Origin of the sequence: Nonomuraea recticatena (assembly GCF_039533245.1) — a bacterium.
In the GTDB taxonomy this organism is placed as follows: domain Bacteria; phylum Actinomycetota; class Actinomycetes; order Streptosporangiales; family Streptosporangiaceae; genus Nonomuraea; species Nonomuraea roseola.
In genome coordinates, this window is record NZ_BAAATE010000001.1 from 281,444 (window position 1) to 337,137 (window position 55,694).

Annotated in this window: 55 protein-coding genes (2 of these 55 running past the window's edge); 24 read left to right on the forward strand and 31 right to left on the reverse strand. The window is 71.0% G+C overall.

The features are described from left to right. From ABFX50_RS01280 to ABFX50_RS01295, 4 genes are all read left to right on the forward strand, one after another. Window positions 1–419, forward strand: the 3' portion of a protein-coding gene (locus tag ABFX50_RS01280; RefSeq protein WP_346142507.1) for a DUF4097 family beta strand repeat-containing protein. Its footprint begins 316 nt before the window's first position; the window shows 419 of its 735 coding nt (coding positions 317–735); its start codon lies beyond the left edge, outside the window; it ends in the stop codon at window positions 417–419. An 83-nt stretch (window positions 420–502) separates the two neighbouring features. Beyond that, window positions 503–1,117, forward strand: coding sequence for a GNAT family N-acetyltransferase (locus tag ABFX50_RS01285; RefSeq protein WP_346142509.1), 615 nt, complete (start codon window positions 503–505; stop codon window positions 1,115–1,117). 16 nt (window positions 1,118–1,133) lie between these two features. Continuing rightward, window positions 1,134–1,607 (forward strand): RrF2 family transcriptional regulator, encoded by a 474-nt coding sequence (locus ABFX50_RS01290; RefSeq protein WP_346142511.1) that lies wholly within the window; start codon window positions 1,134–1,136, stop codon window positions 1,605–1,607. Window positions 1,608–1,650: 43 nt separating this feature from the next. Then, window positions 1,651–2,862 carry an FAD-binding oxidoreductase gene (locus ABFX50_RS01295; RefSeq protein WP_346142513.1) on the forward strand — a complete coding sequence of 404 codons (1,212 nt, stop codon included), beginning with the start codon at window positions 1,651–1,653 and terminating at the stop codon, window positions 2,860–2,862. Between the two features lie 17 nt (window positions 2,863–2,879). Here the strand turns inward: ABFX50_RS01295 and ABFX50_RS01300 are convergent, their stop codons facing one another. Genes ABFX50_RS01300 through ABFX50_RS01310 form a run of 3 tightly spaced genes read right to left on the reverse strand, consistent with a single transcriptional unit; the run spans window position 2,880 to window position 5,306 of the window. Continuing rightward, on the reverse strand, window positions 2,880–4,094 hold the full coding sequence (locus tag ABFX50_RS01300; RefSeq protein WP_346142515.1) for a hypothetical protein: 1,215 nt from the start codon (window positions 4,092–4,094) through the stop codon (window positions 2,880–2,882). Between the two features lie 41 nt (window positions 4,095–4,135). After that, window positions 4,136–4,789 (reverse strand): ABC transporter ATP-binding protein, encoded by a 654-nt coding sequence (locus ABFX50_RS01305; RefSeq protein WP_346142517.1) that lies wholly within the window; start codon window positions 4,787–4,789, stop codon window positions 4,136–4,138. Next, on the reverse strand, window positions 4,782–5,306 hold the full coding sequence (locus ABFX50_RS01310; RefSeq protein ID WP_346142519.1) for a PadR family transcriptional regulator: 525 nt from the start codon (window positions 5,304–5,306) through the stop codon (window positions 4,782–4,784). The genes ABFX50_RS01305 and ABFX50_RS01310 overlap by 8 nt, the downstream gene beginning before the upstream one ends. A gap of 64 nt (window positions 5,307–5,370) precedes the next feature. Here ABFX50_RS01310 and ABFX50_RS01315 point away from each other — a divergent pair, with 64 nt between their 5' ends. Beyond that, window positions 5,371–5,565 (forward strand): hypothetical protein, encoded by a 195-nt coding sequence (locus tag ABFX50_RS01315; protein ID WP_346142521.1) that lies wholly within the window; start codon window positions 5,371–5,373, stop codon window positions 5,563–5,565. Window position 5,566: 1 nt separating this feature from the next. Here the strand turns inward: ABFX50_RS01315 and ABFX50_RS01320 are convergent, their stop codons facing one another. From ABFX50_RS01320 to ABFX50_RS01330, 3 genes are read right to left on the reverse strand one after another with little or no spacing between them, the layout of a single operon-like run. Continuing rightward, window positions 5,567–6,343 carry an ABC transporter permease gene (locus tag ABFX50_RS01320; RefSeq protein WP_346142523.1) on the reverse strand — a complete coding sequence of 259 codons (777 nt, stop codon included), beginning with the start codon at window positions 6,341–6,343 and terminating at the stop codon, window positions 5,567–5,569. After that, a complete protein-coding gene (locus ABFX50_RS01325) occupies window positions 6,340–7,878 on the reverse strand; it encodes an ABC transporter permease subunit (protein WP_346142525.1) in 1,539 nt (512 codons plus the stop codon). Before ABFX50_RS01325 ends, ABFX50_RS01320 begins: the two co-directional genes overlap by 4 nt. Continuing rightward, window positions 7,875–8,807: an ATP-binding cassette domain-containing protein gene (locus ABFX50_RS01330; protein ID WP_346142527.1), complete on the reverse strand. Its 933-nt coding sequence runs from the start codon at window positions 8,805–8,807 to the stop codon at window positions 7,875–7,877. Before ABFX50_RS01330 ends, ABFX50_RS01325 begins: the two co-directional genes overlap by 4 nt. 108 nt (window positions 8,808–8,915) lie before the next feature. Between ABFX50_RS01330 and ABFX50_RS01335 the strand changes: the two genes are divergently transcribed. Both ABFX50_RS01335 and ABFX50_RS01340 read left to right on the forward strand, forming a co-directional pair. After that, a complete protein-coding gene (locus ABFX50_RS01335; protein ID WP_346142529.1) occupies window positions 8,916–10,109 on the forward strand; it encodes a HAMP domain-containing sensor histidine kinase in 1,194 nt (397 codons plus the stop codon). Further along, entirely contained in the window at window positions 10,106–10,777 is a 672-nt protein-coding gene (locus ABFX50_RS01340; RefSeq protein WP_183650137.1) for a response regulator transcription factor, read from the forward strand. The genes ABFX50_RS01335 and ABFX50_RS01340 overlap by 4 nt, the downstream gene beginning before the upstream one ends. A 19-nt stretch (window positions 10,778–10,796) precedes the next feature. Here ABFX50_RS01340 and ABFX50_RS01345 read toward each other — a convergent pair whose 3' ends face one another. Next, window positions 10,797–11,993: a cytochrome P450 gene (locus ABFX50_RS01345; RefSeq protein WP_346142531.1), complete on the reverse strand. Its 1,197-nt coding sequence runs from the start codon at window positions 11,991–11,993 to the stop codon at window positions 10,797–10,799. Between the two features lie 289 nt (window positions 11,994–12,282). On the opposite strand from ABFX50_RS01345, the gene ABFX50_RS01350 reads away from it, so the two are divergent. Beyond that, on the forward strand, window positions 12,283–13,716 hold the full coding sequence (locus ABFX50_RS01350) for a WGR domain-containing protein (protein ID WP_346142533.1): 1,434 nt from the start codon (window positions 12,283–12,285) through the stop codon (window positions 13,714–13,716). A gap of 216 nt (window positions 13,717–13,932) precedes the next feature. After that, window positions 13,933–14,409, forward strand: coding sequence for a lamin tail domain-containing protein (locus tag ABFX50_RS01355; RefSeq protein WP_346142535.1), 477 nt, complete (start codon window positions 13,933–13,935; stop codon window positions 14,407–14,409). Window positions 14,410–14,528: 119 nt separating this feature from the next. Here ABFX50_RS01355 and ABFX50_RS01360 read toward each other — a convergent pair whose 3' ends face one another. Continuing rightward, entirely contained in the window at window positions 14,529–15,683 is a 1,155-nt protein-coding gene (locus ABFX50_RS01360) for an acyl-CoA dehydrogenase family protein (RefSeq protein ID WP_346142537.1), read from the reverse strand. 123 nt (window positions 15,684–15,806) lie between these two features. Here ABFX50_RS01360 and ABFX50_RS01365 point away from each other — a divergent pair, with 123 nt between their 5' ends. Further along, window positions 15,807–17,120 (forward strand): UDP-glucose dehydrogenase family protein, encoded by a 1,314-nt coding sequence (locus ABFX50_RS01365; protein ID WP_346126090.1) that lies wholly within the window; start codon window positions 15,807–15,809, stop codon window positions 17,118–17,120. 181 nt (window positions 17,121–17,301) lie between these two features. Here ABFX50_RS01365 and purE read toward each other — a convergent pair whose 3' ends face one another. From purE to ABFX50_RS01380, 3 genes are read right to left on the reverse strand one after another with little or no spacing between them, the layout of a single operon-like run. Next, the gene (purE, locus tag ABFX50_RS01370; protein ID WP_183650219.1) at window positions 17,302–17,799 is read right to left on the reverse strand and encodes a 5-(carboxyamino)imidazole ribonucleotide mutase; all 498 of its coding nucleotides are present in this window, start codon (window positions 17,797–17,799) and stop codon (window positions 17,302–17,304) included. Beyond that, on the reverse strand, window positions 17,796–18,947 hold the full coding sequence (locus ABFX50_RS01375) for a 5-(carboxyamino)imidazole ribonucleotide synthase (protein WP_346142540.1): 1,152 nt from the start codon (window positions 18,945–18,947) through the stop codon (window positions 17,796–17,798). The genes purE and ABFX50_RS01375 overlap by 4 nt, the downstream gene beginning before the upstream one ends. A 46-nt stretch (window positions 18,948–18,993) precedes the next feature. Further along, a complete protein-coding gene (locus tag ABFX50_RS01380) occupies window positions 18,994–19,788 on the reverse strand; it encodes a hypothetical protein (RefSeq protein WP_346142542.1) in 795 nt (264 codons plus the stop codon). 374 nt (window positions 19,789–20,162) lie between these two features. Between ABFX50_RS01380 and ABFX50_RS01385 the strand changes: the two genes are divergently transcribed. Then, window positions 20,163–20,651, forward strand: a complete 489-nt coding sequence (locus ABFX50_RS01385) for a GtrA family protein (RefSeq protein WP_183650225.1) — start codon at window positions 20,163–20,165, stop codon at window positions 20,649–20,651. A gap of 4 nt (window positions 20,652–20,655) precedes the next feature. On the opposite strand, the gene ABFX50_RS01390 is transcribed toward ABFX50_RS01385, so the two are convergent. The 10 genes from ABFX50_RS01390 to ABFX50_RS01435 all read right to left on the reverse strand — a co-directional run bounded on the left by ABFX50_RS01390 (window position 20,656) and on the right by ABFX50_RS01435 (window position 30,481). After that, window positions 20,656–23,130 (reverse strand): hypothetical protein, encoded by a 2,475-nt coding sequence (locus ABFX50_RS01390; RefSeq protein WP_346142544.1) that lies wholly within the window; start codon window positions 23,128–23,130, stop codon window positions 20,656–20,658. A gap of 95 nt (window positions 23,131–23,225) precedes the next feature. Further along, a complete protein-coding gene (locus ABFX50_RS01395) occupies window positions 23,226–24,500 on the reverse strand; it encodes an ATP-binding protein (RefSeq protein WP_183650231.1) in 1,275 nt (424 codons plus the stop codon). Between the two features lie 3 nt (window positions 24,501–24,503). Beyond that, window positions 24,504–25,172, reverse strand: coding sequence for a response regulator transcription factor (locus ABFX50_RS01400; RefSeq protein ID WP_043620820.1), 669 nt, complete (start codon window positions 25,170–25,172; stop codon window positions 24,504–24,506). 297 nt (window positions 25,173–25,469) lie between these two features. Continuing rightward, window positions 25,470–25,949 (reverse strand): bacterioferritin, encoded by a 480-nt coding sequence (gene bfr, locus ABFX50_RS01405; protein ID WP_346126097.1) that lies wholly within the window; start codon window positions 25,947–25,949, stop codon window positions 25,470–25,472. A 17-nt stretch (window positions 25,950–25,966) separates the two neighbouring features. Continuing rightward, window positions 25,967–26,146, reverse strand: coding sequence for a (2Fe-2S)-binding protein (locus tag ABFX50_RS01410; protein ID WP_183650237.1), 180 nt, complete (start codon window positions 26,144–26,146; stop codon window positions 25,967–25,969). A gap of 148 nt (window positions 26,147–26,294) precedes the next feature. Next, the gene (locus ABFX50_RS01415; protein ID WP_346142548.1) at window positions 26,295–26,888 is read right to left on the reverse strand and encodes an MBL fold metallo-hydrolase; all 594 of its coding nucleotides are present in this window, start codon (window positions 26,886–26,888) and stop codon (window positions 26,295–26,297) included. Continuing rightward, on the reverse strand, window positions 26,885–27,970 hold the full coding sequence (locus ABFX50_RS01420; RefSeq protein WP_346142550.1) for an S-(hydroxymethyl)mycothiol dehydrogenase: 1,086 nt from the start codon (window positions 27,968–27,970) through the stop codon (window positions 26,885–26,887). Before ABFX50_RS01420 ends, ABFX50_RS01415 begins: the two co-directional genes overlap by 4 nt. Window positions 27,971–27,986: 16 nt before the next feature. Beyond that, complete coding sequence (locus tag ABFX50_RS01425; RefSeq protein WP_183650244.1) at window positions 27,987–28,946, reverse strand: adenylate/guanylate cyclase domain-containing protein; 960 nt, start codon at window positions 28,944–28,946, stop codon at window positions 27,987–27,989. Between the two features lie 10 nt (window positions 28,947–28,956). After that, entirely contained in the window at window positions 28,957–29,469 is a 513-nt protein-coding gene (locus ABFX50_RS01430; protein WP_346142552.1) for a PH domain-containing protein, read from the reverse strand. 130 nt (window positions 29,470–29,599) lie between these two features. Then, window positions 29,600–30,481 (reverse strand): biotin--[acetyl-CoA-carboxylase] ligase, encoded by an 882-nt coding sequence (locus ABFX50_RS01435; protein WP_346142554.1) that lies wholly within the window; start codon window positions 30,479–30,481, stop codon window positions 29,600–29,602. Between the two features lie 111 nt (window positions 30,482–30,592). On the opposite strand from ABFX50_RS01435, the gene fdhD reads away from it, so the two are divergent. From fdhD to ABFX50_RS01455, 4 genes are all read left to right on the forward strand, one after another. Then, window positions 30,593–31,426 (forward strand): formate dehydrogenase accessory sulfurtransferase FdhD, encoded by an 834-nt coding sequence (gene fdhD, locus ABFX50_RS01440; RefSeq protein ID WP_346142556.1) that lies wholly within the window; start codon window positions 30,593–30,595, stop codon window positions 31,424–31,426. A gap of 101 nt (window positions 31,427–31,527) precedes the next feature. Next, complete coding sequence (locus tag ABFX50_RS01445) at window positions 31,528–31,944, forward strand: peptidase inhibitor family I36 protein (RefSeq protein WP_346142557.1); 417 nt, start codon at window positions 31,528–31,530, stop codon at window positions 31,942–31,944. A 141-nt stretch (window positions 31,945–32,085) separates the two neighbouring features. Beyond that, complete coding sequence (locus ABFX50_RS01450) at window positions 32,086–33,498, forward strand: MFS transporter (protein ID WP_346142559.1); 1,413 nt, start codon at window positions 32,086–32,088, stop codon at window positions 33,496–33,498. A gap of 161 nt (window positions 33,499–33,659) precedes the next feature. Beyond that, entirely contained in the window at window positions 33,660–34,805 is a 1,146-nt protein-coding gene (locus ABFX50_RS01455; protein WP_346142561.1) for a DUF418 domain-containing protein, read from the forward strand. Here the strand turns inward: ABFX50_RS01455 and ABFX50_RS01460 are convergent. From ABFX50_RS01460 to ABFX50_RS01475, 4 genes are all read right to left on the reverse strand, one after another. Continuing rightward, window positions 34,786–35,217, reverse strand: a complete 432-nt coding sequence (locus tag ABFX50_RS01460) for a GNAT family N-acetyltransferase (protein WP_346142563.1) — start codon at window positions 35,215–35,217, stop codon at window positions 34,786–34,788. The two genes, ABFX50_RS01455 and ABFX50_RS01460, sit on opposite strands and share 20 nt — an antisense overlap. Continuing rightward, window positions 35,214–37,838, reverse strand: coding sequence for a phosphoenolpyruvate carboxylase (locus ABFX50_RS01465; RefSeq protein ID WP_346142565.1), 2,625 nt, complete (start codon window positions 37,836–37,838; stop codon window positions 35,214–35,216). Before ABFX50_RS01465 ends, ABFX50_RS01460 begins: the two co-directional genes overlap by 4 nt. Window positions 37,839–37,902: 64 nt before the next feature. Continuing rightward, the gene (locus ABFX50_RS01470; protein ID WP_346142567.1) at window positions 37,903–39,462 is read right to left on the reverse strand and encodes a hypothetical protein; all 1,560 of its coding nucleotides are present in this window, start codon (window positions 39,460–39,462) and stop codon (window positions 37,903–37,905) included. Continuing rightward, window positions 39,438–40,202, reverse strand: a complete 765-nt coding sequence (locus ABFX50_RS01475; protein WP_183650271.1) for an ABC transporter ATP-binding protein — start codon at window positions 40,200–40,202, stop codon at window positions 39,438–39,440. Before ABFX50_RS01475 ends, ABFX50_RS01470 begins: the two co-directional genes overlap by 25 nt. Before the next feature lie 58 nt (window positions 40,203–40,260). On the opposite strand from ABFX50_RS01475, the gene ABFX50_RS01480 reads away from it, so the two are divergent. Together ABFX50_RS01480 and ABFX50_RS01485 are read left to right on the forward strand one after the other, a co-directional pair. Further along, window positions 40,261–41,859 carry an acyl-CoA carboxylase subunit beta gene (locus ABFX50_RS01480; protein WP_183650273.1) on the forward strand — a complete coding sequence of 533 codons (1,599 nt, stop codon included), beginning with the start codon at window positions 40,261–40,263 and terminating at the stop codon, window positions 41,857–41,859. Further along, window positions 41,856–42,056 carry an acyl-CoA carboxylase subunit epsilon gene (locus ABFX50_RS01485; RefSeq protein WP_183650275.1) on the forward strand — a complete coding sequence of 67 codons (201 nt, stop codon included), beginning with the start codon at window positions 41,856–41,858 and terminating at the stop codon, window positions 42,054–42,056. The genes ABFX50_RS01480 and ABFX50_RS01485 overlap by 4 nt, the downstream gene beginning before the upstream one ends. Before the next feature lie 42 nt (window positions 42,057–42,098). Here the strand turns inward: ABFX50_RS01485 and ABFX50_RS01490 are convergent, their stop codons facing one another. Further along, entirely contained in the window at window positions 42,099–42,311 is a 213-nt protein-coding gene (locus ABFX50_RS01490; protein ID WP_246453665.1) for a hypothetical protein, read from the reverse strand. Here ABFX50_RS01490 and ABFX50_RS01495 point away from each other — a divergent pair. Next, window positions 42,216–43,106, forward strand: a complete 891-nt coding sequence (locus ABFX50_RS01495; protein ID WP_312896010.1) for an NYN domain-containing protein — start codon at window positions 42,216–42,218, stop codon at window positions 43,104–43,106. The two genes, ABFX50_RS01490 and ABFX50_RS01495, sit on opposite strands and share 96 nt — an antisense overlap. Here ABFX50_RS01495 and ABFX50_RS01500 read toward each other — a convergent pair. Beyond that, the gene (locus ABFX50_RS01500; protein WP_346142571.1) at window positions 43,064–46,240 is read right to left on the reverse strand and encodes an ATP-binding protein; all 3,177 of its coding nucleotides are present in this window, start codon (window positions 46,238–46,240) and stop codon (window positions 43,064–43,066) included. The two genes, ABFX50_RS01495 and ABFX50_RS01500, sit on opposite strands and share 43 nt — an antisense overlap. Window positions 46,241–46,304: 64 nt before the next feature. Between ABFX50_RS01500 and ABFX50_RS01505 the strand changes: the two genes are divergently transcribed. Together ABFX50_RS01505 and ABFX50_RS01510 are read left to right on the forward strand one after the other, a co-directional pair. Then, on the forward strand, window positions 46,305–46,724 hold the full coding sequence (locus ABFX50_RS01505) for an NADPH-dependent FMN reductase (RefSeq protein WP_346142573.1): 420 nt from the start codon (window positions 46,305–46,307) through the stop codon (window positions 46,722–46,724). Between the two features lie 2 nt (window positions 46,725–46,726). Beyond that, window positions 46,727–48,253, forward strand: a complete 1,527-nt coding sequence (locus tag ABFX50_RS01510) for an MFS transporter (RefSeq protein ID WP_346142575.1) — start codon at window positions 46,727–46,729, stop codon at window positions 48,251–48,253. A gap of 267 nt (window positions 48,254–48,520) precedes the next feature. Here ABFX50_RS01510 and ABFX50_RS01515 read toward each other — a convergent pair whose 3' ends face one another. Further along, the gene (locus tag ABFX50_RS01515; RefSeq protein ID WP_346142577.1) at window positions 48,521–49,522 is read right to left on the reverse strand and encodes an ArsR/SmtB family transcription factor; all 1,002 of its coding nucleotides are present in this window, start codon (window positions 49,520–49,522) and stop codon (window positions 48,521–48,523) included. Window positions 49,523–49,532: 10 nt separating this feature from the next. Here ABFX50_RS01515 and ABFX50_RS01520 point away from each other — a divergent pair, with 10 nt between their 5' ends. The 3 genes from ABFX50_RS01520 to ABFX50_RS01530 are packed head-to-tail and all read left to right on the forward strand — an operon-like array spanning window position 49,533 to window position 52,609. Beyond that, window positions 49,533–50,741, forward strand: a complete 1,209-nt coding sequence (locus tag ABFX50_RS01520) for an MFS transporter (protein ID WP_346142579.1) — start codon at window positions 49,533–49,535, stop codon at window positions 50,739–50,741. 9 nt (window positions 50,742–50,750) lie between these two features. Next, window positions 50,751–52,118: a DNA-3-methyladenine glycosylase 2 family protein gene (locus ABFX50_RS01525; RefSeq protein WP_346142581.1), complete on the forward strand. Its 1,368-nt coding sequence runs from the start codon at window positions 50,751–50,753 to the stop codon at window positions 52,116–52,118. Next, the gene (locus ABFX50_RS01530; RefSeq protein ID WP_183650289.1) at window positions 52,115–52,609 is read left to right on the forward strand and encodes a methylated-DNA--[protein]-cysteine S-methyltransferase; all 495 of its coding nucleotides are present in this window, start codon (window positions 52,115–52,117) and stop codon (window positions 52,607–52,609) included. The genes ABFX50_RS01525 and ABFX50_RS01530 overlap by 4 nt, the downstream gene beginning before the upstream one ends. 3 nt (window positions 52,610–52,612) lie before the next feature. Here the strand turns inward: ABFX50_RS01530 and ABFX50_RS01535 are convergent, their stop codons facing one another. Continuing rightward, the gene (locus tag ABFX50_RS01535; RefSeq protein WP_346142583.1) at window positions 52,613–53,527 is read right to left on the reverse strand and encodes a sporulation protein; all 915 of its coding nucleotides are present in this window, start codon (window positions 53,525–53,527) and stop codon (window positions 52,613–52,615) included. Window positions 53,528–53,707: 180 nt separating this feature from the next. On the opposite strand from ABFX50_RS01535, the gene ABFX50_RS01540 reads away from it, so the two are divergent. After that, complete coding sequence (locus ABFX50_RS01540; RefSeq protein ID WP_346142585.1) at window positions 53,708–54,295, forward strand: AAA family ATPase; 588 nt, start codon at window positions 53,708–53,710, stop codon at window positions 54,293–54,295. On the opposite strand, the gene ABFX50_RS01545 is transcribed toward ABFX50_RS01540, so the two are convergent. Both ABFX50_RS01545 and ABFX50_RS01550 read right to left on the reverse strand, forming a co-directional pair. Then, the gene (locus ABFX50_RS01545) at window positions 54,265–55,107 is read right to left on the reverse strand and encodes an ion transporter (RefSeq protein ID WP_346142587.1); all 843 of its coding nucleotides are present in this window, start codon (window positions 55,105–55,107) and stop codon (window positions 54,265–54,267) included. The two genes, ABFX50_RS01540 and ABFX50_RS01545, sit on opposite strands and share 31 nt — an antisense overlap. Before the next feature lie 72 nt (window positions 55,108–55,179). Further along, window positions 55,180–55,694, reverse strand: the 3' portion of a protein-coding gene (locus ABFX50_RS01550; protein WP_346142589.1) for a hemerythrin domain-containing protein. Its footprint extends 115 nt past the window's final position; only the last 515 of its 630 coding nucleotides appear in the window; its start codon lies off the right edge, out of view — the gene reads right to left on this strand; it ends in the stop codon at window positions 55,180–55,182.

The following is a 55,694-nucleotide window of genomic DNA, read 5'->3' on the forward strand; positions in this document are numbered from 1 at the left end:
CGCCGGGGGTGGATCTGGTCGTCGAGGGGGGCGACGAGAAGGTGACGCTCTCCGGGCTCGCCGACGACGTCTCGGTCTCCACCACCGGCGGCGACATCGTCGCCGAGGGACTGTCCGGCGCGCTGCGCCTGCGCACGCACGAGGGGGCGATCAGGTCGAGGGCCACCCGCTCGGCCGACGTCAGGGCGCGCTCGCGCGAAGGCCACATCACGGTCGGCTTCGCCGCTCCCCCCGGCAAGGTGGACACGCAGTCACGCTCGGGCGGGGTGGCGGTGGCGGTGCCCGAAGGCGAGTACGGGATCACCGCGGTGAGCCGCAACGGCCGCTCCCGCACGGAGCTCAAGGACGCGGGCAGGTCCAGCGCCAGGACGATCGTCGCCAGGAGTGAGGACGGAGACGTGCGCGTCGCCCGGACGTAGCACATCCGTCGGGGCGGTCCGACAGATGCCGCACAGCGCCTGGTACCTTCTCGCAGTCTCGACATTGCGCCAGGGGGAGCCAGATGGTGGAGATCAGACCCTTCCAGCCCTACGACCTGCCCGGGATGTACCGCGTGTGCCTCCAGACGGGCGACTCGGGCAAGGACGCCACCGCGCTCTACCGCGATCCCGACCTGCTCGCGCACATCTACGCGGGGCCGTACCCCGTCGCCGATCCTGGGCTCAGCTTCGTCGCCGTGGACCAGCAGGGCGTGCTCGGCTACATCATCGCCACGGCCGACACCGTGGCCTTCGAGCACTGGACGGAGGAGCACTGGTGGCCGGGGCTGCGGGCCCGCTACCCCCTCTCGATGGCCGCCGACCCCGGTGACGGCACCCAGGACTGGTGGTGCGTGGAACGCATCCACAACGCCAGGCCCACCCCCGACGAGCTGTACGACCGCTTCCCCGCCCACCTGCACATCGACGTCCTGCCCAGGGGACAGGGCGCGGGGCTGGGCAGGCAGCTCATGAAGACGCTGCTCGAGGCCCTGCGCGTACGGCAGGTGCCTGGCGTGCACCTGGGCGTCGGAGAGGGCAACACCGGAGCGTTCGCCTTCTACCAGGCGATGGGCTTCTCGGTGCTGCGTCCGGATACGTGGGGCTCGACTATGGCGCTCACCATTCTGGACGTGTAGTATCCAGGATATGCGGATGAGCGAGGGCGTCGAGTGGGCGCTCCACAGCTGCCTCAACCTCTCGTGGATCGAGACGGGCGAGGCGATGACGGCGGCCAGGCTGGCGGCCTTCTACGACCTGCCCACGGCCTACCTCAACAAGCAGCTCCAGGCCCTGGCCAGGGCCGGGATCCTCACCTCGACCTCGGGCCCGAGAGGCGGCTTCCGCCTGGCCCGCCCCCTCGACCGGATCACCCTCATGGACGTGGTGACGGCGATCGAGGGAGGCGAGGAGGCGTTCAGGTGCGAGCAGATCCTCAGGGCGGGCCCCAGTGGCAGTCCGCACGTCGACTACAAGAAGAACTGCGTGATCTCGCAGGCCATGCGCAAGGCCGAGCTGGCCTGGCGGCGTGAGCTGGCAGGCCAGACCCTGGCCGACATCAGGAACACCGTCGAGAGCCGGTTTCCTGGAACGCCCGACAGCACCCGCGCGTGGTTCGCGCGGACCTGATCGGTCCCTGTCTAAATTCTGGATATTCTGGATGGAGAATACAATGATTTTCCCTGGAGACGAAGGCTTCGACCAGGCCGTCACCCCGTGGAACCTCGCCGTGAAGCAGCCCGTCAGGGCCGTGGCCGAGGTCGGCTCCGTCGACGACGTGATCGACGCCGTCCGCCTGGCCCGCAGGGAAGGGCTCGCGGTGACCGCGCAGCCGAGCGGGCACGGCGCCAGCGGCGACGTCACCGACACCATCCTGCTGCGCACCCACGGCCTCACCTCCATCGAGATCGACGCCGCCGCCAGGGTGGCGCGCGTCGGCGCGGGAGTCAGGTGGGGTCAGCTCCAGGCCGCGGCCGCCGCGCACGGCCTGACGGGACTGCCGGGCAGCTCCCCCGTGGTTACCGTCACCGGCTACACCCTCGGCGGCGGCCTGTCGTGGTTCTCCCGCAAGCACGGCTTCGCCTCCTCCAGCGTGCGCGCCTTCGACATCGTCGACGCCGAGGGCAGGCGCTCGAAGGTCACCCGTGACGACGAGCTCTTCTGGGCCCTGCGCGGCGGAGGCGGTGACTTCGCGCTGGTGACGGCGATCGAGCTCGACCTCCACCCCGCACCCCACCTGTACGGCGGGCGCGTCCTGTGGCCTGCCTCCCGGGCCGCCGAGGTGCTCGAGGCGTTCGAGGAGATCACCGCGACGGCCCCCGACGAGCTGACCGTCTGGTTCGACCTGCTGAGCTTCCCCGGCTCACCGCCGTTCGTCGCCGTGGACTCCACCTACCTCGGCGAGGACGCGAGCGAGCTGCTCGCGCCGCTCGACAGGATCGGCGGCGCGCTGTCGGACACCAGGGGCCCGATGCCGCTCACCTCTCTCGGCGACATCACCGGCGAGCCGACCGACCCGGGGCCTGGCGCGTCCAGGGCCCAGCTGCTCGGCGACCTCGACGGGATCCTGGAGCGGATCATGCCCATCGACCCGCTGATCAGCGTGCAGATCAGACATCTGGGCGGCGCGCTTGCCAGGCCGTCCGACAGCGCCGCCGGCCAGGTGGACGAGCCGTACCTGCTCTACATGTTCGGCCTGCCCGGCGTGGAGGAGAAGCAGCGGAAGATCGCCGAAGGCGGGCGCAAGCCGTTCACCTTCCTGTCGCCGGACGAGAGCGCGGCCGCGGCCTTCCCCGCAGGGACGCTCGAGCGGCTGCGGGACATCAAGCGCAGGCACGACCCCGCGAACGTGTTCCGCAGCAACTACCCCGTCCTGGCAGGGTGATCGCCGGAGCGTCCCGGTCAGCGGTGCAGCGCGCCCGGGTGCAGCGCCCTGGCGAGGATCGGGCGGGCGAGCCTGGCCACCAGGCCCGCGCCGAGCACCCCGATCCCCGCCATGGCCCCGGCCAGCCCGAGGGTGAGGGGCAGACCGGTCCAGGGGAAGACGTCCACGAGCGGCAGCACGACGACCAGCACGCCCGCCACCGCTGCCACGGCGCACACGGGCGTCGCGGCGATCAGCGCCTGCCTGGTCAGCACCCGGCCGAGCGCGTCGCCGGGCGCTCCGGCGGCCGACAGCGCCGCGAACGAGCGCCGGTGGTCCAGCAGCTCCTCGGCCTGGTGCACCACCAGCGCGCCCGCCGAGGTGGCCAGCGCGACCAGCAGGGCCAGGTAGACCAGCCCGTAGCCCGCCGCGCGGGAGGCGCTCATGCCCTCCAGCAGGGAACGCGTCTGCTGGGCGGCCACGGCGGCGCCGAAGAAGACCGTCAGGCCCACCACCGACAGCGTGCGCGCCCATGCCCTCGGGTCGGCCTCCACCAGACGGGCGGCGAGCAGCGCCTCGGCGGTGCCCGCCCTGCGGCCCGCGCGCCTGGCCGACGCCCTGATCAGCCAGGTCGCGGCGAGCGTCAGCCCGAACACCAGGAGCACCGCCCCCACCCCGACCAGCACGGAGGTGATGAACCAGTGCTTCAGGACGAACCCTGCCACGATCATCCCGCCGCCCAGCAGGAGCAGGGCCAGGTCGAGAGCGCGAGGCTGCCTCAGCCTGGCCCGCCGTACCACGCCGAGCGGAGAGGCGATCACGTGACGCCCCGCCATCAGGCCCGACAGCACGCCGCCGAGCACCACGACCGGCGGCGCGACCAGCGTCCACCACGGACTGACACCCAGCACCAGGGCGAACGCCAGCGCCGCCGCGCCACCCAGCACCGCGCCCGCCAGAGCGTGCCTGCCGCTCTCGCGCGCGGCGATCAGCCGTACCTGGCCGGCCGTGCCGCCCGCGAGGCGCAGCGCCGCCAGCCGCCGCTCGCCCGTCGCCTGTGCCAGGCGGCTGACCTGGTGGACGAAGGCCGCGGCCGGCACCGCCATCAGCGCCAGGGCCAGGGCGGCGACCAGCGGTGCGTCGTCGGGCGGCGCCATCCACCACCTGTCCTCGCGGCTCGAGAGCAGGCCGAGCTCCAGCAGCGCGACGGCCGCGCCGAGGAGGAGGGTGGCGAGCGCCGCCCCCGCGGTCATCAGGCGCCCCCTGCCCACCGGTCGCGTGTGCCCCTGCCCGCTCATCCCGCCACCCGCCCGTCTCTGAGCACGATCTCCCTGTTTGCGTAGGAGGCCACGCGGTTGTCATGGGTGACGATCACCAGGGCCATCCTGGCCGCCTCCGCCGTACGGACCAGCTCCTTCATCACCAGCTCCCCCGCCAGTGAGTCGAGCGCTCCCGTCGGCTCGTCGGCGAACACCGCCTTCGGACTCGCCACCAGCGCCCGCGCCACGGCCACCCGCTGCGACTGGCCACCTGACAGCTCTCCCGGCAGTCGCTCGGCGCAGTCGGCGACGCCGAGCCGTTCCAGCGCCTCCATCGCGCGGCGGAGGGACTCCTGCCTGGCGTGCCCGCCGAACAGGAACGGCAGGGCCACGTTCTCCATGGCGCTCAGTTCGGGCACCAGCTCGCCGTGCTGGAAGACGATCCCGAAGCTCTCCCTCCTCAACCGGGTACGGCCGGCGTCGTCGAGGCTGTCCACCCGCCGTCCCCCGAACGTGACCTCGCCCGCCTCCGGCCGGATGATCCCCGCCAGGCAGTGCAGCAGCGTCGACTTGCCCGATCCGCTCGGGCCGGTGATCGCGACGATCTCCCCTTCGCCGATCGACAGGGAGACGCCCTCCAGGGCTGTCGTCCTGCCGAAGGACTTGCGCAGCGCGCGGGCCTCAAGCATCGATCTCCTCCTTCAGGTCGGCCAGCCTGGCGATGGCCGTCTCGATCCAGCGCAGGTCCGCGTCGAGGTGCTGCAGCGCGTAGTCGGCTGCCAGGACCTGCGCGGGCGTGCCGTCCGCCTTCTGCAGCGTCAGCTCCCTCATCCGTGCCAGGTGCGCGGCGCGCTGCCTGAGCAGGTAGCCGTCGGCCCCGCCGCCGGCCAGCGTCGCGACGACCACGCGCGCGAACAGCGGGCTGGCCACATGGGGCGCGGGAGGTTCGAGCCGCTCCAGCCAGCCGTCGAGCTCCGCCTTCCCCTCATCAGTGATCGCGTAGACGGTCCGCTCGGGGCCGCCCTCCTGCGAGGTCTCGGCCACTTCGGCCCAGCCGTCGCGTTCGAGGCGCTGGAGCGTGGCGTAGACCTGCCCGTAGGCGAGGGGACGGGAGCCGGGCAGGCGGTGATCGTGCTCCCTCTTGAGCTCGTAGCCGTGCTTGGGGCGCTCGACGAGAAGGCCCAGCAGGACATGTCCGGTTGACATGATCGCGACTATACACACGATGTATTCATTGAATGAATAGTTCGCTGTACCTAGTCTCGGCGGCATGGAGAACAGCGAGCTGTTGAACGTCGTGGACGTGCGCCAGGGAATGGCGCAGGCCCTGCAGGTGGCAGGGCTTCCGCTGGAGGGACGCCATCACCGTGGAGAGGACGACGCGTGGAACATCGCCGCCCTGACCCTCCACCTGGTGTCCCTCGACCCTCGGCACGCGGATCGGCTGACGGCCGCCCCCGCGTGAGTCAGGCGTCGCGCCGTCGCAGCAGCAGGCCGCCGCCCAGGAGGGCGACGCCGGCCCATGCGGCCGGCACGCCGAGGCCCGCCCACGGGCTGAGCGGCAGTCCTGACACGTTGGTCGTCACCTGGACGGCGAGTCCCGCGTTCATCGGCGAGATCCTCCAGAGGAGCGTCTGCCAGTCCGGGTCGGCGACCATGAAGGGCAGGACCGAGAAGGCGTAGAGCAGGCCGAACACCACCCCGATGGCCGTCGCGGAGTCCCTGACGGCGGTGGCGACGCCGAGGCTGAGCAGGGCGACCAGCGCGAGGTAGAGAACCGAGCCGCAGGCCGCGCGCAGCGTCGGCCCGTCGGCCAGGGACAGCAGCGCCTGGCCGTGCGCGGGGACGAACCCGTTGCCCGGCAGGATGAGCCGCCCCGTCAGCACGCACCCGAGCACCGCGACGCTCCCCGCGGCCAGTGTCAGCCCGATGAGGATGGCCGCCTTGGCCGCCAGGACCGTCGTGCGGCGCGGCATCGCCGTCAGGGTGGTGCGGATCATGCCCGTGCCGTACTCGCCGCTGATCATCAGCACGGCCATGACAGCGACGACCGCCTGACCCAGCTGGACCCCTGCGAGGCTGAGCCTGGGCGCGTCGTGGCCGCAGCCCTCCGGCGGGCAGGACACCGTCGCCACCGCGGCGGCGCTCGCCGCCACGGTCAGCGCGACGAGGGCGAGCAGCAGCCAGCCCGCGCCCTGGCTGGTGCGCAGCTTCGTCCACTCCGCGTGCAGCTCCCTTCTCACGCGTCCCTCCTGCGCAGCAGGACGATGGCCGCGGCAAGAGCGATCGCGGCGTAGGCGCAGGTCACGGCGAGGCCACCCCACGGCGGCAGCGGGTAGTAGCCGGCCGATGGGGCGTAGTGACCCGTCATGTACGGGTACTCCGGGATGCTCTGCTGGATCGCGAAGCCCGCTGCGGGGGTGAGCCGCACCAGCCACTGCGCCGCGCCGACGGGCAGAACCGAGGTGGTCGCGAGGAGGTAGGGCACCAGGATCAGCGCGATGGCGGCGGCGACCGCCGCGGCGCCGCGCCTGAACAGCGCGCCGAGGGCGAGGGCGAGGACGGCGGCGGCCGCGAGCAGCGCCGCGAAGCCGACCACCACCCGGACCTCGGTGAGCAGGCTCACCGGCAGGATGTAGTTGCCGTTGGCGCGCAGGATGCGCGTGCCGACCGGGACCACCACGCAGGCGGCGGCCAGCCCTGTCACGAACGTCACCGCGGCGATCACGACGGCCTTGGCCGCCAGCGCACGGCCGCGCCGGGGGCTGGCGAGCAGAGTGGTGCGGATCAGCCCTCGCCGGTACTCGGCGGTGACGAACAGCACCGCCACGACGACCACCACGACGAGCCCCGCCAGCACACCGGTGAGGGTGCTCTCGATGCTCTCGCCCTCCACGTGCGGCGCGATGTCGCCGACTCCTGTCACGGTGAACGTGCCGCCGGACCGCTCGAACCTGCCCGGATGGTGGGGTGAGCCGTCCGGCGCCTCGGTGACCCCCACGTCGTCCTGGCGCCACGCGTCGCCGGACGTCCTGCCCTGCAGGCTGACCTGGTCGAAGTCGGCGGTGGCCTCGGTGAAGCGGCACTGCCCGATGCTCCCACCGAAATCGCCCTGCTTCACCAGGAGGTCACAGGGAGAGGTGGCGAAGAGCCCGATCTCCACCGTGTCGCTCAGCCCGGCCAGCCGTACCGTGCCGACCGTGCTCCACCGCCTGCCGTCGGCCGACTCGTCACCGGTGAGGGTGTCGCCCGAGCGGGTCAGCCGCAGCCAGCGGGGGTCCTTCTTCGAGACGCCGCCCGGACGTCCTGCCACGTCGTGGGTGTAGTTGTGCTGCATCCGCACCCCGTGCCGACCCGTGACCATCAGCGCCGCGTAGGCGGAGCCCTGCCGCATGCCGTCCTTGACGATGACCCCTGCCTTCGCCCACGGCACGACGCCCGGGGCGACCCTTCTGACGCCGGGGGTGAGGTCGGGCAGCCGGATCTGGCCGGTCATCGAGGTCACGCGGACGGTGATGCTGCCGTCCCCCTGCAGCGGCTGGTGGACGAAGAAGAACTTGTCGCTCACCGCCTGGCCCTCGGGCCCCAGCGAGGGCTCGGGGCAGTCGATCTCGACAGGGCCCGCGCCGCACGAGGCGTGGCTGCCCGACGCGGAGAACAGGCCGAGCAGCACGACGGCCGCCGCCGCGACCCCCATGGTGATCACCCAGCCGAGAACCGTCCTGAACTTCGTCCACTCGGCCCGCAGCAGGCGCGTGAAACCGTGACGCCCGCTCATCGCGCGCTCTCCTGGCCCGTGGTGGCGCGGTACTCGACGGCGTTCCTCGTGAGGTTCATGTAGGCCTCTTCCAGCGTCGCCCGGTGCGCCGTCACCTCGGAGAAGGGCACCGCGTACCGGCCGAGCAGCGTCACGACGCGTTCCGCCGGCAGCCCCGAGACGGTGAGTGTGTCGCGATCGACGGCCGTCACCGTGGCGCCCGCCTGCTCCAGCACCCTCGCCGCCTCCTGAGGGGCCGTGCTGCGCAGCGTCACCCTGTCGCCCGACACCTCGGCCAGCAGCCGCGCCACGCTGGTGTCGGCGATGACCCTGCCTCGGCCGACGACCACCACGTGGGCGGCGGTGTCCTGCAGCTCGCTCATCAGATGGCTCGAGACCAGCACCGCCCTGCCCTGTCCTGCCAGCTCGCCGAGGAACTCGCGCATCCATACGATGCCGTCGGGGTCCAGGCCGTTGAAGGGCTCGTCCAGGATGATCACGGGAGGGTCGCCGAGCAGCGCGGCGGCGATCCCGAGCCGCTGGCGCATGCCGAGGGAGAAGCCGCCCGCCTTCCGCCTGGCCACCTGACCCAGGCCCGCCCGCTCGATCACCTCGTCGACCCGCCCGGCGGTCAGCCCCTGTGAATGGGCCAGCCACAGCAGGTGGTTGCGGGCCGAACGGCTCGGCTGCAGGGCCCCGGCGTCCAGCAGAGCCCCGACGTGGAGCAGCGGGCTGCGCAGGCTCCGGTACGGCCTGCCGCCGATCAGCGCGCTGCCCGAGTCGGCCGCGTCCAGCCCGAGGATGACCCGCATCGTGGTGGACTTGCCCGCGCCGTTGGGCCCGACGAAGCCGGTGACCTGCCCGGGCTTCACCGTGAACGACATTCCGTCAAGCGCCACCGTGGACCCGAAGCGTTTGCGCACGTCGTTGACTTCAATGGTTGCTCGCATGGCTCCGTTTGTACGGAAGCCGCCCTAACGTGGGCCGAACAGAGGCCGTCATGTCGTTGTTAGGTCCTGGGCGGCATCCTGGAGCTCCGCACGAACGAGAGAGAGCCGATGAGGACAGCGCGACGCTTGGCCCTGCCCGCCCGCACCGTGCGGGTGCGGTTCACCGCCCTGTACGGTGTTCTGTTCCTGCTGTCCGGCGCGGCGCTGCTGGTCATCACCAACCTCGTGAGCCTGGGCTCGACGCGGATCAGTGAGGTCGCGCCAGGGGGCAGCCCTCCCGCCAGGAACTCGACGCTGGCGGCCGCCCATGAGCGCATCTCGCTGCTCGAGAGCCAGCTGGCCGGCGCGAGGGAGAGTCAGTCACACCAGCTCCTGCTCGGCTCGGCGGTGGCGCTGGCCGTCATGGCGCTGGTGTCGATCGTGCTGGGCCGGATCATCGCGGGCCGGGTGCTGCGCCCGTTGCGGACGATCACGGCGGCCACGCGCCGGATCTCCGCCGACAACCTGCACGAACGGCTGGCCGTACCCGGCCCGGCCGACGAGGTGAAGGACCTCGCCGACACCATCGACGAGCTGCTCGAACGGCTGGAGAGCTCCTTCGCCGCGCAGCGCAGGTTCGTCGCCAACGCCTCGCACGAGCTGCGCACCCCGCTGGCGACCATGCGGGCCTCCCTGGACGTGGCCGTGGCCAAGCCCGAGCCCGTCCCCCCGCAGACGGTCGCGCTCGCCGACCGGCTGCGCACCGAGCTCGACCAGGTCGACCGGCTGCTCGAAGGCTTCCTCCTGCTGGCCCGCACCCAGCACGGCGCCATGTCGGACCGCTCGACGATCTCGCTCGGCCGTACGGTGCGCGCGGCCCTGGACGCCAGGGCCGCCGACATCGCGGCCAGGCGCCTGACCGTCCACGACGGCGACCTGCACGACGACACCTGGACGCAGGGAAGCGCGACGCTCCTGTCGCGCATGGCCGGCAACGTCATCGACAACGCGATCACCCACAACGACGAGGGCGGCTGGATCACGGTCGCCGCCATGGCCGACGGCACGACGGCGCTGCTCGTGGTCGAGACGGGCGGGCGGCTCCTCGATCAGGGGCAGGTGGCGCGGCTGGCCCAGCCGTTCCAGCGGCTCGGCGCCGACCGAACCGGCTCAGGCGACGGGTCAGGGCTCGGGCTGTCGATCGTCGCCGCCATCGCCACCGCGCACGGCGGCGGGCTCGACCTCGCGGCCAGGCCCGAAGGCGGCCTGCGGGTCGCCATCTCGCTGCCCCTGGCCACCGCGAGAACCGGGGTCCCGGCGTGAGGGTGCTGGTGGTCGAGGACGCCCGCGCGCTCGCCGAGGTGCTGGCCGAGGGCCTGCGCGACCAGGGCATGGCCGTGGACCTGGCGCACGACGGCCTGGAGGCCGCGGCCAAACTCGACGTCAACGCCTACGACGTGGTCGTCCTCGACCGCGACCTGCCGGGAATCCACGGCGACACCCTCTGCCAGATGATCACCGAACGCGACGACCGCGTCATGGTCCTGATGCTGACCGCGGCGGGCTCCCCCGGCGACCGCGTCAGCGGCCTGTCCCTGGGCGCCGACGACTATCTCGCCAAGCCCTTCCACTTCCCCGAACTGGTCCTGCGCATCCGCTCCCTGGCCCGCCGCCAGCCCTCCGCCCGCGCCCGCACCCTGCGCGCGGCCGGCATCGAACTCGACCCCCTCCGCCGTACGGTGACCCGCGACGGCCGCCATCTGGACCTGTCGGTCAAGGAGTTCGCCCTGCTCGAAGCCCTCCTTCGCGCCACCCCCGCCTTCCTGAGCACGGAGGACCTGCTCGAACAGGTGTGGGACGAACACGCCGACCCGCTCACCAACACCGTCACCGTCACGATCGGCAGGCTGCGCCGCAAACTCGGCCACCCCTCGGTGATCACCACGACCCCAGGCGTCGGCTACCGCATCACCGGCCCGCCCGGCCCCTGACCGAGCAGGGCGTGGGCCTTCACCAGGCGAGGAAGAGCTCCTCGGGGGATCGGTGGATGAGGGTGGGGGCCATGGTGACGTCGGTGCGGGCCAGGCGGAGACCGGGCAGGTCGCGGATCAGGATCTCCAGGGTGATGCGTACCTGCTCCTTGGCCAGGTGCGAGCCGGGGCAGCCGTGGGGGCCGTGTCCGAACGACAGGTTGCGCAAGGCCGGCCTGGTGATGTCGAACTCGTCGGGGCGGGCGTTGGCGTCCGCGTCACGGCCCGCCGAGGCGAAGGAGACGAAGAGCACGTCGTTCTCGTTCAGCTCGGTGCCGCTCAGCGTCACCCCAGTGGTGACCGTACGCCTGAAGCCCTGGATGGGCGCCTCGAAGCGGGCCGCCTCCTCGATGGCCGCGGAGACGAGCTCCGGCTTCTCGCACAGCAGCTCCCACTGGCGACGGTCGCGCAGCAGGTTCAGCACCACCGTGCCGAGCAGCGCGGTCGCGGTCAGGTGTCCGGCCAGCAGCAGGTTCTGGAGGTTGGAGACGATCTCCTTGCGCTGGTCGAGCGTGAGATCGTCGGAGCCGGGGGCCAGGTCCCTGACCATCTCGGTGATGAGGTCGTCACGAGGGTCGCTCCTGCGCGCGCGGGCGTAGCCGTCGAGCAGGTGCTGCAGGGCGACGATCTCCTTCGCCGCGTCGACCTGCTCGGCCTCCGTCAGCTCGGTGAACAGCAGGTCCTCCGCTCGCTGCGCGCCGCGGACCGCGCCATGGGTGTCGGCGGGGTCGAAGCCGATCAGGTGGCCGATCACGTCGGCGGGCAGGGGCCTGGCGTAGGCCTCCATCCACTCGACCTGGCCGTCGCCGGCGAAGGAGCCGATGAGCGCCTCGGCCCGCGCCGTGACGAACGGGAGCGCGGCTGCGACCCTGGCGGAGGAAAGTCCCCTGGTGAGGGGGCGACGCAGCCGCCGATGCGCCTCGCCGTCCGCGGTGAGCACCGCCTGCACCCCGCCGAACCCCTTGACCAGCTCCGACAGCGCGGCCCTGCCGGGCAGGTAGTCCGGCCGTAAGGCGCGCGCGGAGGAGAACTGCTCGGGCTTGCTCAGCACCTCGCGGACGTCTTCACGCCTGCTGACCAGCCAGGCGCCCAGCTCGGGCACGAAGGTGAGCCCGCGAGCCCTGCGGGCCTCTGCGTAGACGGGGTACGGGTCGCGGTAGAAAGCCTGTGGGTTCACGTGCCTATGCTCGCGGGTGAGGTGCGTCACGTACAAGATCTGAAGAACCGGCGCATGCCCCACATCTCACGATCGACAATCGCCTGGTCGCGTCTCGACGTTCCCGTGCTCCATGGACCTTTTGTCCGGCTGGAGCCACTCACGATGGACCACGATCCGGACGGTCGTCGCGAGTAGTCATCGGCCTGGGAGCGCCTCGGACGTACGGCCAGGGGCGAGGTTTTCTGTCGTGGCGGTGCTCTAGTCTCCCGTGCAATTGATCAAGCCGGGCAAATCTGGAGAAGCGGACATGACCTACCTCGAGCTGTCTGAGGACGGCGGCGGAGCGCACAAGTTCTATGAGGTGACCGTGGCGGGGACGCAGGTCACGATCACCTACGGGCGCATCGGCGAATCCGGTCAGACGAAGGTCACCGCCTTCCCCACCGAAGCGAAGGCCCAGGCGGCGGCGGCCAAGAAGATCGGCGAGAAGACACGCAAGGGCTACGCGCCCGCCCTGCGCGGGGTGCGCCAGCGCCGGGCGGTCACCCGCAGGGCCATCGCCAGCACCCGCTCGACCGCCCAGCAGGCGCCGGTCCTGTGGCGCTTCGACAGCGGCGCGGCCGCGTTCGGCATCTTCGTGGACGGCGAACGCTGCTGGGTCGGCAACCAGCGCGGCGACGTCTACACCGTCACCCACTCCGGCACGGTGACCGGCCGCTTCCGGCTGCCCGACGGCGTCAAGTGCATCGTGGCCGACGACTTCTGGATCTATGCCGGGTGCGACGACGGCCGCGTGTACGACCTGAGCGGCAAGGTGCCGAGGTCGGCGTACGAGATCGCCGCCGACGTGGACATCTACTGGCTGGACATCCACGACGGAGTGCTCGGCGTCTCCGACCGGGCGGGGCGCATCACCACCATCGACTACGAGGACGAGTTCCAGTGGGCGCGGACCGGCGCCGGCGACTCCGCCTGGATGGTCAGGTGCGACGGGGACGCGGTCTACCACGGCCATTCGCGCGGGGTCGCCCGCTACGACACCTCCGACGGCACGCTCGTCTGGGAGAACAAGCTGGCAGGCGACGTGCTGTTCGGCTGGCAGGAGGAGCGCTCGGTCTACGCCGGCACGGCCCGCCGCACCGTCCACCGCCTGGCCAAGAGCGACGGCCGGGTGGAGGCGGTCTACCAGTGCGACGGCGCCGTCTACTCCTGCGCCACCTCGCCCGGCGGACGCCATGTCTTCGCGGGCGACAACCACTCCTCGGTCTACTGCTTCGACGCCTCCGGCGAGCGGCTGTGGAAGCTCGCCACCGGCTGCGGCTCGGCGTTCTCCATGCAGTTCCTGGACGACCGCCTCTACATCGTCACCACCGACGGCTCCCTGGTCTGCATCGACGCCAGCGAGGCGGCCATCGCCGCGGCCCGCACGGGCAGCGTGCCCCAGCCGGTGGACGTCAAGGCGGCGGCGTCACTGGAGGCGGTCGAGCCGTCCACCACGCTGGAGACGGTGTTGGAGAGGGTGCTGGAGACCGACGGCGCGGGCGACGGCGTGGTCGTGGAGTGCGTCAAGGAGGGCGAGCGGCTGCGGGTCCGCGTGGTCAGCCCCGGCTACGAGTCATGGAACGTGCAGTTCCCCAAGACCGTCCGGGAGGCGGGCGCCCGCTACCTGGTCGACGGCGTGCGCTCCGCTGGACGAGGCGGCTTCTACCGGGCCTACGGCGAGATCAGGCGACTGCTCTGACCCCATCGGGCGCCTCTGCGGCGGCTGCCCCCTGAACGAAGCGCGAGGGGACCGCCTAGAAGCGTGCCGAACCCATGCCGACGCCCTCACTCCATCGATCGGGTGGGGCGTCGTCACGTCCTTGTGGCCAAGAAAACTGAATTTACATGCCAACCTGCACCCAAGGCCAGCCGTCTCACATTCGCCCCATATCTCACATGCTGAAGGATTTCACCGGTGCGCTCTCTCCCCTTGGCTCTGTCCGCTGCCGCTTTGGCCGTGGCGCTCGTCCCCGTTGCGCCGGCGCAGGCCGCCGCGCTCCCCGTGGTCCAGTTCGTGAAGATCTACTACAACTCGCCCGGGTCGCCGGACCATGGGGCGAACAGCAGCCTGAACGGCGAGTGGGCGCAACTCAAGAACACCACCCGAAAGGCGATCAACCTCAAGGGGTGGACCCTCCGTGACAAGACGTCTGCGTCGGATCACGTCTACACGTTCGGTACGTTCACCCTCGGCGCTGGGAAGACGGTCACGGTGCGGACCGGTAAGGGTACGAACACCTCGACCATCCGCTACTGGGGTCGGTCCGGGGGGACGTTCGCGTACATCTGGAACCAGGCCGCGGACACGGGGTACATCCGCAACCCGGCTGGAAAGCTCATAGACTCCTGCTCCTATAACAGCTCCCGAGTCGAGTCGGTCAACTGTTTGTAGCCGCAGAACGCCGAGAGCCCTCGCCCATCACGGGCGGGGTTTTCTTTTGTAGAGATCCACCAGATAGCGCGAAACCCGGTCCCCTCATCGCAAGGAGCCGGGTTTCCGCAGCTCATCCCCTACTTCAGGAGCTGCCGGGCCATGACCATGCGCTGGATCTGGTTGGTGCCCTCGTAGATTTGGGTGATCTTGGCGTCGCGCATCATGCGCTCCACGGGGAACTCTCGCGTGTAGCCGTACCCGCCCAGGAGCTGTACCGCGTCCGTGGTGATCTCCATGGCCGCGTCCGACGCCGCGCACTTCGCCGCGCTCGACAGGAACGTCAGGTCCTTCTGCGGCTTGCCGTGCATCGCCAGTTCCGACTTGGCCGCCGCGTGGTAGGTCAGCTGCCGTGCGGCCTCCAGCTTCATGCCCATGTCGGCGATCATGAACTGCAGGCCCTGGAAGTCGGCGATGGGCTTGCCGAACTGCTTGCGCTCCTTGACGTAGCCGATCGCGTAGTCGAGGGCGCCCTGGGCGATGCCGAGAGCCTGGGCGGCGATGGTGACGCGGGTGTGGTCGAGGGTGGCGAGGGCGGTCTTGAAGCCGGTGCCAGGCTCGCCGATCATGCGGGAGACCGGGATGCGGACGTTCTCCAGAATGACCTGCCTGGTGGGCGAGGCCCTGATGCCGAGCTTCTTCTCCTTGGGGCCGAAGGAGACGCCTTCGTCGGACTTCTCGACGACGAAGGCGGAGATGCCGCGCGCGCCGGCCGAGGGGTCGGTGACGGCCATGACCGTGTAGTACTCGGACACACCCGCGTTGGTGATCCACATCTTGACGCCGTTGAGCACGTAGTGGTCGCCGTCGAGGACCGCGCGGGTCTTCATGGCGGCGGCGTCGGAGCCGGCCTCGGGCTCGGAGAGCGCGTAGGAGAACATCGCCTCGCCCGAGGCGACGGGCGTGAGATAGCGCTCCTTCAGCGAGGAGGAGGCCGACAGCAGCAGGGGCACGGTGCCGAGCTTGTTGACGGCCGGGATCAGGGAGGAGGAGGCGCAGGCGCGGGCCACCTCCTCGATGACGATGACCGCGGCGAGCGCGTCGGCTCCCGCACCGCCGTACTCCTCGGGGACGTGGATCGCGTGCAGGTCAGCGGCCACGAGCGCCTTGTAGACGTCCCACGGGAACTCCTCGCGCTCGTCGGCCTCGGCGGCTCGAGGCGCGATCTTCTCATCGGCGAGGGCACGGACGGTCTCGCGGAGCATCTCGTGCTCCTCGGTGAGGGCGTAGGTCATAACCGAATACTAGGACGTCCAACCATCTTGTTACCAGCCGGTACGATTCGCCGGTTTACGCAGGTGGCACAGTGGAAGTGGTGGGGACCGGTAACATGCCTTGGCGATGAAAGGAGCTCACTCGTGCCATATCGCCTAACGGTGATCGGAACCGGGTATCTGGGCATCACCCACGCGGCCTGCATGGCGGACCTCGGATTCGAAGTCCTCGGCCTCGACGTCGATGTCGACAAGATCCGCCGCCTGCAGAGCGGCGAGCTGCCGATCCACGAACCCGGCCTTGAAGAGATCCTGCGGCGAGGGCTCGAGTCGGGACGGCTGCGCTTCACCACCTCCTACGAGGAGGCGGCCGCCTTCGGCGACATCCACTTCCTCTGCCTGGGCACGCCGCAGAAGCACGGCGAGTACGCGGCCGACGTCTCCTATCTCGACGCGGCCGTCGAGTCGCTGGCGCCGTACCTCGACAGAGACTGTCTGGTCGTGGGCAAGTCGACGGTTCCCGTCGGCACCGCGGCCCGCCTGGCGGCCAAGCTGGCCCGCCTCGCGCCGGTCAACGCGGGGGCCGAGCTGGCGTGGAACCCCGAGTTCCTGCGCGAGGGCTTCGCCGTGCAGGACACGCTCAACCCCGACCGCATCGTGATCGGCGTGGCCTCCGAGCAGGCCGAGAAGATCCTGCGCGAGGTCTACGAGCCGCTGGGCGAGGTTCCGATGGTCGTGACCGACTATCCGACCTCCGAGCTGGTCAAGTCCGCGGCGAACGCGTTCCTGGCGACCAAGATCTCCTTCATCAACGCGATGGCCGAGGTCTGTGAGGCTTCTCACGCCGACGTGCAGCAACTGGCCCAGGCGCTGTCGTTCGACGACCGCATCGGCGGTCGTTTTCTCAACCCCGGCCTCGGGTTCGGCGGCGGCTGCCTGCCCAAGGACATCCGCGCGTTCATGGCGCGCGCCGGTGAGCTGGGCGCCGACCAGGCGCTGACGTTCCTGCGCGAGGTCGACGCGATCAACATGCGCCGCCGCGCGCGCATGGTCGACCTGGCCCGCGAGCTGGCGGGCGGCTCGTTCCGCGGCTGCACGGTGGGCGTGCTGGGCGCGGCGTTCAAGCCGAACTCCGACGACATCCGCGACTCCCCCGCTCTCGACGTGGCCGTGACCATCGGGGAGCAGGGCGGACAGGTCACGGTGTACGACCCGATCGCGCTCGACAACGCCCGCAAGGCGCACCCCGAGCTGTCCTACGGCGAGTCGGCTCTCGACGCGGTACGCGGGGCGCACGTCGTGCTGCTGCTCACCGAGTGGAAGCAGTTCATCGACCTGGACCCCGAGGAGCTCGGCGCGGCCGTCGCGACCAGGAAGATCGTCGACGGGCGCAACGCGCTGGACGCGGAGACCTGGCGCGCGGCGGGCTGGCACTACCGCGCCCTCGGCCGCCCGTAGAACCCCCGGCAGGCCGTAAAAGCCACGCCGTCCAGCCAAGTCCCCGTCCACCCGTAAAGCCCCCGGCAGGCCGTAAAGCCCCCCGGCAGGCCGAAGAGCGCGAAGCAGCTCGTCAAGGCAGCCAGCGGAGCACCCCCCACGAAGTGCCGGCCTGGCGACCTGCTCAGCTGTGACCGCTGCGTCAGCGCCCCAGTTCGGCCGCCTCCGCGCGCAGCTTCTCACCCTTGGCGTGCGCCTGGTCGCGCAGCGTCTCCTGGAAGGCCTCCATGCGTCGCAGCAGCGTCTCGTCGGACGCGGCGAGGATGCGGACGGCCAGCAGCCCCGCGTTGCGCGCCCCACCGACGGCGACCGTCGCCACGGGGACGCCCGCGGGCATCTGCACGATGGACAGCAGGGAGTCCATGCCGTCGAGGTACTTCAGCGGCACCGGCACCCCGATCACCGGCAGCGGCGTGACCGAGGCCAGCATGCCGGGCAGGTGCGCGGCCCCTCCGGCGCCCGCGATGATCACCTTGAGCCCGCGGGAGGCGGCCTGCCTGCCGTACTCGATCATCTCGGTCGGCATGCGGTGCGCGGAGACCACGTCGGCCTCGAACGGCACGCCGAACTCGGCCACGGCCTCCGCCGCGAGCCTCATGACCGGCCAGTCGGAGTCGCTGCCCATCACGATGCCGATCATGTGTACTCCCCTGTGGTGAGGTAGACGGCGGCGTGCCTGGCCCTGGCCCTGACGTCGTCGAGGTCGGCGCCGAGGGCGGTGACGTGGCCGATCTTCCTGCCCTTCCGCACCTCCTTGCCGTAGAAGTGCACCTTGACGCCGGGGTCGTGGGCCATCACGTGCTCGTAGCGCTTGAAGGTGTCGGGGTCGTCGCCGCCGAGCAGGTTGGCCATGACGACGTAGGGCGCCGCCATGGACGGCGAGCCGAGCGGCAGGTCGAGCACGGCCCGCAGGTGCTGCTCGAACTGGGAGGTGCGGGCGCCCTCGATGGTCCAGTGGCCGCTGTTGTGGGGGCGCATGGCCAGCTCGTTGACCACGAGACCGTCGGCGGTATCGAACATCTCCACCGCCAGCAGCCCCGTGACGCCCAGCTCATCGGCGATCTTCAGGGCGATGCGCTGCGCCTGGGCGGCGACCTCGGCGTCGAGCCCCGGCGCGGGGGCCAGGACCTCGACGCAGATGCCGTCCTCCTGGACGGTCTCGACGACCGGGTAGCTGACGCCCTGCCCGTGCGGCGAGCGGGCGACCAGGACGGCCAGCTCGCGCTCGAACGGCACGAACGCCTCGGCCAATAGCGGAACGCCGTTCGCGACCACGGTCGCGGCCTCGTTCTCGTCGTCGCACACCCACACGCCGCGGCCGTCGTAGCCGCCCCTGACGGCCTTGAGCACGACGGGCCAGCCGTTCTGCGCCGCGAACTCCGCGACGTCGGCGGCCGTCTCTACGGTGCGCCAGGCGGGGCAGGGCACGCCGATCTCGGTCAGCCTTCTGCGCATCTCCGCCTTGTCCTGCGCGTGGACCAGGGCGTCGGCGCCGGGGTGGACCTGGACCCCCTGCTCGGCCATGGCCTTGATGTGCTCGGTCGGCACGTGTTCGTGATCGAAGGTCACCGCGTCGCAGCCCGCGGCGAACTCCCGCAGGACGGACAGGTCACGGTAGTCGCCGAGACGGGTGTCGACGATCACCTTCGCCGCGCTCTCGTCCGGCGAGTTGGCCAGGACCCGTAGCTCGAGACCGAGCGGGATCGCGGCCTGCTGCATCATGCGGGCCAACTGGCCAGCGCCGACGACGCCCACAACGGGCCCGACATGCGAAGAGGGGCTGCTCACGTGCCCGAAGCATACCCTCACCTCGGCCACTGCCACGTCGCGGCCGTCAAGTGGTCAGGTCGGCCAGTGCGCGGCGCAGGGCCACGGTCGTCAGCTTGTTCTTCGCGCTGATCTCACTGGCCAGCACGACGAGCTCGGTGCCGGTCAGGGAGGCGGGGTCGTTCTCGCCGGTGAACTCCTTCACCAGCGCCCTGCCGTACGGCGGGCGGCCGAGGGAGTCCCTGCCCTGGCCGGGACGGTGGCGCGAGACCAGGCGGAGAGTGTGGAAGACCAGCATCGAGCCGTTCGACAGCGCCAGCGCGCGGGACGGGCCGCCGAAGAGCTCGACGTCGACGCTCACCCTGTCGGGACGGGCCCTGGCCGTACGGTCGCCGAGCTTGTCACGCAGGTCGGCGATGGCGTCGCCGGAGGGGAAGGCGACCCCGCTCACTCCCGCCGGGTCGGTGAGGTAGGTGAGGTGGCGCTGAGGGACCAGCCTGGCGCGCCTGGCCGTACCGCTGGAGGGTTGCGCGCCGCCGGCGCGCTGGGGCGCCTCGCCGAGCAGCCGCAGCGGCCCAGCCGCGAGGCGCCAGTTGCGGTCGTGGACGAACAGGAAGTACGTGGGCTCCGGGCGGCGCGCCAGGACGGCGAACCAGCCGGGCTCCTCGGGCAGCAGGTATTCGAGGTCGGAGTAGCCGGTCAGGGCTGGGCGGCCGTTCCGGGTCGCCTCGCAGGCACGACCGCCCAGCGCATTCTCCGCCCACGCGGTGAGGCGGTCGACGGTCGCGCAGTCGCGGTCCTCCCAGGCCTGGGCGAGCTCGTCGAGCAGGTCGAACGCCTTCTCCGCCACTGTTCGCTCCACCCGGTGAGCGGATGCGGATGGTGACGGCGGCTCCATCGGCTCCCCCGCACGGCTGCTCGCGACACCACAGCCGGTCACCAGGGACAGGCTGGCCAAGAGTGCGAACAGTCGACGCTTCACGGGTGATTCCCCAGGGTGACGGCCGTCTGTCGCGGCCGCTGAGCCGCGATCTGGGCGTCAGCGTAGTGAACTCCGTTCCAGCTTTCCCCTCATAAGACGATATTTCTAGAATCGTTCTTTGCGGGCGGATGATGAGGTCCTCGAGTCGCTTTGCGGAACCTTCGCACCCAGGTGAGGCGCCCGGCCGGTAACCTGGTGGGATCGGACCCGTCCCGAGGGTGCGGCTGGAGAACCGAAAGGACCGTGCAGGAGACGTGGAGTTCTTCAGACGCGCCTACCACCGGTTCGTTCATCTGATCCATGAGCTGGCCAAGTTCGGCACGATCGGCGGCATCGCCTTCGTGATCGACTTCGGGGCCACCAACCTGTTCCGCTTCGGCTTCGGCTGGGGCGCCCTCATCTCGACGGGCCTGGCCACGGTCATCTCGGCCACCTTCGCCTACGTCGGCAACAGGTTCTGGACCTTCCGCAACCGCGAGCAGAGCGGGCTGGCCCGCGAATACCTCCTGTTCTTCCTGCTGAACGGCATCGGCCTGCTGATGAGCCTGATCGTCATCGGGTTCACGACGTACACCCTCGGACTGCACGACGCGCTGAGCTACAACATCGCCAAGGTCATCGGCGTGGGCTTCGGCACGCTGTTCCGGTTCTGGTCGTACAAGAAGTGGGTGTTCCTGGCGCCGGAGGAGCCGCCGGTCGAGCCCGTCACCGGCCTTCCCGAGGCGCTCTCCCCCAGGCGCTAGCCGCCTACGGCGTGGGCGCCGTGTACCGGTGCAGCCGCTCGTTGATCTTGTAGTAGAGGTGGCCGAACCTGTCGGCCGTCAGCCCCTCCATGCCGGGGACGGTCAGCAGCACGGTCAGCGCCTTCGTCGCCCTGTCGATCCTGAAGATCTGGTCGCCCGCCGTGCCGTAGACATGTCCTGGATCCTTGTCCAACGTGAGCAGGACTCCGTCGCGCCAGGCCAGCCCCGGCCTGGCGGCGTAGTCGGGATCGGGGAACAGCCGCGTCACCGTGATGGCGTCGGGACGGGCGGGGTCCAGCGTGAACAGCGAGCCGCCGGCCAGCCCCCAGAGCCTGCCGTCCACCTCGGTGAGGGCGGTGACGGCCTTGGGCGCCGTCAGCGGGAGCGGATGGGGGCGCACCTCGCCGGTCGCGGGGTCGTAGGAGAACAGCGTGGCCGAGGCGCCAGGCGCGTAGACGGGGTTGACGCCGAGCGCGCCCCTGGTGGAGGTGCCGCCGAACAGCCTGCCTCCCGCGTGGGCGAGGGAGACGACCGCCTGGTCGCGCACCACGCACAGGGTCCTGCCCGCCGTCCCCTCCTTCCAGACGGTGAGCGCGCCGCTGCGCTTGCCGTACTTGGGGACGGTGCCCATGTAGACCGTGCCGTCCGGCCCGCCGGCGAGCGCGTAGGGACGGTCCTGCGGGGGCGGGCCCTTGCCGGGCTCGCAGTCGTCGGCCTTGCTGCCCGCCGCTCCCGCCGTGTACCTGAGCGTGGGCGGCCACGGGCCCGAGGGGTCGTGGCTGTAGAGCTTGGCCGACGGATAGACGCCGAGGTAGAGCCTGCCGTCGTGGGCGAGCAGGCTGTCGGTCTGACTCAGTCCCGCGAGGGTGGGCGTGTCAGGGGCGCTGTTGTCGCTGTCGCCGCGCAGCGGGTCGTAGACGCCGGTGCCGCCCGTGAGATAGCCGCCCGTGTAGATCCTGCCGTCGGGGCCTGCGCCGAGCGCGTTGATCGCGGCGGGGAGCACAGGGGTGTCGCGCACGACCCTGCTGCTCCACTGGCCTGTGGTGGGCGCGTACGTGAAGATCCTGGTGCCGTCCTCCGCCGCGCCGAGGCCGGTGAGCGTGCCGCCGTTCAGCCAGGTGTAGCCGGTGACGGCCAGGCCAGGCCGTACGGCGGTCGCCTGCAGAGCCTTGGCCGCGAGGTCGTAGGAGTGCAGCAGGCCGTCCTTGACCAGCCAGACCTTGCCGTCGCGGGCGGGTGAGTGGTGCAGGTCCACGTCGGTGATCGCGGCTTCGGTGACGGCGCGGTGCGAGCCGTCGGCGTTCCTGACGATCTCGAGCACGAGCAGCGTGCGGTCGAGCCAGGCGAACAGCCTGCCGCCCGTCCAGGTGAGGCCGCCGACCATCGAGTTGTGCGCGTAGGCGGCGGGCAGCAGGCTGTCCACCCGTCCCGTGACGTTGTCGAACCTGACGAGCGAGGCGTCGGTGCCGGTGCCGAGGTAGGTGGCGTTGGCGGCGGGGTCGTGGGCGAGGCTGCGGATGTACTCGGCTCCCGCCACGATGGGCACCTGGCCGATCGTGGTGAAGACACCGCGGTCGTACTTGAAGTAGCGGCCGTCGTTGTAGGTGCCGCCGTACACCTTGCCGCCCGCACCGGCCTCCAGGTCCCAGATGAAGGAGTAGCCGCCCTCCGCCCTGCCGAGGTCGGTCACCGTCGCCTGGCCCGGCACGTGCCTGTAGAGCTTGGAGTTGGGATAGGTCCCGAGGTAGACGCTGCCGTCGGTTGCCGTGGCCGCCGCCCAGCCGCCGACCGTGGGCGTGGCGGCGGTGTCGGGGATGGTGAGGCGGCTCTTCACCGTCTCGGTCGCCAGGTCGATCACGGCCAGCTGCGGGTTGGTGTCCGCGGTGCCGGTGTAGACGGCGTAGGCGCTGCCGCCCGCGAACGTGGTGGCGTTGGGCACGCTGCTCTCGATCTGCACGCCGAGGTCGGTCACGTCCTTGGTGATCAGCACCTCGTCCCAGTAGGCCGTGCCGACGTTGGCCACCCCCGAGTAGATGAGCGCCGAGACCGTCGTCGTGCCCGCGGGAGCCAGGCCCGAGGCCGTGACGTCGCTCCATCTCCCGCCTGACACCGAGGCGCCGGCGCTGCCGAGCAGCTGTCCCGACGATCCCCTGAACCGCAGGTAGAGGTCGGCGCTGCCGGTTTCGGTCCAGACCGTGGCGTGCGCGGTGTAGCGGGAGCCCGCCACGGCGGGCAGTCCCGGCAGGCTCTCCCTGCCGTAGGCCAGCGCGGGCTCGGTGTCGGCGACGCGCGCGGCGGTGCGGCCCTGCCAGCTCACCGCGGTGACGCCGCCCTGGCTGTGCGAGCCGCTCCAGCCGGTCAGCCCCTGGTCGAATCCGCCGTTGACAATCCGCAGGTCGGCGGCGTGCGCAGGGGTGAGCGAAGCGAGGAGCAGCGTGCCTGACAGCGCTGCAGCGAGCAGCCTTCTCAGAGGGGTCACCGGGCCGCACCTCCCGAGGGGCGCTCGATCATGCTCAATTATGGCCCTGACCGTAAACCTTCGCGCGTGGCCCGTCAATGGGCTGCGCGCGGCTGTCAGGCGGGCCCGGTGACCACGCGGCGACCCGGGACCTCGGCGGGGCGCAGGAAGATCGCGAACACCGCGGGACGGCGGCGCACCAGCTCCAGCCGTCCGCCGTCCGCGGCGGCCAGCGCCCTGGCGAGCGTGAGCCCGAGACCCGTGCCGCCGCCACCGCTCACGTTGCGCTCGAAGACCTTCGGCGCGATCTCGTCGGAGATCCCCGGACCCTCGTCGGCGACCTCGATGACGATGTAGTTGTCGCTGCTGCTGGTGGAGACCGTGACGTCGCCGCCGCCATGCTGGATCGAGTTCTCCAGGAGTGAGGCGACGACCTGGCCGAGCCCTCCCCCGGTGGCCAGGGCCTTGAGTCCGCGGGTGCCGCCGAGGGAGACCGAGCGGCCCACTCTGCGGAACGCGGGCTCCCACTCGGTGACCTGCTGGACCAGCACCTCGTCGACGGAGATGGGCTCCGCCTGCGCGATGCGCTGGCGGCGGGCCGCGGCCAGGAGCTCGTCGATGACCGCGGTGAGGCGTTCGGCCTGGACGATCGCGGCCTCGCCCTCCTCGCGGACGACGGTGGGCTCGTCGGAGGCGGCGACGATCTCCTCCAGGCGCATGGTGAGCCCCGTCAGCGGGGTGCGCAGCTGGTGGGAGGCGTCCGTGGCGAACTCGCGCTCGCGCGTGAGCAGATCGGAGATGCGCGCGGCGCTGCGGTCGAGCACCTCGGCCACGCGATCGAGTTCGGGGATCCCGTAGCGGTGTTTGCTGGGCCGGGCGTCCCCCGATCCCAGCCGGTCGGCGATCTTGGCCAGGTCCTGGAGCGGCAGGGTGAGCCGACGTGACTGCACGATGGCGAGACCCACCGCGACCGCGAGAGCCGCGGCGGCCAGCGCCACGATGAGGAGCAGGCGAGCGCGCACATCCTGCTCGACCTGATCCTTGTCGCGGCTCACCCTGACGTAGATGCCGCTGTCCGACTTGGCCTCCTCGTGCATGGAGTGGCCGGACTGCGGAGATGTGCCGACGACGGTCGCCGTCGGCGGGTTGCCGTTGACGTAGATCTGGATGTATCTGTCTGGATACTTCTGCTCCAGCTGCTGCGGGTCGAGCGGCGTCTCCTGGATGCGGGCATATTCCACCTCGCCCACCAGACGGGTCGCCTCGGCCCTCAGCTGCTGATTGGCGTCCTCGACGATCAGCCTGCTGACCACCACGCCCAATGGCACCCCGAGCAGAAGTACGGCTATGGCCGCGACGACCAGGGTGGAGGAGAGTAGGCGGCGGCGCACGTCCTACTCTCGCTCGAACCTGAAGCCGACTCCCCTGACGGTGGTGATGTAGCGAGGCTTGGCGGCATCGTCGCCGAGCTTTCGCCGCAGCCAGGAGATGTGCATGTCGAGAGTCTTGGTGGACCCCCACCAGTTGGTGTCCCAGACCTCGCGCATGATCTGCTCACGCGTGACGACCTTCCCCGCGTCGCGTACGAGGACGCGCAGCAGGTCGAACTCCTTGGTGGTCAGGTGCAGCTCCTTCTCGCCCATCCACGCGCGACGTGAGTCGGCGTCGATGCGCACCCCCTGGACGACAGGGGTCTCTGAGGTGCCGCGCCGTAGCAGGGCCCGGACACGGGCGAGCAGCTCCGCGAGGCGGAACGGCTTGGTGACGTAGTCGTCGGCGCCGGCGTCGAGGCCGACGACCGTGTCGACCTCGTCGACGCGGGCGGTGAGGATGAGGACCGGAGTTCCGTGCCCTTCGGCACGGATCCGGCGGGCGACCTCGAGACCGTCCATCTCTGGCAGGCCAAGGTCGAGAACGATGAGGTCGATGCCCCCCGACAGAGCCCTCTCGAGGGCCTGCGGGCCGTCGGGGCTCACCTCAACCTGGTAGCCCTCGCGGCGCAGGGCGCGCGCGAGCGGCTCGGAAATCGAGGTGTCATCCTCGGCGAGAAGTACGCAGGTCATGAAGCGATCGTAGGACCTTAGGCGATCGTTTCCCGGCCGCAGCGCGCGGTTTGACTCGCGTTTGACCTATCTATTGACCTGGGCAAACGCTGATAAATGGCGGCTAGTCTGGGTTTAATGCCCCACGCTTTCCGCCGTCTTCCCCGTTCGTTCTTCCCTCGGGTACGTCAAGCAACCCTCGCGCCGTCGCGATCATGCCCCGGGCGTGTCGCGACACGCGTCGGCGTGCCGTCCAGAAAACGCCGGAAATGAGAACGCCCGCCGGAGCGAATGTCACGGCGGGCGACCAAGGAAGGGTCAGTCGGAGGGAGGCTCGGCGTAGCGAGCGAGGTAGAGCTGCTCGCCCAGGCTCTGGATGAGCCCCAGCTCGGTCTCCAGGTAGTCGATGTGGTGCTCCTCGTCGGCGAGGATGTCCTCGAACAGGCGCGCCGAGGTCGTGTCGCCCTTCTCGCGCATCAGCTTGATGCCGGGCTTGAGCCGTTGGACGACGCTCAGCTCCACCTCGAGGTCGGCGCGCAGCTGCTCCTCCACGGTCTGACCGATGTGGAGAGTGCCGAGCCGCTGGTAGTTGGGCAGTCCCTCGAGGAACAGGATGCGGTCGGTGAGCTTCTCGGCGTGACGCATCTCGTCGATCGACTCTTCGCGAGTGTGCTTGGCCAGCCTGGTGTAGCCCCAGTTCTCCTGCATCTTGGCGTGCAGGAAGTACTGGTTGATAGCGGTGAGCTCCGCGGTCAGCTGCTCGTTGAGCAGCTCGATGATCTGCTTGTCGCCCTGCATTGAACGGGCCCCTTGTGCTATGCGGTCGGAATCAGGTCGTCAGACCTTTTCAGGATCGCACAGATCTTCCGGACACAAGAGGCACAGTCGCTGCCGGCGCCGGTGGTGTCGCGGATCTGCCGCGCGCTCTTCGCGCCCGCGGCGATGCAGTCGTGGACCTCGTTCTCGGTCACGGCACGACACACGCATACGTACATCGGGGGAGGAGCCTCTCGCGTTGGGACCTTTGGTTAGGCACACCTAAGATAACCCACTTTGGTAAGGCTTGCCTATGTGTAGTGCGACACAGGCATAAATCGCCCAAGACAGGACACTACTCCCGAGCGTCAGGTTCCTCTGTGTGACCTAGAGGGAACTCTCCGCGCCGATGGTGGTGGAGTCGCCGTGTCCGGTGTGGACGACGGTCTCGGCGGGCAGCGACAGCAGCCGCGTTCTGATCGACTCCAGCAGCGTCTCCTTGGAGGAGAACGACCTGCCCGTCGCGCCGGGCCCGCCGGAGAAGAGCGTGTCGCCGGTGAAGACCACGCCCAGCTCGGGCGCGTGCAGGCACACCGCGCCAGGGGCGTGCCCCGGCGTGTGGATCACGCGCAGCTCGATGCCCCCGATCTTCAGCGAGGCGCCGTCCTCCAGCGGCGTGTACGGGACGGCGTCGCCGTAGTGCATCTCCCAGAGCACCTGGTCGGCCGGGTGCAGCATGATCGGCGCGCCCGTCAGCTCGGCGAGCGGCGCGGCGGCGTTGATGTGGTCGTTGTGCGCGTGCGTGCAGACGATCGCGGTGACGCTCCTGCCGCCCACGCGCTCGGCGATCTTCTCGGCGGAGTGCGCGGCGTCGATGACGATGACCGAACGGGCGTCGCCCACCAGCCACACGTTGTTGTCGACCTCCCACGTGCCGCCGTCGAGCGAGAAGGTGCCCGAGGTGATGACCCTGTCAATCACAGGACCACCACCGAGCGCAGGACCTCGCCGCGGTGCATGCGGGTGAACGCCTCCTCGACCTGGTCGAGGGCGATCTTCTCCGAGACGAACCTGTCGAGAGGGAGGCGGCCCTGCAGGAACAGGTCGATCAGCATGGGGAAGTCGCGGGAGGGCAGGCAGTCGCCGTACCAGGAGGACTTCAGCGAGCCTCCGCGCCCGAAGACGTCGAGCAGCGGCAGCTCCAGCGTCATCTCCGGGGTCGGCACGCCGACCAGCACGACGGTGCCGGCCAGGTCGCGGGCGTAGAAGGCCTGCTTGTAGGTCTCCGGCCTGCCGACCGCCTCGATGACGACGTCGGCGCCGAAACCGCCCGTGAGGTCGCGGACGGCCTCGACGGCGTCGGCCTGCGCGGAGTTCACCGTGTCGGTCGCGCCGAACTCGCGCGCCCACGCGAGCTTGCGGTCGTCCACGTCCACCGCGATGATCTTGGCGGCTCCCGCGAGCGAGGCGCCGAGGATGGCCGCGTCGCCGACGCCGCCGCAGCCGATGACGGCCACGCTGTCGCCGCGCGAGACGTTGCCGGTGTTGAGCGCCGCGCCGAGGCCCGCCATCACGCCACAGCCGAGCAGGCCGGCCACCTCGGGCGGCGCGTCGGCCGACACCTTCGTGCACTGCCCCGCGGCGACCAGCGTCTTCTCCGCGAACGCGCCGATGCCCAGGGCGGGGCTCAGCTCGGTGCCGTCCTCGAGCGTCATCTTCTGCGCCGCGTTGTGCGTGGCGAAGCAGTACCAAGGGCGTCCCCGCAGGCAGGCCCTGCACGAGCCGCAGACCGCGCGCCAGTTCAGGATCACGTAGTCGCCAGGCGCGAGGTCCTTCACCCCCTCGCCGACCGCCTCGACGACCCCCGCGGCCTCGTGCCCGAGCAGGAAGGGGAAGTCGTCGTTGATACCGCCCTCGCGGTAGTGAAGGTCGGTGTGGCAGACCCCGCAGGCCTTCACGTTGACGACCGCTTCACCAGGGCCCGGATCCGGCACGAGAATGGTCTCCGTGGAGACCTGCTGACCCTTGCCACGAGCGACGACGCCTTGCACTTGGTACGGCATGCCGTTCATCATCTGCTCAAGGCGCTGATTGCCGCAAGACATACGGCTGCACCACGCCGAGCCCTCTGGCCGGCCTGCGGCGGATCCTGTGCAGCTCGAAGCCGTCTCCCGCCAGCCCCTCCGCGAGATCGGCGTCGACCACGATGGTGCCGGGCCTGGCGATGGCGGTCAGCCGCGCCGCCAGATTGACGGTGGTGCCGAAGACGTCGCCCATCACCGGCAGCACAGGTCCGTAGGCCATGCCGATGCGCAGCTCGCCGGTCTTGACGAGGTCGAGCGCGATCCTGGCGGCCTGCGCGGGGGTGGGCGCGGTGAACAGCACCTCGTCGCCCAGCGTCTTGACCAGCCTCGCGCCGTGGACGGCGACCACGTCGGCGGCGCGCGACTCGAAGCCCTCCACCAGCTCGGCCAGCTCGCGCTCGGAAAGCTCCCTGGACCTTCTGGTGAAGGAGACCAGGTCGGCGAAGCCCACGGCGAGCGAGACCCGGCTGGGCACGAGGTCGTCGTTGATGTCGGCGATCGCCAGCAGGCGTGTTCCCGCCGCGGCCAGCTGGGCCCGCCAGACATGGATGAGCACGTGCTCGAAGTCGGGAAGCAGCTGCTGCGACGTCTCCAGGATCCTGGCGAGGTCGGCGTCGGAGGGCTGCACGTCGGGCGGCAGCATCGCGCCGACCATGATCTCCGCCTGCCACTGGGCGAGCCTGGCGGTGGTCTGGCCGAGCGCCCTCGCCATGCGGATGACCGTGGGCTCGTCCAGCAGCCCGCTGTCGAGCATCTTGCGGACCCGCCGCAGCGCGACCACGTCGGCGTCGGAGAAGGCCACCGCGTCGTCGGCGAGCGTGGCGAACCCGAGGGCCCGCCAGATCCGCTCGGCCAGCTCCTGCGACACGCCCGCCTCCGCGGCGACCTCTCCCCTGGTGTGGTGGGCGGGGGTGCCGACGAGCAGCCGCTCGATCTCCTCGGCCGTCGGCCTCATGCTGGGGAGACTACCTTCCGTCGACGGCACCGTCGGAGACGTCCTCCACTGCGCGGAACAGCTCGGCCCGCACGTCCTGGATCCTGGGGATGTCGCGCAGGGCGAGCTGGCCCTGGTCGCTGGCCGACTCGACGGTCAGCGTGCCGCAGCCCAGCATGCGCTCGGTGAAGGACTGGTCGGAGCTGACCGAGTTGACCTTGGTGAGCGGGATCTCGTCGGTCGACTTGTTCAGCACGCCCGTGCTGATGGTGAAGCGGTGCGTGGTGAGCACGTAGCCGGTGTTCTTCCACTGCAGGTAGGGGACGAACGACCAGATCGTCAGCAGGATGACCGCGATCACGACGGACGCGGCCCTGCCGTAGAAGGCGTACACCCAGTCGCCGGGGATGAGGTACAGGGCGGCGCCCATGGCAGCGAGGATGAGGACGAGCGCGACGGCGGGGCCGATGAGCCGCTTCCAGTGCGGGTTGAACGACCTGATGCGCCGCTCGCCCTGGGTCAGATGGTGATCCGGGAGAGTCATGGCCCAAATCGTGGCACGCAGGCCGGGTGAACGCCACGGAGAAGGGGGATCAGAGCGTGTACTCCTCGCCGCGGAGGCCGCCTGCTCCTCGTCGGCTCCCGCGGACCGATGACCCTCGGGCGAACCCGAGTCAAGGCTGAGATGACGGGCGGACGTGGACCACGTCGCCCGCGTTGAGCGTCCGGTCGCCGACCTGGAGGTGCCCGGACGCGTCGACGCCGGCCGCCACGCCCGTCAGGAAGCGGCCGCCCGGCAGCTCCACCCGCACCTCGCGGCCGATGGTGGCGCTGGAGGCCTGGTAGGCGGCGCGCAGCCCGCAGGCGTCGGCGTCGCCGTCCGCGCTCTGCCATTCGCGGTAGTGGCTCTCGATCTCCCTGAGGATGGCCCTGATCAGCGGGTCGCGGTCGGTCGCGCGGGCGCGCTCGTCGAGGGAGTGCCGCTCGTCGCCCGCCGCCGGCCTGCCGTTCTTCGCCCTGCCGTCGTGCTCGATCGCGATCGAGGTGGCGGTGTCGACGGGCAGTTCGTCGGGGCGGAGCGAGACGTTCAGCCCCACGCCGACCACCACCGCGCCGTCCTCGGCCCGCTCGGCCAGGATTCCCGCGAGCTTCCGCTCGCCGACCAGCAGGTCGTTCGGCCACTTCAGCCGCACGTCGATCTCGGCGACCCGCCGTACGGCCGAGGCCGCCGCCACGCCGAACAGCAGCGGCAGCCAGCCCTGCCTGGCGACGGGCACCTCGGGGCGCAGCAGCACGGAGAAGGTCAGCCCCGAGCGGGGCGGCGCGGTCCACGCCCTGCCGAGCCTGCCGCGGCCGGCGAACTGCGCCTCCGCGATCAGCACCGCCCCCTCACCCTCGCCCGCCCTGGCGCGCTCGGCGAGGTCGGCGTTGGTGGAGCCCGCGCGGTCGACGACGGTGACACCGGACCACAGTCCGCCGGGTCTGACCAGCGCGCGGCTCAGCGCCGCCTGGTTCAGCGGCGGGCGGTCGAGGTCGGTGAAGGGTGATTCGGACACCCTTCCATCCTCCCTCAGAACGCCACCGCCCGCGGCCCGCGGCACCCCGGCCACGACGCCGTCGTCACCCGTGGAAGAGCCGGCGAGCGACCCGGCCGTAGGCTACGAGAGGTGACCACCCCAACCACACGGGCACGAATCACCGAGATCACCGGAAACGTCGCCAGAGAGCGCAGCGACCACCTCGCCACCGAGGAGCCGCTGGAGATCCGCCTCACCGGCGCCGGCGGGCCCCAGCGCAGGACCGTGGCGATCACCATGCGCACCCCTGGGCACGACTTCGAACTGGCGGCGGGCTTCCTCCACGGGGAGGGCATCGCGGCGCCGGGCGCGATCAGGGCCATCGGCTACTGCACCGACGAGGACGTGACGCCCGAGGCCCGCTACAACACCGTGACGGTCGCGCTGGACGGCCCGATCCCCGAGCTGCCGACCCTTGACAGGCACTTCCTCACCTCGAGCGCCTGCGGGGTCTGCGGCTCGGCCAGCCTGGACGTGCTGCGCGACCGCTGCGTCCCCGTGCCCGAGGGCGAGCTCTCGCTCTCCCCCGAGGTGTTGTACGGCCTGCCGTACAGGCTGAGGGAGGGGCAGGGCGTGTTCGGCAAGACGGGCGGCCTGCACGCGGCGGGCCTGTTCACCGGCGAAGGCGAGCCGCTCGCGGTACGCGAGGACGTCGGCAGGCACAACGCCGTGGACAAGCTCGTGGGGTGGGCCTCGCTGAACCAGCGGCTCCCCCTGCGCGACCACGTGCTGATGGTCAGCGGCAGGGCCAGCTACGAGATCATGCAGAAGGCGCTGGCGGCGGGGATCGCCGTCGTGTGCGCGGTGTCGGCGCCGTCGTCGCTGGCGGTGGAGGTGGCCAGGGAGTTCGGGATGACGCTGGTCGGCTTCCTGCGCGAGGAGCGCTGCAACGTCTACGCGGGCAGGGAGCGCATCAAGGTATAGCGAGCGCGCCTGGAATCACTGCGGATTCTCTCTTCAGCAGAAAGATCGTGTCATGTATCTTCGTGAAGTCATCGAAGAAAAGTTTCACGTGAGGAGATGCAGTGGGCAAGAAGCTTCACGCGCTGGTCCTGCCGATGGCCGTCGTCGCACTGTCCGCCCTGCCGACCGTTCCCGCCCATGCCGCCACCGGCTACGACCGCTGCAATGAGGGCTATTACTGCATGTTCTCCGGCCTCGACGGCACGGGCGACATCATCCAGATCCGGGTCAGCACGCCCGACCTGGCGGCGTTGAACATGGACGACAGAGCCAAGTCCGACTGGAACAGGACGGACTTCGTCATCCACCTCTACTCCGAGGCCAACTACGAGGGCTGCACGGCCGGGACCAGCCCCCGCGGCAAGGGCAACTTCTTCAGCACCTACCGCGACTTCTTCAGCTCGGTGCGCATCGGCGGCCCGAACGGCCCCTCCTGTGGCACCACCGACCCCGAGTTCCGCGTGAAGGCGCACGCCTGACGCAAGCATCCGAACGGCCCGGCATCGCGAGGCGGTGCCGGGCTTTCGTGTTTCTTCGATGGAACGCTCCAAGAGTGGAATGAAGCGTTCCGTTCTGCTATTCTGGAACAGAACAAACCGTTCCGATACAGGAGGCCAGCGGTGACCGCTCTCGACACCCGCCCCACGGTGGCGACACCCCAGCAGCCCGCCGCCTACAGGTGGCGCTGGCCCGCGCTGTTCGTCATCCTCGCCGGCTCGGTCATGGAGCTGCTCGACGCCACCGTCACCCACATCGCGGGCCCGACCATGCGGACCGAGCTCGGCGGCGGCACCTCGCTGATCCAGTGGCTCGGCGCCGCCTACACCCTCGCCATGACCGCGGGGCTGCTGACCGGCGGCAGGCTCGGCGACATCGTCGGCCGCAAGCGGATGTTCCTCATCGGGGTCGTCGGCTTCACGATCGGCTCGCTGTTCTGCGCCGTCGCGGTCTCACCCGAGGCCATGATCGCCGCCAGGGTCGTCCAGGGCCTGTTCGGCGCGGCGATGATCCCGCAGGGGCTCGGGCTGATGAAGGAGATGTTCCCTCCCAAGGAGCTGCAGGCGGCGTTCGGGCTGTTCGGGCCGGTCATGGGCCTGTCCGCGATCGGTGGCCCGATCCTGGCGGGCTGGCTGGTCAGCGCCGACCTGTTCGGCACCGGCTGGCGGATGATCTTCCTGATCAATCTCCCGATCGGCGTCGCCGCGGTGCTGGCGGCGGCCCGCTTCCTGCCCTCCTCGCCTCCGGCCGGCGGCGTCAGGCTCGACCTGCCGGGCGCGGCCCTCGCCTCCCTCGGCACCGTTCTGATCGTCTTCCCCCTGGTCCAGGGCGGCGAGCACGGCTGGCCGCTCTGGTCGTTCGCGATGATGGCCGCCTCGGCCGTGACCTTCGCCTGCTTCGTCGCCTATGAGAAGCGCCGTGACCGTGACCCGCTGATCGCCCCCTCGCTGTTCCGCAAGCCCGCTTTCGTCTCAGGCCTGGCCGTCGGCGCCATCTACTTCGCCGCGTTCGGCGGCGTGCTGCTGGTGATCGGCCTCTACACCCAGCTCGGCCTCGGCTACTCGCCGCTGAAGGCGGCGCTGACCGGCGTGCCGTCCTCGCTCGGGATGATCGTCGGCATGGGGATCGCCCAGGCCACCCAGAAGTACGGACGCAGGGTCCTGCTGGCCGGCGCGGTCGTCATGGGCACGGCGGTGCTCGCCCTGCTCGTCGTCGCCGAACCGGGCGTGACCCCGTGGCAGCTGGCCCCCGCGCTCGTCTTCGTCGGCCTCGGCAGCGGGCTCATCATGGGCCCCTACTTCACCATCGTGATGGCCGCGGTCGATCCGCAGGAGACCGGCTCGGCCTCCGGCGCCCTCACCGCGATCCAGCAGGTCGGCAACGCGCTCGGCCTGGCCGTCCTCGGCACCGTCTACTTCGGCACCGGCAGCGTGGAGATCACTCTCGCGGTGGCCGCCGCGATGATCGCGGCGACCTTCGTGGTCGGGCTGATGCTGCCCGGGCAGGGCAGTACCGACACCGAGTTCGTCCACTGAGTTCGTGCACTGACCGTCCGAGACCCCGGGACGCCGATCGGCGGCGTCCCGGGGTCTCGTGCTGCCGGGCCCTCTCCGGCGGGAGAGAGCGACTTTGGTCGGATGCGGATGCGTCCGAGGTTCGATGTGGGCGAGGTCCGCCGATCTCTAGCGTCGGGGACATGACGCAGACTCAGGCGCCTCCAGCGACGCGCATCCACGAGATCGACGCCGTCAGGGGCTTCGCGCTCGGGGGCATCCTCGTGGCGAACATCGGCTTCTTCGCCGATCCCGGCTACGCCACGGGCACCGGCGTGATGCCCATCACCGAGGGCCCTGTCGCCCTCGTGGTCAGCACCCTCGTGCTGACCAAGTTCTACGTCATCTTCTCCTTCCTGTTCGGCTACTCCTTCACCCTGCAGATGCGCTCATGGGGCGACAGGGTCAAGGGCAGGATGCTGCGCCGCTGCCTCGCGCTGTTCACCCTGGGCGTGCTGCAGGGCTTCCTGCTGTGGATCGGCGACATCCTCACCCTCTACGCCGCGCTCGGCCTGATCCTGCTGGCCATGCGCAACGTCAGGCCGAAGACCGCCGTGGTGACGGGCTCGGTCATCATCGCGGTCACGTCGCTGCTGTGGCTCGCGCTCGCGGCGCTGACCCTGCTCGACCCCAGCGCGGGCGGCGCGACCGCCGCCGATCCCGCCGCGGCGGCGCGGGCGCAGGCCCTGGTGACGGGCGGCCCGCTCGACTTCCTCACCTTCCAGGCCGAGACCTACCCGGGGCTGGCCCTGTTCGTCTGGCTCGGCCAGGGCCCGATGGCGATGGCGCTGTTCCTGTTCGGGCTGGCCGCGGGCAAGTCGCGGCTGTTCGAGGAGCCCGGGCGCTGGGCTCGTCTGATCCCCCGCGTCCAGGTGCTGGGGTTCGGGATCGGCCTGCCGGCCGCCGCCTTCTTCACCTGGTCGAGCACGTCGAACGGCAGCTGGCAGCTGGTCGGGCTCGCCGTCAACAACGTGACCTCGCTGCTGCTGGCCGCCGCCTACGTGGTCACGCTGCTCCAACTGGTCAGGAGGGTGCCCGCCGTCGGCGCCGCCCTCTCACCCGCGGGCAGGGCGGCCGCCTCCAACTACATCGGGCAGTCGGTGCTGATGTGCCTGGTCTTCACCGGCTACGGCCTGGCGCTGGCCGGCAGCCTGCCACCGCTCGCGGTGATGGGCGTGGCCGCGCTCATCTTCACGCTGCTGCTCACGCTGAGCGCGTGGTGGATGCGCGGCCACCGCTACGGCCCGATCGAGTACGGCCTGCGCCGCGTCACAAATCTTTCCGCATGAAGACGACGTCGCGCTCGCCGATGGGCTCCCTCGAGGTGATCGAGTAGCCGAGCCGCTCGTAGAGCGCGATGTTGACCTTCATCATGGCGTTGGTGATGAGCCGGAGCGCGGGCAGCCCGAGCGCCGCCGCCCGCTCCTCCGCGAAGGCGAGCAGCCGCCTGCCCAGGCCCTGCCCGTGCTGGTCGGGGCGGACGGCCACGTTGTCCACGTACAGCACGCCCTCCTCCGGCACCAGCACGATCAGGCCGCGCAGATCGTCGAGGACGAAGATGTGCCCCGCCGCGAGGTGCGCCGCGTGGTCGGCGTCCATGGGCATGGGGCGGACGCCGATCAGCTCGGCCCACGGCTGGTAGGCCGCCGCGACGATCTCCTCGATCACCGGCAGGTCCTCGGGGCGGGCGGGCCTGATCATCCGGTGTTCTGCAATCCGGCGGCGACGCCGTTGACCGACAGCAGCAGCAGCGTCGAGAGGCGCTCGCGCTCGGCCTCCGACAGGTCCTCCGTGGTCCGCAGCGCGGTCAGCGCCCGCAGCTGCAGGTGGGACAGGGCGTCGACGTAGGGGTCGCGCAGCTGGACGGCCCGCGAGAGCACCTTCCTGTTCTCCAGCAGCCTGGAGTGCCCTGTCACCGCGAGCACCAGGCGGCGGGTCCTGTCGTACTCCTCCAGCACCTGCGCCTCGAAGTCGGGGCGCCCGCCCAGGGCGAGGTAGCGGGAGGCGATGGAGCGGTCGGTCTTGGCCAGCGACATCTCGACGTTGTCGAGCAGCGAGGCGAACAGCGGCCATTCCTTGTAGGCCGCCTGGAGCTCGGTGACGTCCTCGACGGAGGCCAGGCCGCTGCCGAGGCCGTACCAGCCTGGCAGGTTGGCGCGGGTCTGCGCCCACGCGAACACCCACGGGATGGCCCGCAGGTCGTCGAGGGAGCGGGGCGCGCCGAGGCCGCGCCGCGCGGGACGGGAGCCCAGGCGCAGCGAGCCGATCTCCTCCAGCGGGCTGACCAGCGCGAACCACTCGGGGAAGCCCTTGGCCTCGGTGAGCGCGCGGTAGGCCCGCTCGGAGGCGGCGGCGACCTGGGAGGCCAGGGCGCGGAAGCGGGCCGCCGCGGTGGCGGTGCGCTCGCCGACGGACGGCGAGGAGGCCAGCAGCACCGCGTTGGAGACCTGCTCCATGTGGCGGCGGGCGATGGCCTGGTGCCCGTAGCGGGCGAAGATGACCTCGCCCTGCTCGGTGACCTTGAAGCGGCCTGCGACGCTGCCGGGGGCCTGGGCGAGCACGGCCCTGTTGGCGGGGCCTCCGCCGCGGCCGAGCGCGCCGCCCCTGCCGTGGAACAGGCGGAGCTTGACGTCGTTGGCCAGGGCCCAGGCGGTCAGCCTCTCCTGCGCCTCGTAGAGCTTGAGCGTCGCGGCGGCGGGGCCGAGCTCCTTGGCGGAGTCGGAGTAGCCGAGCATGACCTCCACCCTGCGGTCGTTGCCTGCCAGGCGGCGCTGCACCTCGGGCAGCTTCAGCATGCCCGCGAGCACGTCGGCGGAGTTGTCGAGGTCCTGGCCCGACTCGAACAGCGGCACCACGTCGAGGACCGGCGCGCGGTCGCCGAGCGCGTGGGCGGCCAGCTCGTAGACGGCGGCCAGGTCTTCGGCGGTGCGGGTGAAGGAGACGACGTAGCGGGAGCAGGCGGTGACGCCGAAGCGCTCCTGGATCCAGGCGATCACTCTGATCGTGGCCAGCACCTCCTCGGTGCGCTCCGACAGCGCTCCTCCCGCGCGGACCTCCTCCAGCGCGGCGGCGTGGACCTGGGAGTGCTGGCGCACCTCCAGCTCGGCCAGGTGGAAGCCGAACGTCTCGACCTGCCAGATGAGGTGCTGCAGCTCTCCGTAGGCCTGCCGTACGGCGCCTGCGGCCACCAGTGACTCCTGCGCGAGCCGCAGGTCGGCCAGCAGGTCGGCGGGCTCGCGGTAGGCAAGGTCGAGGTCGCGGCGGCGGGTGGCGCCGATGCGCGCGGCGACGTAGAGCAGCCACTGCCTGTGCGGCTCGGACGGCGAGCGGGTGGCCAGCTCGGAGACCAGGTCGGGGTGGGCGTCCTGGGCGCCGGCCAGGGCGCGGCGCAGGTTCTGCGACGGAGGGGTGAACTGGGCGGCGGCGGTGAGCGTGCGGGCGATGCGCGTGGTGGCGGTCTCCAGCGCGGTCAGCACGTGCTCGGCCTGGATGAGGACGGCCTCGCGGGTGACCTTGGCGGTGACGTTGGGGTTGCCGTCGCGGTCACCGCCGATCCAGCTGCCGTAACGGATGAACGACCTGGCCAGGGGGGCCCTGGTGCCGCTGCCCTCGCCGAGCGCGGCGTCGAGTGAGCGGTAGACCTGCGGCACCACGCGGAAGAGCGTCTCGTCGAAGGCGGCCATCGCCGTGCGCACCTCGTCGAGCGGGTCGAGCTTGGTGTTGCGCAGCTGGGCCGTACGCCAGAGGAGGTCGATCTCCTCCAGCAGGCGGCGCCTGCTCTCCGCGCGCTCGGTGGCGCCGCGCCCCTGGCTGTTGTACTCGGTGAGCTGGCCGCTGATGCGCTGGATCGCGGTGACGACGGCGCGCCTGCGCGCCTCGGTCGGGTGCGCGGTCAGCACCGGGTGCAGCTCCAGCCCCTCGACCAGCTCGGCGACCCGTTCCCTGCCCAGTTCCTCGACGGCGGAGGCCAGCGACTCCCGCTGGACGGCGTCGCCGGCGTCACGCTCGCGCAGGGTGCGGATGCGGTAGTGCTCCTCGGCGAGGTTGGCCAGGTGGAAGTAGCAGGTGAAGGCGCGGGCGATCTGCACCGCCCTGTCGATCTCCCACGTGCTCACCATCTCGGCCACCTCGTCGGCGGACACCTCGCCGCGGCGTGCGCCGATGACGGCCTTGCGCAGACGTTCGACGTCTTCCAGGAGATCGGGACCGCCCTGCTCGGCGATCACCTGTCCGAGTAGCTCACCGAGCAGCCGCACGTCGCGGCGGAGCTCGTCGGGCATCTCGCTGACGGCGCTGTGGCGCGGTGTGGCCTGGTCAATCATGTCTCGCACGATATCCATTCGTTCTGAACGACTGGAGACCGGTCTCAACCAGTGGACTAGACCATTACGTCGGCTTGGAGACCGCGGCGAGCAGTTCGGGCATGCGTGGGTAGCCGATCCTGCTCGCCAGCACCCTGCCGGCCCACGCGAGCGCCAGCCCGTACGGCAGCGCCACCACGCTCATCCAGGTGACGCCGAGCAGCACGGGCAGCACGACGGGCAGCGCGATCAGCGCGGTCACGATCATCGCTCCGAACGAGGCGACGAAGGCCACCCCGCCCTGTCCCGGGGCCGCGCCGGTGAAGGCGTTGAGCCTGTCGGGCACGGTGTAGGGGACGAGCACGCTGGTGAGCGCCCCGACGCCGAGCCCGACGCCGAGCACGCCCCACGCGGTCAGCACGGCAGGCAGCACCCCCTCGAAGCCGCCCGAGAACACGGCGCCGAGGACGCTCAGCGCGATCAGCACGGGAGCCGCGATGATCGCCACGCCCAGGTGCCGCCCCGCCACGTCGCCGCGCAGGTCGCGGCTGTCGCCGTAGACGACGGCGTTCATCCACAGGGACCTGCCGTCGATGCCGAAGATGTTGCACTGCTGGATGCCCATCATCAGCGCGCCGACGCAGGCGGGCCCGATCGCCGCGCCAGGACCCGAGCCCTGGCCCTGGCCGCTGATGGAGAAGGCCAGCACGCCGGTCACCGCGATGGAGGCGAACCAGCCGACCCTGCCCCTGGGGTCGCGGCGGGCGTACTTCAGCTCCTTCGCCACGACGGCCGCGACCCTGCCGTCGGGGAGGATCCTGTCGAGCAGGCCGCTGGACCTGCGGACGGAGGCGGCCTGGGTGGAGGCGTCCGTGGTGACCAGCGCCCTGCTGAGCGCCCTGATCCAGAGCCAGCCGAGCGCCAGGACGAGCGCGGCGAGCGCCACGAGTTCGGCCAGGCCGACCAGCCCGCCGTCGCTGATGGCGTGGGCGGCCCAGCCTGAAGGGGTCCAGCGCAGCACGGAGGCGATGCTGTGCACCATCGCGAGAGGGTCGCCGGTCAGGCCGCGGTTGACGATGAGGTTGGGCAGCTGGGCCATCAGCACGACCACGATGACGCCGACGGCCAGCAGGTCACGGCCCCTGCGCGAGCGCAGCAGCCCTGACAGCGCGGTCGTGATCAGCCTGGAGGCGACGATGCAGAGCGCGAACTGCAGGAGCACCGCGACGATGCCGAGCAGCACGCCGCCGATGCCTCGGGCCAGCCCGACCAGCGCGCCCGCCGTCACCAGGAACGAGGCGGCAGGCCAGATGCCGGTGACCGAGGCGGCGAACATGCCCGTGGCCAGCTGCCGCGTGCGCAGCGGGAACAGGGCGAGCTTGGCGGGGTCGAGCGTGTCGTCGACGCCGAAGGCCAGCAGCGGGACCGTGGCCCAGAAGACCAGCAGCCCTGTGAAGGCGATCACGCCGACGTCGGCGGCCACCTGCGGGGAGGCGAGCCTGAGCAGCGACAGGAGCAGGAAGCCGCCCCCTGCCACGACGAGCGCGGCCAGACAGGAGAAGACGAAGCCGAGGACGCGCTGGGTGTCGCCGCGCATGCCGCCCGAGATCAGCCTGAGCTTCAGTGCGACGAAGAGCCCAACCACGTCAGCCCCTCCTCTCCGCCCTGGCGAACGCCGACGAGGTCGAGGAAGGCCTGGTTGAGGCTGCGCCCGGCGCGCACCTCGTCGATCGGCCCCTGGGCGACGATGGTGCCGCCGCTCATCACCGACACCCAGTCGCACAGCCGCTCGACCAGCTCCATGACGTGGCTGGAGAAGATGACGGTGGAGCCCGAGGCGGTGTAGCGCTGCAGGACCTCGGTGAGGATGTTGGCGCTGACGGGGTCGACGCCCTCGAAGGGCTCGTCGAGGAAGAGGACGGCGGGGTTGTGCAGCAGCGCCGCGGCCAGGCCGATCTTCTTGCGCATGCCGGTGGAGTAGTCGACGACGAGCTTGTCCGCCGAGCCGGTGAGGTCCATGACGCGCAGCAGCTCCTCGGCGCGCCGTTCGACCTCGGCCTTGGGGATGCCGCGCAGGCGCCCGTTGTAGTGGAGCAGTTCGCGGCCCGACAGCCGCTCGAACAGGCGCAGGCCCTCGGGCAGCACCCCGATGCGCGCCTTCACCTGGACGGGGTCGCGCCACACGTCGACGCCGCCGACCTCGGCCAGCCCGCCGTCGGGGCGCAGGAGTCCGGTGATCATGCTGAGCGTGGTCGTCTTGCCCGCGCCGTTGGGGCCGACCAGCCCCGCGAAACTGCCCGCGGGGACCGTGAAGTTCACCCCCGCCACCGCCACCTGCTGGCCGAACCTCTTGAATAGGCCTTCTGTGCGCACCGCCTGCGTCATGACCACCAGTCTGGTGCCTGTCCGACGTCGTCGCGCACATCCCCTTTAGTCTTACGGCATGAGCGCTGCACTGCCGTCGGAGCCCCCAGAGATCGACATCCACACCACCGCTGGCAAGATCGCCGACTTCGAGCGGCGGAAGGACGAGGCCGTCCACGCGGGCTCGGCGCGCGCGGTGGAGAAGCAGCACGCCAAGGGCAAGATGACCGCCCGCGAGCGCCTGGACGCCTTCCTCGACGAGGGCTCCTTCGTCGAGTTCGACGAGTTCGCCAGGCACCGGGCCACGGCGTTCGGCATCGAGAACAACAGGCCCTACGGCGACGGCGTGGTGACGGGGCACGGCACCGTGGACGGCAGGCCGGTCGCCGTCTTCAGCCAGGACTTCACGGTCTTCGGCGGCTCGCTCGGCGAGGTCTACGGCGAGAAGATCGTCAAGGTCATGGACCACGCGCTCAAGGTCGGCTGCCCGATCGTCGGCATCAACGACGGCGGAGGCGCCAGGATCCAGGAGGGCGTGGTCGCGCTCGGCCTGTTCGCCGAGATCTTCAAGCGCAACGTGCACGCCTCGGGCGTGATCCCGCAGATCTCGCTGGTCATGGGCCCGTGCGCGGGAGGTGCCGTCTACTCCCCCGCGCTGACCGACTTCATCCTGATGGTGCAGGAGAAGTCGCACATGTTCATCACGGGCCCCGACGTGATCAAGACCGTCACTGGCGAGGAGGTGAGCTTCGAGGAACTGGGCGGCGCCCACACCCACAACTCCAGGTCGGGCGTGGCGCACTACGAGGCCGCCGACGAGGCCGACTGCCTGGAGTTCGCCAAGGCGCTGCTGTCCTACCTGCCCTCGAACAACCTGGACGAGGCGCCGGTCTACGAGGCGGACCCCGAGCTGACCGTCACCGACGAGGACCGCGAGCTCGACACGCTGATCCCCGACTCGCCCAACCAGCCCTACGAGATGCGCACGGTCGTCGAGCACGTTCTCGACGACGGCGAGTTCCTGGAGGTCCATGCCCAGTTCGCGCCGAACCTCGTGGTCGGCTTCGGCAGGGTCGAAGGACGTTCGGTGGGCATCGTGGCCAACCAGCCGATGAGTTTCGCCGGAACTCTTGATATTGCCGCGTCCGAAAAGGCGGCGAGATTTGTACGCACTTGTGATGCTTTCAATATTCCGGTGTTGACATTTGTCGATGTACCAGGATTCCTTCCCGGCACGGACCAGGAATGGAACGGAATCATCAGGCGCGGCGCCAAGCTGCTCTACGCCTACGCCGAGGCCACGGTCCCGCTGGTCACCGTCATCACGCGCAAGGCCTACGGCGGCGCCTACGACGTCATGGGCTCCAAGCACCTGGGCGCCGACATCAACCTCGCCTGGCCGACCGCCCAGATCGCGGTCATGGGGGCACAGGGGGCGGTCAACATTCTCTACCGGCGCGAGCTGGCCGCGGCCGACGATCCCGACGCCGAGCGGGCCAAACTGGTCACCGCGTACGAGGACACTCTGGCCAACCCGTTCCTCGCCGCCGAGCGTGGCTACGTCGACGCGGTGATCAGGCCGTCCGACACCAGGGTCCAGATCGTCAGGGCGCTGCGCGCGCTGCGGAACAAGCGGGCCTCCCTGCCCGCGAAGAAGCATGGGAACATCCCGCTGTGACGACTCATCTGCGAATTGTTCGTGGCGATGCCACCGCTGAGGAGATCGCGGCTCTGGTGGCGGTTGTGGCGACCCGACACGCCCAAGCCGAACGGCCCGCCGAACCGAAGAACGAATCATGGCGAAACCCGGCCAGGGCCATGCGTAAACCGCTCGCACCTGGGAAGTCGGCGTGGCGAAACAGCGCCTTGCCGTAGAGGATCCTGAGAATCGGGTGTCAACTTCGCCGGGAGTTGGGACTATCTAGAAAAGTAGGCGTATATAGTCAGCCGATCAACGAGCACCGCGGCCTGGAGGACGACATGGCCATCCCAGACCTCACGCCGCACCCTGTCGCGGCGAAGTACGCCGTCCTTGTGGATGTTGGATATCTCTATGCCGCCGCAGGGGAAGTACTGCTCGGCGCCAAGGAGCGCAAGGAATACCGGGTTGGCGCCGATGAGCTCATCCAATCGCTACAGAAGCATGCAGAACAACGCATTTCCGGCGAGCTGCTGCGGATCTATTGGTATGACGCAGCTCGTGACCGCGTGCCCACCGTGGACCAGCGAGTCATCGCCCAGCTCCCCTGGGTGAAAGTCCGGCTTGGCAACCTCAACGCGCGTGGCCAGCAGAAGGGCGTGGACGCCCAGATCAGGAGCGATCTCGAGGCGCTGGCCAGGCACCACGCGGTGACCGACACGATTCTGCTGGCGGGCGATGAGGACATGGTGCCCGCCGTGGAGGCGGCACAGGCCTACGGCGTGCGGATCCACCTGTGGGGCGTCGAACCGCCCTACGGCACCAACCAGGCCGAGCGCCTGGTGTGGGAGTCCGACACCGTGGAGGTTCTTTCCGCCGAGTTCCTGAGGCCGTTTTTCAGTCGTGCCCCGCAGCCGGTGACGGTCGTGCCGCCGGTGACGGCGCCTTCGCCCGCCCAGGTGTTCGCAGGACGCACCGCCGTGCCGAAGCCGCACGTCAAGCCTGGCCAGGTGGCCAAGCTGGGCCCCTCGCGCCCCAGGGTCGAGGACGTCGGCGAGCACGTGGCGCAGAAGTGGATACTCACCCGCGGCCGCGACAACATCAGGGACCTGCTGCCCGGCCCGATCCTGCCCACGGTCATCGACACCGAACTGCTGATCGAGGCGGAGAAGGAGCTCGGCCACTCGCTGCGGCCCTACCCCGAGGCGAGGGTCTGGCTGCGCGACGGGTTCTGGGCGCGCGTCTACCGTGAGTTCGACCTGGGGGTGGGGGTCTCCTCCAAGTAAGGGGTGGCGAACTCCTTCGCGAAGCGATCCTCGCCGAGCGCCGCCACCACGGCGGCGGTGATCCTGTCGACGTCGCCGCGTTCGGCGGGCGGCAGCGGCGCGCCCAGCGACCGCCTGATCCCGTCGGCCGCGCCCAGCAGGCGGGCCGCCTCGACGGCGCGGCCCGCCGCGGCGTGCGCTCCGGCCAGCCCCTCGTAGGCGAGCGCGACCGCCCGGGGGCCTCCCGACTCGCGCGCCTCCTCCAGGCCCTCGAGGTGCAGCGCGAGCGCGGCCTCGGCGTCGCCGCGCAGCTCGGCCACGAAACCGAGCTCGGCCAGGATCAGGGCCGAGGCGATGGCCGCGCTCATCTCACGGTCCCACTCCAGCCAGGTGCGCAGGAGCGCCTCAGCGGTGTCCAGCCTGCCCTGGCGGCGGGCGCTGAGAGCCAGGCCGAGTGAGGCGTACTCCTCGCCGATCGTGTAGCCCTGCTCGCGGGCCAGTCGCGCGGCCTTGCCGTGCAGCTCGTCGGCCTGGGCGAAGTCGCCTTCGAGCAGCGCGATCCTGCCCAGCTCCGACAGCTTGTCGGCCACCTCGCTGTGCAGGCCCAGCTCCTCGGCCATGCGCAGGCCCTCGCGGTGCAGCCTGGCCGCGCTCTCGTAGTCGCCGACGATCTCGGCGTGCGCGCCGAGGCCGAGCGTGGCGTGCAGCTGACCCCACCGGTCGCCCAGCGTGGTGAACAGCGCCATGCTCTGCGCGCCGTACTCGTGGAGGGCAGCGAGGTCGCCGCGCAGCAGCGCCTGCCTGGAGCGGGTGCTCAGCGCGGCGGCGGTGCCCCACTCGTCGCCCAGGGCGCGAAACAGCTCCAGGACGCGTTCGGCCTGCTCCTCGCCGGCCTGCGCGTCGCCGATGCCGAGCCTGACCAGCGAGAGGAACCATTCCGCCCTGGCCCGGCCCGCGAGCCCTTCGAGGTCGGCGGGCCTGGTGGCGGGCTCGGCGTGGTCGAGCACCTCGCCCATGCGCAGGGCGAAGGCGGCCAGCCAGGTCGCGGCCGTGCCCGCGTCGTCCTCGTGGCCGCCTGCCGCGAGGGCGGCGACGAGCGCTCTGCGGCCCTCGCCGAGGCGTCCGCGCAGCACCCAGTACCAGGCCAGCGCGTTGACCAGGCGCAGCGCGCCGCCGTGCCTGAGCGCCACGCCGAGGGCGGCGCGCAGGTTGGCGCTCTCGGCGTCCAGCCTGGCCAGCCACTCGCGCTGCTCGGGCCCCCGCAGGCGCGGCTCGGCCGAGACGGCCAGCTCGGTGTAGTGGCGAAGGTGCCGCCGCTCGACCTCCTCCAGCTCGCCGGCCTCCGCCAGGCGCTCACGGCAGTAGGCGGCGACCGACTCGAGCAGCTGGTAGCGCGGCTCGCCCCCCGTCGAGACCGTCACGAGGGAGTGGTCGACCAGGCCCGCCATCAGGTCCATGACGTCGAGCCCCTCGTCGCCGCAGACCGCCTCCGCCGCGCGCAGCGTGCACCCGCCAGCGTGGACGGCGAGCCTGCGCAGCACCGCGCGCTCGTCGTCGCCGAGCAGCTCCCAGCTCCAGTCGATGACCGCGCGCAGCGTGCGCTGCCTGGCGGGCGCGTCGCTCGCTCCGGCGGCGAGCACCCTGAACCCGTCGAGCGTGCCCTGCGACGAGCCGTCCTCGGGCGGGTGCGGAGCGTCCTGGTGAAGGGCGCCGAGACGCACGGCGAGCTCGTTGACGCCGAGCGCGCGGACCCTGGTGGCGGCCAGCTCCAGCGCCAGCGGGATGCCGTCGAGCCGCGCGCAGATCGCCGCGACCGTCGCCTCGTTGCCCGCGTCGACCGTGAAGCCCGGCGCGCGGGCCGTGGCCCGCGCCTCGAACAGCCGCAGCGCGCTCGGCGACGCCAGCGGGGGCACCTGCCACAGCCGCTCGCCCGCGACCCCGAGCGGCCTCCTGCTCGTCGCCATGATCCGCAGCTCGGGCACGGCCCGCAGCAGCGCGCCTGCCAGCTCGGCCACGGGGGCGAGCACGTGCTCGCAGTTGTCGAGGACGAGCAGCGCCCGCTTGCCGCGCATCGTCTCTGCCAGGCTGAGCGCGCCGCTCTCGTCGCGGATGCCCAGCACGGCCGCCACGGCCTCCGTGACCTCCTCCGCCGAGCACTCGGAGTCGCCGAGATGGGAGGGCAGGGCGCCCAGCTCCACCAGCCAGGCGCCGTCGGGGAAGGAGGGGGCCAGCCGCCTGGCCGCCTCCAGCGCGAGGCTGGTCTTGCCCACCCCTCCAGGTCCCGTGAGCGTGACCAGGCGGCCCACGTCGAGCAGCGCGGTCACCTCGCCGATCGCCTCCGCGCGGCCGATCAGCTCGCCCATCGGGGCGGGCAGGTTGCCGGGGGGAGGCCCCGCGAGGGCCGCATCCAGCGACGGATCCTGCCTCAGCATCGCCTCGTGGAGCGCGACCAGCTCCCTGCTCGGATCGACGCCCAGCTCGTCGGCCAGGCGCTCACGCAGGTCGCGGAAGCCGTCCAGGGCCTCGTTCTGGCGTCCCGAACGGTAGAGGGCCAGCAGGTGGGCGGCGCGCAGGCCCTCGCGCAGAGGGTGCCTGGCCACCAGGTCGCCCAGCTCGCCCGCCAGCACGGCGTGCTCGCCGAGCTCCAGCCTCGCCTCGGCCTGCTCCTCCATCGCCGTCAGGCGCAGTTCGTCCAGGCGCGCGATCTCGGCCGCGGCGAACTCCTCGTCGGCGAACTCGATCAGCGCGGGGCCCCGCCACAGCGCGAGCGCGTCGCCCAGCAGGTCGGCGCGGGCGCGGGGGGTGCCCGCCGTACGGGCGGCCGCGACGAGCGCCTGGAAGCGGCCGACGTCGAGCGCGTCGGGCGGGACATCCAGCACGTAGCCGGGAGCGCGGGAGACCACCAGCCGCCGCGCGCCCTCCTCGGCGTCCTCCAGCGCCCTGCGCAGCTGCGACACCCTCGTCTGGAGCGAGGCGGCGGGGTTCGTGGGCAGGCTGCCGCCCCACAGGTGGTCGATCAGCCTGTCGGCCGGCACCACCTGCCCCGCCTGCACGATCAGCTCTGCCAGCAGCCCCCGCACCTTGACCTCGGGGATCCGTACAGGCCTGCCCTCTGACGTCCATACGGCCAGCGGACCGAGCACCCCGAATCGCATGGCGCAAACAGTATCCAAAGCAGATCCGAAGGGTTTCTGGAGTCCCGCCCTGCACGGTGTGGACATGCGACTCGCGTTCATCATCGGCGGCGGCGCCGACGGCCTGGCTGTGGCCGAATGGCTGTCCTACCTCGCCTGCCCCCGCGGCTTCGAGGTCGATCTGCTCGACCTCCAGGCCGCGGGGCTGCCCGAGGTGTGCTCGCACGAGGTGCCGACTCCGCCGGCCGTCCAGGACCTGGTGCCCTGGCTGGCGGCGGCGGACGCCTTCGTGGTGGTGATCCCCGAGTGCTTCCCCATGTCGCTCGCCGACTGGTGCGCTCCGCAGTGGCGGGCCAGGCCCGCGGCCTTCGCCGGCAGGCAGGACGCCACGGAGGCCGCCGGCCCACTGCGGCCCTTCTTCGCGACGACCGTCGCGGAGGTCATCAGGTACGGCCGGCCCCGCTCGGCCGACCGCGTGCTGTCCCTATTGAGAAGAGAGAACTGATCATGACTGTGCACCCCCGCGCGGGAGCCAGGGAGTGGCTCGGCCTGACCGTCCTGCTCCTGCCCACCGTCCTGTTGTTCCTGGCGATGACCGTGCTGTTCCTCGCCACCCCGCACATAGCCGCCGACCTGCAGCCGAGCGGCGCCCAGCTGCTGTGGATCAATGACATCTACGGGTTCATGATGGCCGGTCTGCTGGTGGCCATGGGCACCGTCGGCGACAGGATCGGTCGGCGCAAGGTGCTGCTGTTCGGCGCCGCCGCCTTCGGCGTCGCCTCGGTGGCCGCGGCGTTCGCGCCCGGCGCCGACCTGTTGATCGTCGCCCGAGCGGTGATGGGTGTGGGCGCGGCCGCGGTCATGCCGTCCACGCTGTCGCTGATCAGCAACATGTTCCGCGACGACCGTCAGCGAGCCAGCGCGATCGGCATGTGGGCGGCCTCCATCTCGGTCGGCGTGGCCGTGGGCCCGCTGGTCGGCGGCCTGCTGCTGGAGACGTTCTGGTGGGGCGCCGCGCTGCTGGCAGGCGTGCCCGTCATGGCGCTCGTGCTGGTCGCGGCGCCCGCGCTGGTTCCCGAGTACCGGGCGCCCCAGGCGGGAGGCGCCGACGTGCTGAGCGTGCTGCTGTCCATGGCGACGCTGCTGCCCGTCGTCTACGGCGTCAAGGAGCTGGCCAAGAGCGGCCTGTCGGTGGTCGCCGTGGGAGCGATCGTCGCCGGTCTGGTGCTCGGCACGCTGTTCGTCCGCCGCCAGCTGCGTCTGGAGCACCCGCTGCTGGACGTGAGACTGTTCGCCAACCGCACCTTCAGCGGCGCTCTCGGCGTCTTCCTGCTCTCGGCGATCGCGCTGGGCGGCGTCTACCTGCTGTTCACGCAGTACCTTCAGCTCGTGGCAGGTCTGTCGCCGCTGGAGTCGGGGCTGTGGATCCTGCCCGCCGCGCTCATGCTCGTCGCGGTCTCCACGTTCTCGCCGGCTCTGGCCCGCAGGGTGCGGCCCGCCTATGTGGTGGCGGCGGGAACGGCGCTGTCGGTGGCGGGCTACGTGGTGCTGACCCAGGTCGGCAGCGTGTCGGGGCTGCCGCTGCTGCTGACCGGCTTCTACATCCTCTACCCGGGCATCGCCCCGACGATGGCGCTGACCACGAACCTGGTGATCGCCTCCGCGCCGCAGGAGAAGGCCGGCGCCGCGTCCGCGGTGAACACCACGGCCAGCGACCTGGGCGTCTCGCTCGGCATCGCCCTGCTCGGCACGATCGGGACCGTCGTCTACAGGGGCGCCATGCCCACCGGCTCGGCGGACACGCTCGCCGGAGAGCTCGCGCTCGCCGAGGGCCTGCCCGCGGCGCAGGCCGAGGTCGTGATCGCGGCGGCGCGGTCGGCCTTCACCGACGGGCTGAACGTGGCGGCGGGCGTGGCGGCGGTGCTGGCGGCGGTGGTGGCGCTGGTGGCCGTGACGCTGCTGCGGCGCGTGCCGCCGTCGGGGACTCCCGCTCCGTCGGCCCCTGAGAGGGAGGAGGCGCTGAGCGCCGCATGAGACCACCCCGGCCGGAGCCGGAGGACACGGTCGCGCACCCCGCGCGCCGGGCTCCGGCCGGGGTCTTTCCACCCCGCTCCCCCCTCCTCTCCGAGACCCCAGCCGAAGCCGCCGGCCGGGGTCTTTCGGCGTGACCCGTCCGAACGGCACCCCCCTCGCGCCCCAGGACACCCCGGCTGAAGCCGACAGCTGAGGTCTCCTGGCGGCAGGAGGCCCGTAGATCCCGTGAGGGCGCGACCGACGTCGGGGACTTTCGGAGGGGGCGGGTCAGGAGGGGTTGAGGAGGGATTCGGCGATGGCGGTGCGGGCGTACAGGACGTAGCGCCCCGTCCTGTGGGCGCTGCACAGGCCCGCCTTCCTGAGCGCCGTCAGGTGCTGGTTGGCCCCGGGCTCCGACAGCCCCGCGCGCAGCGCGAGGTCCTTGGTCGAGGCCGGCTGGTCGAGCTCGGCCAGCAACCGGGCGCGGGTCGCGCCGAGCACCGCGGCCAGCGCCTCGGGCGGGTCCTTGCGCTCGCGCTCCCACAGGGTGGCGATGCCGCGCGGCGGGTAGCGGAGCGTGGGCTGGAAGGGCGGCACCGTGATCGAGAAGATCCGCGGCCAGGCGAAGACCGACGGCACCAGGAGCAGGCCCCTGCCGTCCAGCGGGCGCACGCCGTCGCAGAAGCGATGGGCCAGATGCAGGCGCTCGCCCTGCCAGCTGACGTTGGCGTCGAGGTCGGCGAGCATCCGGTGCACGCCGCCCTCGGCCAGCATGCGGGCCCGGTAGAGCAGGTCGCCCTCCATGAGCGTGCGGATGCGCGGCCAGTACGGCTCGATCGCGACCGCCCAGTACGCCCTGATCTGCGCGGCCAGCCGTTCGAGCCCCGCCGAGGGATCGTCGTAGAGCGCGCGCAACCCCGGCGTACGGGCGCCGCCCCACGCGTCGAGCTCGGCGCGCACGTCGGCGGCGCGGGAGAGCATGCCCGACAGCTCCAGCTCCAGGTCGGGCAGCGACGTGGTCGGCGGAGGGGCGATGAAGCAGACCAGCGAGATCGTGGGCATCGGGACCAGGTCGGACAGCAGCCGCCATTCGACCCCCTCCAGCCGCCTGCGCACCTGCTCGGCCCACGGCCGGTTGACGCCCACAGACTCCTTGATCACCCGGACGCTGGCCACGACCTCCCACAGCGGGGAGATCGCGAAGCGCGTGTTGGCGATGTCCTGGACGGTGAAGGTCAGTTCGATTAGCTCTCTCCTTAATCCATCGCCATTATGACGCGGCGACGGCATCTTTCCAGGCATGGACCCTGACTTCAGGCGGCTGTACGTCGCCGCGTTCGGCAGCCAGTTCGGCACCCAGCTGTCCCATGTGGCGCTCCCCCTGCTCGCGGTCACCGCGCTGAACGCGGGCCCTGGAGAGGTGGGCCTGCTCAGCTCGCTGTCGACGCTGACCGTGCTGCTGGTGGGACTGCCCGCCGGGGTGTGGGTCGACAGGGTGCGGCGGCGCCCCGTCATGGTCGCGATGGACGTGCTGCGGGCGCTGGCGATGGTGTCGGTGACGGCGGCCTGGTGGCTGGAGGCGCTGACGATGCCGCAGCTGTACCTGGTCGCGATCGTCTCGGGCGTCGGCACGCTCTTCTTCGACGTGGCCTCGCACAGCCTGGTCCCCTCTCTGGTGGGCAGGGATCGGCTGACCGCGGCCAACTCCCTGCTCGTCGGGACGACCTCGGCGATGTACGTGTCGGGCCGCAGCGTGTCGGGCGTGCTGACCCAGGTGTTCGGCGCGCCGCTGGTGCTGCTGCTCGACGCCGTCACGTACGCGTGGTCGGCGCTGTGGCTGCGCGGGATCCGGGCGGTCGAGAGCCCGCCTGCCGTACGGGAGCCGATCGGACGGCAGCTGCGCGAAGGACTGCGGTTCCTGTTCGGCAACAGGGTGCTGGTGGCCATCGCCGCGCAGGGCGCGATGGCCAACCTCGGCTTCCCGCTGGCCACCGTGCTGCTGCCGGTGCTGCTGGTGCGGGAGCTGGCCTTCCCCGAGTGGGTGTTCGGCGCCTACCTGGCCGCGAGCGGGGTGGGGGCGCTGGTGGGTTCGGCCTGCGCGCACCTGATGGCCAGGTGGCTGGGACAGGGCGGCGCGGTGTGGGTGCTCAGTCTGGCGACGGCGCCCTTCGGGCTGCTGGTGCCGCTGCTCGACCACGGGATCTGGATCTGGCTGTCGGCGGCGGGCTTCTTCGTCGTGTCCGTGCGCACGGGCGTGAACAACGTGCTGCTGGTCAGCTTCAGGCAGCAGCTCACACCCGACACCATGCTGGGCAGGATGACCTCGATCATGCAGGTGATCCTCATGGGGGCGGTGGGCATGGGCGGCCTGCTCGCGGCGGGCGTCGGCGAGCTCTGGGGGGTGCGCGCGACGCTGTGGGCGGGCGGGATCGTGATCGCCATGTCGTGGCTGCCACTGGCCACGGTGAGGTCCGAAATCCGCCAGTTGGGACTTCCTGCCAGGCGATAGCGTCATGGCATGGAAACGTTGGATTTCGACGCCTGCTACCGCGCGGTGTCCGCGCGCGACGCCAGGTTCGACGGGCGCTTCTACACGGCGGTGAAGACGACGCGCATCTACTGCAGGCCGATCTGTCCCGCCCGCACTCCCTCCTCACGCAACGTGCGCTTCTACCGGCACGCCGCCTCCGCCGAGGCGGCGGGGTTCAGGCCGTGCAAGCGGTGCCGTCCCGAGCTGTCGCCCGGCGACCCCGGCTGGGACGTCAGGGGCGACCTGGTGGGCAGGGCGCTGCGGCTGATCGACGACGGCGCCGCCGACGAGCGCGGCGTGGCGGGGCTGGCGGCCAGGCTGCACATCACCGAGCGCCACCTGCACAGGCTGTTCGTCGCCGAACTCGGCGTCGGGCCGCTGGCGGTGGCCAGGACCAAGCGGCTGCTGCTGGCCAAGCAGCTGCTGACCGAGACGGCGCTGCCGGTGACCGACGTGGCGTTCGCCGCGGGATTCGGCAGCGTGCGGCAGTTCAACGCGGCCATGCAGGCGACCTACGGCTTCACGCCCTCGGAGATGCGCGCCACCGCGCACCGCCCGGGGGTCCCGGCCGCGCTCAGGCTCAGGCTGAACTGGCGGGAGCCGTACGACGTGGAAGGGCTGTTCGCCTTCCTCGCCGCCCGCGCGATCCCCGGCCTGGAGAGTGTGGACGGCGGGTCGTACGTGCGGGTGATCCCCGGCGGGACGATCACGCTGACGCCCGGTAGCGGGCACGTCGTGCTGGAGGCCTCCCTCGACGACACCCGCCAGCTGGCCAGGGTCGTGGCGCGCTGCCGCAGGCTGCTGGACCTCGACGCCGACCCTGCCGCCATCAGCGAGGCCCTGGGTTCGACGTCACTGGCGCCGCTGGTGGCGGCGCGTCCGGGGCTGCGCGTGCCCGGCGCCTTCGACGGCTTCGAGCTGGCCGTGCGCGCGATCGTCGGCCAGCAGATCTCGGTCGCGGGCGCCAGGACGCTCCTCGGCAGGATCGTGGCCAGGGCGGGCAGGTTCCCCACCGCCGAGGAGATGGCGGAGATGGACCTGTCGGCGCTCGGTCTGACCACCAGGCGGGTGGCGACGCTGCGGGACCTGGCGGGCCGCGTCGCCTCGGGGGAGATCGACCTCGACGGCGGGCAGGACCCCGCCGACGCGGTCGCCGCCCTGCTCAGGGTGCCCGGCATCGGCCCGTGGACCGCCGGATACATCTCCCTGCGCGCGCTGCGCGATCCCGACGCCTGGCCGTCAGGCGACCTCGTCCTGGTCAAACGCATGGACGCGCTCGGCATCCCTCAGGACCACCTCGAGCGGTGGCGCCCATGGCGCGCCTACGCCGCCCTTCACCTCTGGAGCTCCTCGTGATCGACGCTCAGATCCTCCCGACCCCGATCGGCCCGCTGTCCCTGCTCGCCCGCGAGGGCGTGATCGTGGCCGCGGGCTTCACCCCCGACCCCTCCCAGATGTTCGTACGGCTCTCGCCCCAGCTGCAGGCCCTCGGCCTCGACGTCGTGGAGGATCTCGGCGCCCCCGCCGAGGCCGTCCGCGCCTACCTGGCCGGCGACCTCGACGCCCTCGACGAGGTGCCGGTCGAGCAGCCCGGCTCCCCCACCCGCAGGCGGCTGCACCAGGCGCTGCGCGAGGTCAAGGCCGGGACCACGGTGTCGTACGCGGAGCTGGCCGAGCGGGCGGGGATGCCGAGGACCGCGGCCAGGGCGGCAGGGTCGGCCTGCGCGCAGAACCTGATCGCGCCGTTCGTGCCCTGCCACCGGGTGCTGCCGAGCACCGGCGGGTTCGGCGGCTACTACTACGGGGTTCCCGTCAAGGAGTGGCTGCTCGAGCACGAAGCGTCCTGACGGCTACCAGTCGCCGCCCTCGTCGTCGCCCTCGAAGATGTCCTCGACGACCTCGCCGAGGACCAGCCCTCCGACGACGCCGGCCGCGCCCGCGGCGACGGCGGCTCCCATGCCGGAGCCGCCGTGGTGCCCTCGGTGGTCGTCATGGCCGTAGTGACCGTGGGACGGCGCGGCGTGGCCGACGCCGGAGGTGAGCCGGCCCAGCCAGCGGTCGATCTCGGTGACCCAGTCGGTGCGCAGGGCCTCCTCGTGGGTGACGTGGAAGCGGCCGATGGCGTCCCCCGAGCGGCCTCCCGCCTCCAGGACGATCTCCAGGCCGCCCTGGTCGGCGACGAAGGTGAGCTCGACCTCGCCGCCCCGCCCGTAGAACTCGATCTCCTGGTAGAACGGCAGCTCCTGGCGTACGCCGTGAATCCTGCCCACCTCCAGATCGGCCGACTTGAACTGGAGCCCGAGCTGCGGGAAGGCCTCGAGGACGCGAAGCTGCGAGGGCAGCGGCTCGACCGAGACGGGGTCGAGGTCGCCCTTGTCGACGGCCTTGGCGATGGCCAGCTCGGTGCGCACGCCCACCGCCATGCCGGTCAGCCGCTGGCCGCCGATCTCGCTGACCGGGGTCTCCCACGGCACGTCGAAGCTGAAGGCGACGACCTTGTCCTCGCCCTTGCGCAGCGAGAAGGGGCCGCTGACCTGCACGCGGAAGAACTCGCCCAGCCCGCCGCTCTCTCCCTCCGAGTGCTCGATCTCGACCCTGGCGACCAGGCCGAGCGTGATGTGCTCGATGTCGGCGTCGAAGTCGCCGCCCTTGAGCCGCACCTCACCGGCCAGCGAACCTCCGGGCTGGATCCGCGGGGTGGCGAGGACGGTGTCCACGGTGGGCGCGCCCACGCCCAAGGCACCCAGCATCCGCTTGAAGACCACGGCTTGTTCTCCCTGTCGAGTCGATTGAGTCAGCCTCCCGGCTGAACGATCAATGCTAGGGGCGGGTTCCTGAGCTGGAGAGAAAACCGTCACCCCGGATCGCGACGTAGGCTGGCGCACGGACCTGGGGGCTGGCCATGGACCTCCCGGCGACCTCGGGCGCTGAAACGGAGACACTCGTTGACCATCTATCCGGCCAGGTCGCTGGTCATCCTCACCGGGCTGCCGGGAGCGGGCAAGACGACCCTGCTGCGCCGCCTGTACGACCTGGACGGCACCGAGAGCGCGCCGGTCACCGTGGGCGCGGTGACGGTGATCGACTCGCAGCAGTCACGCAGCCGGTGGGCGGGCAGGCCGCGGTGGGCGCCGAAACCGGTGCGCACGGGCCTGGTGTTCGCCACCCACATGTGGCGCATCAGGAGCGGGGTGCGCGCGGGCGGCCCGGTGATCGCGCACAACCGCGGGTGCGGGCCTCTCGTGCTGCGCGCGTTCGCGTGGCTGGCCCGCCGTCACGGCGCGCAGCTGCACCTGCTGCTGCTGGACGCGCCGCCCGAGGTCGCCCTCGCCGGGCAGTACGCCAGGGGCAGGGTCGCCGCGCCGACCACCTTCACCCGCCACCAGCGTCACTGGCGCGCGCTGCTCGAACGGGTGCGGGCGGGTGACCCGACGCCCGCCGCCAGCGCCCGCGTGCTGGACCGCGAGGACGCCGACCGGCTGGAGGTCATCCACTTCGGCGATCACCGCGGGCTGGCCGTCCCCGGCGGCTGACGACCGCCGGCCGCGGTCAGCTCGTCTGGCTCCTCCTCGCGAAGCAGCAGCAGGTCGAGCTTGGCGTGGAGAGCGGCCAGGTCCTGCTTGACGGCCTTGAGCTCGGCCTGGGTCTGGGTCTCCGCGGGCGAGGGTTCCGAGTCGTTCATGGCGTTGACCACGACGGCGATGAAGAGGTTCAGCGCGACGAAGGTCGACATCAGAATGTAGGCGATGAAGAAGAGCCAGGCCCACGGCTTCTCGCTCATCACCTCCTGCGCCACGTTGCCCCAGTCGTCGCCCGTCATGATCTGGAACAGCGTGAACAGCGAGCGGGGCAGCTCGTCGAAGCGCTCGGGCACGATCTCGCCGAAGAGCTTGGTGGCGATCACCGCGGCGATGTAGATCATGAGCACCAGCAGGCCGATGATGGAGGCCATCCCCGGCACCGCGGCGAGCAGCGCGTTGACGACGCGCCGCATGCTCGGCACCGCCGACACCAGGCGCAGCGCCCGCAGGATGCGCAGCGCCCTCAGCACCGAGGTGGGGCCCGAGGCCGGCACCAGGGCGATCGCCACGATGACGGCGTCGAACCAGTTCCACGGATCCTTGAAGAACGCCCCTCGGTAGGCGTAGAGGCGGGCGGCGATCTCGACGGTGAAGACCGTGAGCGCGATCCTGTCGACCGCGTGTAAGAACCCGCCCATCCGCTCCATCAGGTAGGAGCTGGTCTCGCATCCGATGGTGACGGCGTTGACCACGATGACGAAGATGATCACTCGCTGGACGAGCCGGGTCTCGATGATCGAACGAACGCGCTCTTGCCGCGACAAGCGAACCGCTCCCGAGTGATGAGAGGAGACCGAACGATGATCATCGTAGCGATCGGGAGGATTCGGTCAGGCTCAGGCGCCCCAGGTGTTCAGTGCGACGTAGGCCGCGCGCCACTCCTCGCGGTAGGCCTTCCTGATGTGCTCGGGCATGTGGCCGAGGATGAATGAGACCCGCTCCTCGCTCGCCTCGTCCAGCACCCACGGCAGGTAGCGCTGCGCGTCCGCGCCGATGCGCTTGCCGTGCTCCTGGCCGAAGCGCTGCCACTCCTCCTCGGAGACGCTCAGGTCGATGACCGCGAGCGCCTCACGCTCCTCGTGGCTCAGGTGCCCGCCCAGCACGGTGGCGAGGCTGTCGGCCAGGTCGCCGAGCCGTTCGTGACCGGTGTCAGGGTCGGCCAGCGCCTCGTCGAAGGAGGCGAGCAGCGGGTCGATGAGGGCGTGCTCGGCTTCCATGGCCACCAGCAGCGCCAGTTCGTCAGGCCGTCCCGCGAGAGTCCGCTCCATCACCGGCCACAGCATGTCGTCCTCGGTGGTGTGGTGCACCCGCAGGTATCCCTTGAACAGCTCCCAGCCCAGCGCCGCGCCGA

Coding starts and splice junctions, on each gene's coding strand:
- ABFX50_RS01285 (WP_346142509.1), top strand. CDS start 503: ATGGTGGAGATCAGACCCTTCCAGCCCTACGACCTGCCCGGGATGTAC.
- ABFX50_RS01290 (WP_346142511.1), top strand. CDS start 1,134: ATGAGCGAGGGCGTCGAGTGGGCGCTCCACAGCTGCCTCAACCTCTCG.
- ABFX50_RS01295 (WP_346142513.1), top strand. CDS start 1,651: ATGATTTTCCCTGGAGACGAAGGCTTCGACCAGGCCGTCACCCCGTGG.
- ABFX50_RS01300 (WP_346142515.1), bottom strand. CDS start 4,094: ATGACCGCGGGGGCGGCGCTCGCCACCCTCCTCCTCGGCGCGGCCGTC.
- ABFX50_RS01305 (WP_346142517.1), bottom strand. CDS start 4,789: ATGCTTGAGGCCCGCGCGCTGCGCAAGTCCTTCGGCAGGACGACAGCC.
- ABFX50_RS01310 (WP_346142519.1), bottom strand. CDS start 5,306: ATGTCAACCGGACATGTCCTGCTGGGCCTTCTCGTCGAGCGCCCCAAG.
- ABFX50_RS01315 (WP_346142521.1), top strand. CDS start 5,371: ATGGAGAACAGCGAGCTGTTGAACGTCGTGGACGTGCGCCAGGGAATG.
- ABFX50_RS01325 (WP_346142525.1), bottom strand. CDS start 7,878: ATGAGCGGGCGTCACGGTTTCACGCGCCTGCTGCGGGCCGAGTGGACG.
- ABFX50_RS01330 (WP_346142527.1), bottom strand. CDS start 8,807: ATGCGAGCAACCATTGAAGTCAACGACGTGCGCAAACGCTTCGGGTCC.
- ABFX50_RS01335 (WP_346142529.1), top strand. CDS start 8,916: ATGAGGACAGCGCGACGCTTGGCCCTGCCCGCCCGCACCGTGCGGGTG.
- ABFX50_RS01350 (WP_346142533.1), top strand. CDS start 12,283: ATGACCTACCTCGAGCTGTCTGAGGACGGCGGCGGAGCGCACAAGTTC.
- ABFX50_RS01360 (WP_346142537.1), bottom strand. CDS start 15,683: ATGACCTACGCCCTCACCGAGGAGCACGAGATGCTCCGCGAGACCGTC.
- purE (WP_183650219.1), bottom strand. CDS start 17,799: ATGATCGGCATCGTGATGGGCAGCGACTCCGACTGGCCGGTCATGAGG.
- ABFX50_RS01400 (WP_043620820.1), bottom strand. CDS start 25,172: ATGACCTGCGTACTTCTCGCCGAGGATGACACCTCGATTTCCGAGCCG.
- bfr (WP_346126097.1), bottom strand. CDS start 25,949: ATGCAGGGCGACAAGCAGATCATCGAGCTGCTCAACGAGCAGCTGACC.
- ABFX50_RS01410 (WP_183650237.1), bottom strand. CDS start 26,146: ATGTACGTATGCGTGTGTCGTGCCGTGACCGAGAACGAGGTCCACGAC.
- ABFX50_RS01420 (WP_346142550.1), bottom strand. CDS start 27,970: ATGCCGTACCAAGTGCAAGGCGTCGTCGCTCGTGGCAAGGGTCAGCAG.
- ABFX50_RS01425 (WP_183650244.1), bottom strand. CDS start 28,946: ATGAGGCCGACGGCCGAGGAGATCGAGCGGCTGCTCGTCGGCACCCCC.
- ABFX50_RS01430 (WP_346142552.1), bottom strand. CDS start 29,469: ATGACTCTCCCGGATCACCATCTGACCCAGGGCGAGCGGCGCATCAGG.
- ABFX50_RS01455 (WP_346142561.1), top strand. CDS start 33,660: ATGACGCAGACTCAGGCGCCTCCAGCGACGCGCATCCACGAGATCGAC.
- ABFX50_RS01460 (WP_346142563.1), bottom strand. CDS start 35,217: ATGATCAGGCCCGCCCGCCCCGAGGACCTGCCGGTGATCGAGGAGATC.
- ABFX50_RS01465 (WP_346142565.1), bottom strand. CDS start 37,838: ATGATTGACCAGGCCACACCGCGCCACAGCGCCGTCAGCGAGATGCCC.
- ABFX50_RS01475 (WP_183650271.1), bottom strand. CDS start 40,202: ATGACGCAGGCGGTGCGCACAGAAGGCCTATTCAAGAGGTTCGGCCAG.
- ABFX50_RS01480 (WP_183650273.1), top strand. CDS start 40,261: ATGAGCGCTGCACTGCCGTCGGAGCCCCCAGAGATCGACATCCACACC.
- ABFX50_RS01500 (WP_346142571.1), bottom strand. CDS start 46,240: ATGCGATTCGGGGTGCTCGGTCCGCTGGCCGTATGGACGTCAGAGGGC.
- ABFX50_RS01505 (WP_346142573.1), top strand. CDS start 46,305: ATGCGACTCGCGTTCATCATCGGCGGCGGCGCCGACGGCCTGGCTGTG.
- ABFX50_RS01510 (WP_346142575.1), top strand. CDS start 46,727: ATGACTGTGCACCCCCGCGCGGGAGCCAGGGAGTGGCTCGGCCTGACC.
- ABFX50_RS01515 (WP_346142577.1), bottom strand. CDS start 49,522: ATGCCGTCGCCGCGTCATAATGGCGATGGATTAAGGAGAGAGCTAATC.
- ABFX50_RS01520 (WP_346142579.1), top strand. CDS start 49,533: ATGGACCCTGACTTCAGGCGGCTGTACGTCGCCGCGTTCGGCAGCCAG.
- ABFX50_RS01525 (WP_346142581.1), top strand. CDS start 50,751: ATGGAAACGTTGGATTTCGACGCCTGCTACCGCGCGGTGTCCGCGCGC.